The following is a 54525-nucleotide window of genomic DNA, read 5'->3' as shown; positions in this document are numbered from 1 at the left end:
TGGCCATGGTTTGCGCACTTTTATGGTTGCCTATGTGAAATGTCAACAGACCCTAGCCCTCAGGAGTTTTCCTTGGCATTAAAGAATGAAACTGCTCGATGAGCTTACGTCAGGTGTTGTCGGAGTAGTTGTTCTTGAGCGGTTACGTCCAAAGAAACCAGGCATCACTAATGGTGCTAAGCCACCAGTACCGGTTAAGTTTAAGTGCGTTGGCGCATCAATTGACATTACTGGTTTGGGTTGCAAATCGGGAGAAACACCTCTCTTTATTGCCTCGTTCCGCTCTACTTCAGTCTTAATTTTTTGTAAATCAGGGAGGAGTACAAAAATCAATTTAATTAGTTCAGGGGCAATAATTTTTTGGCGTTGACCTGCGCATGATAAGTGAGTATTAACTTTATCATCATAACTTTCAATTAATGGATGCCCATGCTCTATATAATTTCTTAATGACCTTATGGCTTCATAATCGTGCTTTAAGGGTTGGCAAAAATCAGCTTCCTTATAGCCACGGATAGTCTCAAGATGTTGCAGCAGTTGCCCGGCGTTATATTCCAGAGCATCATTTAACACATGATTTTCTTGCAATAAGGAAACCAAATCTTTTTGGTTGACTCCTTGGTTGTATTTATCCCAAGCATCCATAGTCGTATGAGATAAATCGTGGTTAAGATATCCTGCCTGGATTAAGAATCGTTTGATATTATTGGCTGCTTCAACAGTTGCAGCAATTCTTTTTACTGGATTAAGTTGGTGCTGACGTTCAGGTGTTTGTTTCATCTGAGCTACCAGGGCACGAATTGTCGTTAGTCCAGTTAGGCGGTTTTCTTTATCTATCAGACGTTGCTTTGCTGCTTCAACTAACTTTTTGCGCGCTTCAACTCGTTCTTCTTCAGTCGTTGATGGACGAGTGGTGGCTTGGACCATTATTTTAACTATCTGCTCATAGAGCGACCGGTCTGTTTTCTTAAATATGGCAAATGGCTTGAGTAATTGCCCGCGCTCTTTTGTATCGGGTGCGTTAACAGTGCCAGCTAGTATGCCACAGCATGTTTGTTCGAGTTTTTGAGCCTCATCATCCGAAAGCGCATTTTTAAACGTCTCTATGGTTCTTGCTTGTGCATATGCTTGTTTAAATTCGTGTTCTTTTTCCACCGAGGCGCGTCGTTGTGGTACTTCAGCAATCGGGTCGAGCTCCTCTGGCGGTGTTGCCTGTGCTCGTTCAATCTGTAAGACATGATCCCAATATTTAACCGCATCACCATGATAACCACCATAGCGCGCATCACGAAGATCGATGAAATGGCTAATTTTCTCCATTAGTCCAGGCAAATCTTCATTATAAATTTGTTGTAATTTACTTGGTTCTTGCAATAGCTCATCAATAAAATGCTTATTGTGGCTTTCATCTTGATGACAGATAAAATCTCTTAAGTGAATTACCGCTTGATAATCGATGGTTTGATCAAACTCAGTAAAATCAGTATTTTTTCCCGTAAATATTTCGCCCAAGCGTTGTAATTTTCGTAAAAAGGCATGTTGACCAAGAGGTGTTGCAAGACTGTCATGGCTCAGATGATACTCTTGAGATAATAGCGGTTCATTATATTGCTCGGAATTTATAGTCGCATTTACAGAGTTATATCCTAATAAAAGCAGTAATTCGACGAGGAATTTATTTTCATTAAAGTGGCGGGTAATGATGCGCGTTATTGGCAATTTAACCCGATCAATCTTCGTTGGTATTGCCATAGGATCCGAATCTCTTTGCCGATCTTGCTCTACTTGTTGGAAAAATGTATATAAAGCAGGTAGATCCGCGCTAATACTAGTGGCTGCAGATTCAACCAGCTCTTCCCTATCGGAATGTTCCTCAATGAACTTTGCTGCTGCAGAGAGTTTCATCAATGGTTTTATTTCTGCTGATGCCTCACCTAAATTAATGGTGCCTAAATTAAACTTAAATACAATGCCCGCTTCCTTCTCTTTTATAATTCCACCGAGTTGTTCTAGTGTTATCCAATCCAGCGGTTTTAAAAAGCCAACGTATTTTTTCCTTAATGAGCCAGATAAATTAGCAACAATCGTTGACATGCAGTTAATGTACGTTCTTATTTGGGCGATGCGGAAATTATATAAAATATCTTTTTCAAAAGGACTGAGCGTGCCGTTGATAAATGAGGTATCACTGAGATCGTGGTGATAAGTGATTAGATACTTTATTATCATACTAATACATAAAAGTCGGTCCTTATCCGCAGTGGCATTTTCTGTATCGCTTTTTTGGGCAGATTTATGTGGCAATTTCTGAAAATGTTTTTGAATCTCTTCGGCATCTATTTTGAAGTTTGCATCTACCATCGCAGTTATTTGCTCTAGAGCATTAGATATCAATAGGCTCCAGACTTGTTGGTATGTTTCACTAATCTGCGCCTTGGCTTTTTTCAGCGCAAAATGCAAATTATAATTCTTATTTATTATTGCATAATAAATAGGCGTTTTTTTATCATTATCCATTCTATTCACATTAATCGGGAGTGTTTTCGCATGCCATATTAACGTGCAGAGCAACTCGGTAAGTTTGCTATCGTCTGGATCACTGTATTTACACCCCATAAGCAGTGCTTCGTCGTATTTTTGTTGTTTTAATGCATCTAGAAATGTTTGATACCGTTGTGGTCTTATTGCTGTTTTTATTATTTGTTCGCTTTCTTCTATTAAGTCTTTATGCATATGAATCACCACAATGAATATAAATAAGCGTGAATGTTTACGCTGATTAACGAGGTAAGTTGAGTTAAAATTATGCAAGGTAATTATTAAGGAAATATTAACTATAAGGGGGATGAGAGTAAAATAAATTCACAAACAAAATTACTGGTCTATATGTATTCAATATGGAAATTATTTGATACATTCCTGCTGTTTAAATTACATAGAGAAAAAGCCGTGAATAAGGCAACACAAAATAAACTAAATAGTAAATATCCTCATTCCTAACTTGCTTGCTGTGTATTTTTGTGTCAGTATGGCGCTATTGTGATTTTTGTGGGCAAATTTTATGTTAAAAAAACTCTTGGGATTTACTTTAGCTCTTCTTTCTTGTGATGCGCTTGCTGTCGAAACAGTTGATTTATATCAGGCACCACTTAGCAGTTTAAAGCATTTTCCTTTGTTGCAAAAAGCCAAAAAATCAGCGCATGCCAAGGCGAGTTCTACTACAGACAATAATATTTTGCAAGAAGTCAATTTAACCAAAGAAGATTCTAAAGTGATTACCCGTTATCAACAAATGTATCAGGGTATACCCGTTGTTGGTGCGCAAATTATGATTAGCAAAGAGGCGAGTACTAATAACAATGCACAAGTTAATGGTCATTTATTAGATGATATTCAATTAAATACGCGTCCTGCCTTGACCCAACAACAGGCTCTTGAGAGTGCGCAAAAAGCATGGCTTAGTTTTAACCCGCAAGCACCGATGAATACGGAGCAGATGGAATTGCAGATTAGGGCTGGCCAGGGTAATGAATTAACACTTGTGTATCAAGTTTCATTTAAAAGTACGGACAGCAATGGCAAGCCCGCCAGACCGTTCTTTGTTGTTGATGCACAAAGTGGTGCGTTGCTCAAGCAATGGAATAACATTAAAAATTTTGCGGATCATGGCCCTGGCGGTAATGAAAAAGTTAAAGAATACTGGTATGGCCAAGATGGTTTACCGGCTTTAGAAGTGGCGCAAAATGGGACGGTTTGTACGATGGAGTCGTCTAAGGTTAAATTAGTTAACTTAAAATTTGCCTGGGATTGGTATAATCTCTTAGCCACGCCTTTTCAATATTCTTGCAACAATAACAGTGAAGATCGCATTAATGGTGCTTTTTCACCAGCAAATGATGCTTATTATTTTGGGCATACCATTGTGGATATGTATCAGGAATGGTATGGCGTCAACGCCTTACAACATCCAAATGGGACGCCAGCACAGTTGGTGATGCGGGTGCATTTTGGTCAGAATTATGATAACGCCTTTTGGGATGGACAATACATGTCCTTTGGTGATGGTGCTGATTTTTATCCCTTGGTATCGTTGGATATTGCCGGTCATGAAGTGACACATGGTTTTACTGAGCAACATGCAAATCTAGAATACCATGATGAGTCTGGTGCACTTAATGAATCCTTATCGGATATGGCCGGACAGGCAGCGCGCGCGTATCTGTTGGAAAAATTTCCACAGCTTTACAATAGAATGTACTTAGAGCCTAATGTGGTTACTTGGGGGATTGGTGAAACAATCGTGCGTGACTCTTTGGGCAAAGCGTTACGTTTTATGGACTTGCCCTCTTCGGATGGCAGCTCGGCAGATTGTTTGGATAAAGCGTTAGCACAAAGTAAAGGCGCTTATTGCGCCATCAGTTATGCTGATGTCGTTGCTTTTGCTAATGCGAATATCCCCAGCCCGCAAGACCGCCAAAGTTTTATTGTGCATACAGCCAGTGGCATATTTAATAAGGCATTTTATTTATTAGCCCAAAATATCGGCATTAAAAAAGCGTACCATATCATGGTTATTGCCAACAGTAAGTATTGGACACCAACCACCGATTTTACCCAAGGTGCTTGCGGCGTACTGTATAGTGCCCGTGATTTGGCTGTTGATATCAGTGCGCTGAAAACGATCTTTGCCCAAGTAGGCATTGATACTGAGAGTTGTTCTATTTAATTAAAGTTTTGAGCAGGCAATGTATTTACATAATTCACAAAGTTTGTTTTTTGGTCTAAATGTTGTTTGCTGATCAAGATAATTAGTATATAATTGGCATGCAATTTTTATGTGGTTGCTCTTGTTGTCAATTATTCATTTAGGTTGGGAGCCGAATGGTCATCTATTCAATTATTCTAGGCATACTGCTATTAAGCTTGCTTTGTGTTGCCGTGATGGTTATTAAGCTTGCTCGTCAGCCTTTTGAAGCCTTATCTGTATCACAATACATTAAGTTAAGTGTAAGTGGGGTTATTGCCTTCATTGCGGATACCTTAGGCGTAGGTAGCTTTGCGGTTAATGTTGCTTTAGCCAAGTTAATGGGGACGTTTAATGATGATGAGATGCCCGCGGTAAACAATGGCGCACAGGTGATTCCTGGCACTATAGAATCCTTATTTTTCATCAAGTTAATTGATGTTGACCTAACCACCTTATTAACTTTGGTTATCGGTACTTGTGTTGGCGGTTTGTTGGGTGGTTTTGTCGTTAGTCGTCTTAGTAAGCAAGCCATACGCTTGGCGATGATCTGTGCTTTTGCGCTGCTTATTACGCTGTTAATTTCGCATCAATTTAGACTCCTGCCAATTGGTGGAGAATTAACGGCCCTGCATTCGTGGAAATTAGTCGTCGGCTTTTTCGCCTTGGTTGTGTGTGGTGCGCTTACTTCGGTGGGCGTTGGCTTGTTTGTGATGGTGCAAGGTGTGTTATTTTTAATGAATATTTCGCCGGCAGTTGCTTTTCCAATCATGACTACTGCAGGAGCCATGCAACAACCGTTAACAACCTTGGTTTTTTTACAGCAGAATAAAATTCCCTTAAAGAAAACTTTAATTTTAAGTCTTTCCGGATGCGCTGGGGTTTTTATCACCATGCCGTTATTTATGCAATTAACGACTACGTGGTTGCATTCCTTGTTAGTGTTTATTCTGATTTATAATTTCTTTGCCGTAGGGCGCACGTATTTGCGTAATCGTTCTGGCAAGAATTATATACAATCACCTCCTTCTGGTTCATTGGTAGCGGCTGAATAGTCACCTGTAGTATAATCAGTTCCATTTTTATTAGGTAACAGTCATACTATGGATGAGCCAGTCAGTAAGTCACAGAAAAAAAGAGATGCCGATTTTTTGCAAAAAATCGGAGTGAAATTCATCGACCTTAGCTTGGCTAAGTTGGATTTATTGCCTCTTCCCGATAATTTATATAAAGCCATTATTGATGCTAAAGCCATTAAGAGCCATGGGGCGAAAAGAAGGCAGGCGCAGTTAATTGGTAAGCTGATGCGCGCTGCAGAATTTGAAGACATTATTGCTGCTTATGAACGAATTATTGCCGAGGAAAGTGCGGTTACGGCTTCGTTTCATGAAGTTGAAGTATGGCGTGATCGTTTGCTTAATGAGGGTAAGGATGCGCTGACGGAATTTATTGCTGCGTATCATCCTGAAGAAGTACAGCAATTAAGACAATTAATTAAAAAAGCGGTTGATGACCAACAAAAAGAAAAAAATACCGGTGCTGCTAAAGCTCTTTTTCGTTATTTAAGGTCTTGCATAATATGACTTATTCCTTGTTCGTAAGCTGTCCGCGAGGGCTTGAATACCTATTAGAAGCAGAGGTCAAGGCTTTAGGTTTATTGGTTACACGTGTTAGCCCACAAGGCGTGTATGGCGAAGCCAGCTTGGCCACCGCTTATCAATTATGTCTGTGGTCAAGAATTGCGAACCGTGTCCAGCTAATTCTTTTTAGCGGCTATGCCGGCAATGAGCAGGCACTGCATCAGCTGTGTACGGAATTTCATTGGCAAACAGTTTTTAGCCACGATAAAACGCTGGCTATTGAATTTCATGGCGCCTCGGATCATATACGCAATACGATGTATGGCGCCCAGGTAGTTAAAGATGGCATCGTTGATCATTTTCGTCGTTTAAATGGTTCACGACCATCTATTGATAAAGAAAGGCCACAAATTTTAATTCATGCCTATTTAAAAAATGATGAGCTTACAGTGAGCTTTGATCTGGCTGGATACAGCCTGCATCAGCGTGGTTATCGTACTCAAGCAGGAATGGCTCCGCTGAAAGAAAATGTCGCGGCGGCCTTATTGCTGCGTGCTAAATGGCCTGAGTTGGCGGCGCAAGGCTATGCGCTGCACGATCCTTTTTGTGGCGCCGGTACTTTGGTAATTGAAGCGGCAATGATGGCAACTCATGTTGCTCCAGGTTTATTACGTCAGGATCAGTCCGTGCAATATTGGGCACAGCATCAAGAGTCCCTGTGGGAGAAATTGCGTGCTGATGCTTTGCAACAGGTTAAATCTTTGCCGGTGAGCTTGTTGGGTACGGATGCTGATCCTAAAGCCATAGCGATCGCGCGCGCAAATGCTCAACGTGCCGGTATTGCGCCTTTAGTCGAATTTAAGACCTTAGCGATGCAAGAAATACAGGCAACTGCCACCAAAGGGCTATTGGTCTGCAATCCTCCTTATGGTGAACGTTTAGGCGATACCTCTCAGCTGGTACCTGTATATCAACAGTTGGGTAAAGCCTTGCATGAGCACTATCAAGGCTGGAAGGCGGCGGTGATTACATCAAATCCCATATTAGCTAAAGCTATGGGTTTACGTTCTAATAAACAATATACCCTGTATAACGGTGCATTAGAGTGTAAGTTATATTGCTTTGAACTTAGTGCTGGTAATGCATTAAAAGGTGCTATGGATGCTCCTTTATCCGAAAATGCGCATATGTTATTAAATCGCTTAGAAAAAAATTACCGTCATTTGCACAAGTGGGCGCAAAAAAATCATATATCCTGTTATCGTGTTTATGATGCTGATTTGCCCGAATATGCTTATGCTATTGATATTTATAATGATTATGCGGTTTTACAAGAATATGCTCCTCCGGCAAGTATTCCTGCTCATAAGGCTGAAAAACGCAGTTTGGAAGTCATGCAAGTTGTACCTCGCGCTTTGGGTTTTGCTGTAGATAAATTAGTGGTGAAAAAACGCAAACAACAAAAGGGCAGTGAGCAATACCAAAAAATGGGGCAAACCCGGCACACCATGATTGTGACTGAGGGGCAAGCTAAATTGAAGGTAAATCTTTATGATTATCTGGATACGGGGTTATTTCTCGATCACCGTCCTTTGCGCCTAAGTTTTGCCAAATTAAAGCCTGGAACTCGTTTTCTTAATTGTTTTTGCTATACCGGTAGTGCCAGCGTTCATGCGGCTTTAGCGGGTGCCATAACTACGAATGTGGATCTATCCAATACTTATCTTTGCTGGGCAGAGGATAATTTCAAATTAAACCAGCTTGATTTAGCGCGCCATCAATTTATCCAGTATGATTGTCGTGAATGGTTGCGCATGACCCGTGATCGTTTTGATGTGATTTTTTTAGACCCACCGAGTTTTTCTAATTCCAAACGCATGACGGATACTTTAGATATTCAACGTGATCATGGGATGTTAGTGACGGCAGCCATGCGCTTGTTGAATCCGGGTGGAGTTTTATATTTTTCAACTAATTTTCGGCAATTTAAATTAGATCCAGAGCTTAGTGAAAAGTATGCAGTGCAAGATATTAGCGCCGAAACCATCGATCAAGATTTTAAACGCAATAGCAAGATTCATTATTGTTATAAAATCATGATGCAGCAATTCGCCTAATTTAGTGCTCACGTTGGTTGGGGCATTTGTCCCAACCAACAAATTTGTGGCCAAATTACACGTTGTCTAAATTGCTAGCTGCGCCGCCATGAATTTGGGCTTGCAATGATTTCATATAACCCGCCATGAAAAAAAGCTCGGCAACCAAAAATAGCGGGGCAATGAGCGCCTGGCATAAATTATCCATAAACGCCGGTTTTTTTCCTTCCAAATAATGGCCATAAAATTGTAATGCCCAACCCACGACAAAAGTAATGATGAACATCCATACCCCTAAAGTTGTCGGACCTTCTGCACTAAACCAGTGCGCTATCCATAAGAGAAACAGCATAATTGGTGTCAGCGCCAAAGCCAATTTCCAATTTAAGAGGAAATAATAAATTAATAGAGCGATGGTTGCGAACCAAGCCAGATTGCTGGCAAAAACACCAGGGATAATAATTTGGACAAAACCTAACAGGATCATGAGTGAAAGAATAATGAGTGGTACACCGGCCATATGGGTGTAACGGGTCATGATGTTTTGGTGGTAGGTGGCGTAAAATTGTGCCTGTTCGATAAATGGTTTCATGTTAAAAGTCCCTTAAGTTGATTCTTAAAAACATAGCACATTATTGTAAAAAGACGTAATTTTGCTGTGCTTAATTTATTTAAGTATCAAAGGTATAGGTTCCTACCATATACAAAACATTGCCATTGCTTGAGCTCCCGGGAATGTAGGCGGCTTTTACTGATATTTTTTTAAAGAAGATGCCCGCCCAGGGGACTGCACCTGGAAAAGGAATGTTATGCATGATGTCAGGACGGGCGGTTATTAAAATGGAATAACCAAGACCTGCTTTGAAATTTTTAGTAAATGAGGTTACAAATAAACGGGCATAGCCAATGGCCGGTTCGACGTTTTTATGTGAATCAAGAAAGGCGAAGGCATATAGGCCATGCCAGTTGCCTTTTTCATCAAAAAAACCCTTACCTACGCCGCCGCCCCAGGCTAATTCATTGTATTTTTTCCTCTGTAAGCGTTTGCGGCTATAGGTGTAACGGTTATGCCAGGCATATCCGGATAGATAAAGTTCGGTCTTGCCCTCGTCCCAAATTTGGTGCAAGCGCTGGCAAAAAGGTTTAAATAAAGGAAGCCAGTAGGAGCAGTTTTGCTGTTCTTCGGCGGCAAATGTTTCCAAAGAGAGCAGCAGTAACAAGCCAATAATTATCTTTCTCATTCAGTTTTTAACCTATGACTTTGCTTAATATAAACTAAAAGCATAGCTATTGATTCAATTTTTGCTATTTTATGTTGGCAAAATTTTTGCTTAAATAATAATGAAGGTTACAAAATCGAGAGCATACTAACATGGACTTGTTTCGCAAAAAAGAGATAAACGTATCAATAAAGGTAGAATCGCGTTTAACTAAATGCCTCACCGCTCTTGATCTGACTTTCTTTGGTGTCGGCGCAATTATTGGTGCTGGGATTTTTATCCTGACCGGAGTTGTTGCGGCAACTCAAGCTGGTCCAGCAATCGTTTTTTCTTATATCTTAGCCGGTGTTGCCTGTGTCTTTGCCGCTTTATCTTATGCTGAACTGGCATCATCTATTGGTGGTTGTGGTAGTGCTTATGGTTATGCCTATGCTAGCTTTGGTGAATTGATTGCCTGGATTGTTGGCTGGGATTTATTGCTGGAATATGCCATTTCTGTTTCTGCTGTTTCGGTGGGCTGGAGTAGTTATTTTGCTGATTTTCTTGCGGCAGTCAAAATGCCGATTCCTTCGCTCTTGCTCCATGGTCCTATCGCGGGTGGTATTTTAAATGCGCCAGCAGTGTTTATCATTGCTACCTTAACCGCCTTATTGATTATGGGCGTGAAATCAAGCTTGCGCATTAATAATCTTATCGTAAGTATCAAACTTTTAGTTATTTTGCTCTTCATCGTGATAGCTTCTACAGAAATCCACGTTGCCAATTGGTTTCCTTTTATGCCTTTTGGTTGGCATGGCGTGATCAATGGTGCCTCATTAATCTTTTTTGCTTATATTGGTTTTGATGCGGTATCCACAGCGGCAGAGGAGGCAATTAACCCTCAGCGCGATTTACCAAGAGGGATTATCGGCTCGTTAATCATTAGTACAGTTTTATATATTATCGTGGCAGGCTTATTAACGGGGATGGCGCATTATAGCACGTTAAATGTAGCCTCACCGATCAGTAATGTCTTATTAACCTTAGGATATAAGGTCGCCGCAAGTTTTATTAGTGTTGGTGCTATTGCTGGGCTTACTACGGTGATGCTGGTATTATTTTATGGTTTAACACGCATTCTTTTGGCCATGTCACGAGATGGTTTATTGCCCAAATTTATTGCTAAAACCAGCAAGAATCACCATAGTCCAGCACGGATCATTCTCTTGTGTGGTCTACTCATGGCCTTACTTTCAGCATTTACTCCCATCGATATTTTGGCTGAATTAGTGAATGTTGGTACTTTATTTGCCTTTATTATTGTATGTATTGGTGTTGTGTATTTGCGCTATAGCCAACCACATGTAGAACGGCCTTTTAAGGTACCTGGAATGCCTTACATTCCTCTTTTAGGGGCGCTAACCTGCTTTTATTTAATGATTCATTTGCCTTGGGTAACCTTAATTCGTTTTGTGGTATGGATGGTTTTGGGATTGCTTATTTATTTCACCTACAGTCGAACATCTAGTGTTTTGGCAACAAATAAAGAATAAGACCTTAATTATTAGATATCATGGAGTATCAATGCTGCAGCAACCATTGCCGCAGCGGGAACCGTGAGCAACCATGAAAAGAATATTCTTCCTAGAATACGCCAATGCGTGCTATTGGTGCCATTAGTTAAGCCTACGCCAGCAATGGCGCCGGTTACCGTATGTGTTGTTGAGACGGGTACGCCATAGTGAGTTGCTGTAAATAGCGCGATGGCCGCACCTGCTTCAGCTGCACAGCCCTTCATCGGATTGAGTTTGGTTATTTGGGTACCCATGGTATGTACAATGCGCCAGCCACCGGCTAAGGTGCCAAGACTGATTACCGTTTGGCAGGAAATAACCACCCAGAATGGGACGTAAAAAGGGCCTTCAATCCAGGCTGATGAGAATAATAACAGGGCAATAATTCCCATTGTTTTTTGGGCATCATTGCTGCCATGCGTTAGACTGAGCATGGCTGATGTACCTAGTTGTGCTCCGCGAAATAGTTTTTTTAGTTTGAATTTGTTTTTCTTGCGGTGAGTGAGTTTATTTAAATAATAGGTTAGTAGTAGAGCCACCAGTAAACCAACGATGGGTGAGATAATAATACCTATCAGTACTTTGGTAAAACCTGAAATTTTCAGTGCCGAAAATCCTCCTTTAGCAATGGCGGCACCGGTTAATCCGCCAATGAGAGCATGGGAAGAACTGGAGGGCAATCCATAATACCAGGTCACTAGATTCCAGAATATTGCACCGAGCAAGGCCGCTAAAAGAAAATGCGCATCAATCAGCTGTGCGTCGATCAAGCCCTCACCAATAGTTTTTGCTACGGTTACATTAAATACTAAAAAAGCAATAAAGTTAAAAAATGCTGCCCAGATTACCGCTTGCCTCGGTGTGAGTACTTTTGTCGTGACAATGGTTGCGATGGAGTTTGCCGCATCATGAAAGCCATTAATAAAATCAAAAATAAGGGCAACCAAGATAACAAATAGCGTAAATAAAGTCGCGTGATCCATGCTTAGAGTACTCCGTGGAAGTCCATCAGGGCTGCTGATGAATCAGGATATCTATAGGTAATAGCTACTGGTAGTCATCAATTTAGAAACCATATTCATCAATAGTTTTATTGGATAAGGCAATTCTATGCCCCCTGCATTTACAGCCGCCGTTGCATGTTGTTCTTCATCTTCGCGCATTTGTTGCAAGATAGCTTGTGATTTTTTATCATGAACCGGTAATTTTTGTAAATGCTGTTGTAAATGAGCAGAGACTTGGCGCTCTGTTTCAGCAACAAAGCCTAAACTGATTTTATCGCCGGCAAAGCCCGCCAGTGCGCCCAGTAAAATAGAACCGCTATACCAAAGAGGATTGAGAATACTGGGTTTAGAGCCTAATTCATGGAGACGTTCTTCGCACCAGGCTAGATGATCGGTTTCTTCTGCCGCCGCATCACTCATTTGTTGTTTCACATGTTCTAAGCGTGCGGTTAATGCCTGGCCTTGATACAGTGCCTGTGCGCATACCTCGCCAGCGAGATTGACGCGCATTAATCCCGCCACATGTTTTTTTTCACGAGCGGAAAGAGTGCTGTCATTAAGCGCAATTGCTGGAGAATTACGGGTGCTGGCACGTTTTTTGGGGGGCAAAATCGTACGCAGCGCGTTATCAACTTCGGAGAGTAATGTATCAAGCAAGGTCTTAGTGCGCATAGTAATCATATTTTTAAGGATGTTGCCTTATATTATCTGGAACTGGCTTAGGATTGAAGTCATTCTCTGCTCTTTTCATTGGGTGGCATAAAGTATGCATATTATTATAATGGTAGATTCGATGTTGCTTTAAAAAAAGCGAAAAGTGTTAATTTTCGGCACATAGAGTATAATACATCTGTACGGCGGGCTTAATAAAAACAAAGTAGGAGTTCTTTTTGAAAAAAGAATTATTTAATTGTTATCTAATCGGGGACGATCAACTAGTATTGGAATGTGCGGAAATCATTTTGTCTTATAATCACCTGATATTAGGTATTATCTCGTCTTTTCCTGCCGCAGAACAGTTCGCAGCACACAAAAAAATCCCTCATTTTAAAAAATTTTCTGATGCGCATCCGGTATTGTCCATAACTGCTTTTGATTATTTGTTCAGCATTGTGAATGGCGTTATTCTGCCGGCCTCTTTGCTCCAACAGGCTAACTGTTTGGCAATTAACTACCATAATAGTCCTTTGCCTAAATACGCCGGTTTGCATGCACCATCCTGGGCCATTTTAAATAATGAAAGCAGCCATGGCGTTACTTGGCATACCATGGTTGAAGAAATTGATGCTGGTGATATTTTAAAACAAGCCTTTATTGAAATAGAACCTGACGAGACTGGATTAAGCCTTAGCGTGAAATGTTATCAGGAAGCGCTCAATACCTTTAAAGAATTAATTTATGATCTTACTTGGCAACAGCTTGCTGCCATACCACAAAATTTAAAACAGCGTAGTTATTTTGATTATTATAAAAAACCTCGTCATGGTGGGTGGATCAGCTGGCATGAGTCGGCAGAAACCATTGAGCGCATGTGTCGCGCGCTTAATTTAGGCCATCATTATCACAATCGGTTGGGATTGCCTAAATTTAATCTGGGCACGGATTTTTTTCTCGTTACGCAGGCTCGCATGATTGCTGTACATAGCAATGCCGCACCAGGTACTTTGTTAAAGTTAACTGCAGATTATTGGCAGGTTGCTACCAAAAATCAAATAATTCAATTAGAACAGCTCATACCCATCCACACGAACGCACTAAGTACTTTAAGCGAAATTGCGCATCACTATGATTTAACGGTAGGCTCATCACTTTCTTCAGAAGCGGAACTGAGTTTATTGGAGTATGAATATATTGCTGAAATGTATGCAATTCATGAGCTATTTTGGGTGCGGCAGGTGAAACATTTTAACCCGGCAATGCTTCCTTTTCAGGCATTGGCTGTTCCTAAGGATAATTCTTTGGAGTGTTTGGTTAGCTTTGATGTGGCGGAACTGTTCTTATCTTCTGACAGTGAGTATGTGGATAAACAGGATTATTTAATTCTGGCGGCTTTATTCATTTATTTGTGCCGTCTAGGAAATAATGGACGTTTTGGTCTTGGTTTTTCACACCCTAAATTGCACCAATTGCCAGAGAAAATTGCGCCGTTATTTTCTAAAATAGTGCCTTTTTCGCTGCCTATTGATGAGCAATTAACCGTAGAAGAATTAGTGGTTGATTTTTTTAAGCAAGTATCTCTAATTGATAAACATTTAAGTTTTGCCAATGATATTTATTATCGTTATCCGGAATTATCAGCAACCATAGAATCCTTTTACCCCATAGCCGTGATTTTCGGCAATGAAAAAGAGCTTAGAAAACAAATTCATGAACTTAATGCATCTATTATTATTAGCATTTCGCACAACTATAAAATACAATGGTATAGTCGTGATAATTGTTCAGATCTGCGTCGGATAATTGAAAACAGCGTACAACATTTGCCTATTTTGCTGCGAGAGATGCTCGCACGGCCAACCTGCACTATTCTAAAATTGCCACTGCTTTCGCCACAAGAACAAGAGCAGTTAATTGTGACTTGGAATCAAACACAAACCCCATACCCTAGGAATAAAAATGTAGTGACGTTGTTTGGTGAACAAGTACAAAAAAATCCAGCAAAAATAGCTTTGGTTTCTGAGGGAAAGGCACTTTCTTATCGTGAATTGCAAAAGCAAGCGAATCAACTGGCTTACCAATTACAAAAAGAAGGGGTTTTCCCAGGTAGTCATATTGCGATTTGTACGGATCAGAAAATTGATTTAATCATTGGGCTAATTGCTGTTTTAACATTAGGGGCGGCTTATATTCCGATTGACATTAATTATCCTGCAAATCACATCCAATTCATTTTAAGTGACAGTAATGCTACCTTGGTACTAACTTCAGAAGCCATAAAACATAAAATCCAGATTTGTTGTGCTAATCAAGCGGTACCTTTATTAATTTTAGATCAGTTAATCAGCAATCCACTACCTAAAACGCCATTTGATTTCAATGTAAGTATTAGGCCAGATGATCTGGCTTATATTATCTATACCTCCGGAACTACCGGCAAACCCAAAGGGGTTATGGTTGCGCATAAAGGCATTAATCGCTTAGTAAAGAATACAAATTACATAAAAATTACGGCTAAAGATCGTATGGCACATGCGGCAAGCATTGGTTTTGATGCCGCAACCTTTGAAATTTGGGGGGCTTTGTTAAATGGAGCCACATTGATCGCGGTGCCGCATACGGCTTTGCTTAATGTCAGCCAATTTAGCGAATTTCTGCTTGAGCAAAAGATTAGTATTTTATGGTTAACCTCTGCACTGTTTAACGAATATGCTTTCGCAAATCCAGCTATGTTTCGTATGCTGACGTACCTTTTGGTTGGTGGTGATGTATTAAATGCAGAGCGAATCATGAGTGTGCTTTATGCGGAGCAAGGTGCGCCTAAATACATGCTCAATGGTTATGGACCGACAGAAAATACTACCTTTACCACCTGTTATCCTATTAGCCCTAAAAAGGAGGGTTATCTTTCAATTCCGATAGGGAAACCAATTGCAAATACCACGGTTTACATTCTCGATAAAGAATTACAACCGGTACCTGTTGGCGCGCCAGGCGAATTATATACTGGTGGGGATGGGGTGGCACTTGGGTATTTAAATCGCCCGGAGCTTACTGCCGCAAAATTTATCCCTGATTTATATAATGACAATGAAGGATTGCTCTATAAGACCGGTGATATGGTGCGCTGGATGCCCGATGGCACCATTGATTATTTGGGGCGTTATGATAATCAAATTAAAATTCGTGGTTTTCGGGTCGAGCTTGAAGCCATCTATACGGTTTTGCTGCATCATGATGCCATGAATCAATGCGCCGTGCGTATTGTTGAAAATGAACGGCAGCAAAAATTTATTGCCGCATACATTATTCTTAATGATGAAACTGCAATCATTGATATTCAACGTTACATGGCAGAACATTTGCCGCAATATATGATACCCTCGTTTTTTATTAAGATAGACAAAATTCCACTCACCTTGAATGGTAAGGTTGATTTTGCACAGTTGCCCCCGCCTAATTTTTCTTTTCATACATTGCACGCAAATTATATTGCGCCCCATACTCAGACTGAAAAAAGCGTGGAAAAAATATGGTGTGCCTTATTTGCCTTAGACCAAATTGGCATTCACGATTCTTTTTTTGATTTGGGTGGCCATTCACTGATGATGACGCAATTGGTATTAAAAATTAAAGAACATGTTCATTATGATTTACCGTTACAACAATTTCTGGACACCCCAACCATTGCTCATTTAGCGCATTTGATTGATAAAAATCGTATTCCAGAACTGAAAACATCTTCGCTCATGCAGCATTGGCATTTTGATACAGAATTAAACCTCATTTTTTTACCTAAAAAAACGCAACCGTTTAATGCGACACCGCAGGCCGTTTTATTAACGGGTGCCAATGGTTTTTTAGGTTCTAGCCTTTTATATCAACTGTATCATTTAACTTCGGCAACCATTTATTGTCTGATTCGCGGCAAAGACGCCGAGGAGGTAAAGCATAAATGGGAGCATACTTTAAATTATTACGCGCCGCAATTTAAGGACGATCCACGCATTCGTTTATTGGCTGGCGACTTGGAAAAGGCTTATTTAGGCTTGTCTATGGAACAGTTTATGGTTTTAGCAGAAACCATAGACATCATTTATCATAATGGCGCTGCGGTCAATCATTTGTACAGCTATGAATTATTACGTGCGGCAAATGTGTTAAGTGTTAAAGAGTTACTAAAATTAGCCACTATGAAAAAACCAATTCCTATTCATTATGTATCTACCTTATCCGCTGCAGGTAATTATACGGATAATGTGAATACCATTATCGAAGATTTTATTTACACGCACCCTAATCCTCCTCCCGGTGATGGTTATAGCCAAACTAAATGGATAGCAGAACAGTTACTGGCCAAAGCACATCAGCAACAGTTCCCCATTAAAATATATCGGCCAGGTTGGATCTTAGGGCATTCCACTTCGGGTATTATTGCACCAGAAAAAAATCATTTACTGATGTTAATTAAAGGCTGTTTGCAATTAGGTTTTGCCCCTGATTGGGATATTGAGTTGGATATTCTGCCGGTAGAATATGTCAGTCAAATGATCGTTAAAACCTCACTCAATAAAAAAATACCCTATAATGTATTCAATTTAATTAATCCGAATAAACTTGCATGGAATGACTTAATGACTTATCTTAAGCAAAGAGGATATCGCCTCTCATTATGTTCGCCTAAAAAATGGAGAGAGCTTCTGGCAAAGGACGCAACGCCTGAAAATGCTCTTTATTCATTAATTACTTTATATATTAATCAGAATGATAATGATTGGATGGATAATTTAAAGAAAATCGCTGCAGCTAATAATCAAAATACACTCCATGCATTTAAAGAAAATAAAATGAAGTTTCCTTTAATAGATCAGCATATGTTAACTACTTATTTTAATTATTTAGAAAAAACCGGTTTCTTGGATATGGATTAACATTTTTTAGATTAGCTGACCATGAAAAAAGATTCAGTAGACTTGCTGCATCCACAATTGAAAATATTTCTTTTGTTATCTGAAGACTGCGTTATTATTTTGGATGATGATTATTGCATTGCCGGTTTTAATGAGGCAACCAAAGCGCTATTGGGTTGGAACGAACAGGGACTGATCGGGAGACCCTTTGAATCCATTTATTGCGATCCAAGCACGCAAAGGCCGTTTCCTTTTTCCAAATATAACGCTATTCGTCGCGGTGAAAGTTTTAATTTTAATTATGTAATGCATCGTAATAAATTAAAACGGTACATGACCTGGAAATTTACCAATCAAAGCAATTGCGCACCATTTATTATTTTGGGAAAAGATAATACCGATAAAAAACGTTTGGCGTTACAAAATATTACGATATTTGATCAAATTAAAAAAATATCGGCTTGTGTGCCGGGTAACTTTTATTGGAAAAATAAAGAAGCGCAATATTTAGGTTGCAATCAAACCTTGTTGCGAACTCTGGGCTTTAAGTCAGTAAATGAAATTGTGGGCAAAACTGATTCGGATCTTTGGCCAGTGTATGCTGAGGAATTGCGCAAAAATGATGAAAAGGTAATCAAGAATAAAAATCCAATTCTGTTTGAGGAAACCGTCACTCTTAATGGTAAAACGATGTTTTTCACGGTCATCAAAATGCCTCTTCTCGATGATGAAGGGCATATTATTGGTATTTTAGGTAATTCTCTAGATATTACTGAACTAAAAAAAGCACAGGCCGATCTGAACATAGCAAAAGAGGCTGCTGAAGCGGCCAGCCATGCAAAAACGGAGTTTATCGCTAATATGAGCCATGATATTCGCACCCCATTAACCGGTGTTGTTGGCATGGCGAAATTGCTTGAAGATAATGTGCACGATGCTAATCAAAAGCAATATGCGCATTGGCTTGGTGAAAGTGGTAAACAACTATTGCATATGTTGAATGGAATCTTGGATGTGGTTTCGGCAGATAATGCGCATGAAGACGATTTGCACGAAGAATCGTTTAACTTGCACGAGGTGATTAATGACATTGTGCAACTTGAGCGTCCATCAACGTTGATTAAGGGGCTTGATTTAGTTACTTTTGTTGACGCAGCGATTCCGCCATTTTTAGTGAGCGATCAGACCAAAATTCATCGTATTTTATTAAATTTATTGGGTAATGCGATTAAATTTACGCAAGAGGGTCAGGTGGGAATCCACGTCAATCTTTTAGAAAAAAATGAGACGCATGTGCTCGTACAGTTTCGGATTACTGACACCGGTATTGGCATTCCTCAAGAGTTACAAGATAAAGTATTCGATCGTTTTTATCGCATCATTCCTTCCAATAAGGGAACCTATACCGGGCATGGGGTCGGTTTGCATATTGCCCAATCCTATGTTGAATTATTGGGCGGCGAGATTTTATTGAGTAGTGAACTGGGTGTGGGAACGACCTTTTATTTTGATCTGTCATTGGAAATTGGCTGCAGTCTGCAGCCGCTGTCCATACACATAACGGATGGATTAAACACCGAGGTGGCGCAACCCATTGAGACGTCTTTAGCAGAAAGTCATCGTGTAGAGCAACCTAAATTATTACTGGTTGAAGACAATAAAATCGCGCTGTATACGCTGGAAAATCTCATCAGTCAATCGCAGTGTCGTTTTTATCAGTGTCATGGATGGTGAGGCCGCTTTGCAATTAGCGCAAACCCAAGCCTTTGATTTAATTATTACCGATCTTGGTTTGCCAGGATTATCAGGTATTGATTTAACTCGTAAAATCCGTATGTTTGAAAAAGAAAAATGCAAGCCACCGATACCAATCATTGGCTTAACAGCGCATTCAGAAGAAAAAATAAAAAAGAAATTGCTTGCAGTCAGGAATGAATGAGGTCTACACCAAGCCGATGACTACCGATGTCTTAGCCCGCATTAAGAACACTTACTTCGCCGTAAACAATGATTGCACAACCGCCACTCAGCAAATAAATACTCTTGGCCCTGATTTGCCTCAGACTGAAGATGAATTATTTAAATTGGCAGACTTTACGGTGTTTGATGCCCAAAGTGCGTTGACAGGTATGGGCCGTGATATCAATTTACTCAAGAATATCTTAGTGTCGATTATAGAAAAAGAAACACCCTCTGATTTAGCCGCGTTACACCAGGCGCATTCTCGCGGTGATTGGCATATGGTGGAACAGTTGGCCCATCGCATGAAGAGTGGTTTTGTCTATTGTGGTGCAGAAAAATTAGTGCATGCCTGCCAATACTTAGAACGTTATCATAAAGCCGGCCATACTCGAGTGCTCGAACGCTTGTATCAACAATTGCTGGTCGTGATTGATGAGACAAATCAGCAAGTGAATGAATGGTTACGGCGAAAATAAACCAAAGACGTATTGAACGTAATTAATGCGATTGGCAAGAAATCCAAAGTAGCGAATGAGGCGATATCTTTGCTCTGGAGGATGTTGAATGAGGCTGAGCATTTGCTCAGCTTAAAATTCAGGAGCGAATTTTGCCTCTTCTTGGATTTTCTCAACGAGGTATTTTAATCTTTGGAGATGAAAAGAGTCTGGTTTATCAGAGTACTACATATGACCCCAGATTCGTTCAATCATACGAGGGGTGAAATGCTTCCTTTGCCCCGTAAGGTAAGCGTTAACATCAAAGCCGAAACCCAGTCCGTCAGCTTGCAGAGCCGTTCTTCTGTGGGCTGGATTTGATTGTATAGCATCACTATGGTTAGTTCTCGGTTCAATTCTTGGTTTTTTAGACGCGCGTGGTGAAAAAAATGTATATTCGTTTTGTTTCCGTTGTGCAAGCTCTAAGTCATACCGTCCTTCTATGGTGCTTCCCCCACAAGTCCTGTATTGGTTTTTTTTGAACGATTTTTCCATCAGGTTGCCCTTTTTCTCCACGTGGAAATAATATGAGTATTTTGTCAGCGCCTGGGCCTTTCTGTAATTCTTGCAGCGCTCGTTGGCAAATTTGAGTAGCTAAGCTCTTACAATCATTTGAATATTCTTCGGCGTTTCTGGTATCTTCTCGATCCAAATCAGCGGCGGTAGTCGGAAAAGCTCTTTTTTTCTTCGCCTTATGCAGTGCCTTACTTAAACCAGCTACTTTTGTTTCAATCTCTTCTTGCATAGCATTAAAATCTATCACATATTCTCCCTTAGATTGTTTTGGTCCTGTGGAGGCCGTGAATGGAGGTATTGTGTCCATTGGTTGAGCTAAGTAAGCAGGCTGAGGAGCTGAACTAGTTGGCATTATCTTCTCGCCAGTCTGGGAAATTTTTCCTTCTAGCCATTGCTGAACTTGCAAGCTAAATGGTTTGCCTTGGCTAGGATTTTCCCGGTATGATTGAGCTATCTTAACAGAAATCTTTTCACCGCCAATGAGAACATATCTTTTTAAACCCATAGTATGATAGCCGCGCTCCCCATTACTTATTTTTTTCAAGCGCGATTCAATCTCTGTGTCACTCAAGCTTCCAGGAAACTCCATAACTACTTCACTATCAGAAGGAATTGGATGCCCACCATTTGATGTTACTAACGTAGTTTGGCCATTTGCTGTTTCTTTGTGGTAAATATATGTTCTTTTGCCCATTGATTTCTCCATTATTATGAGGGCACATATTATGTATAGTGTGTTTTTTGGGATCAATAATGGGTTTGTTTTTAAGGTAGACAAGCAGTGCAGGAGAACAGACAAACCAATGCGGTCCAATTTTTATTACTTGTTTTGTCGTTCACGAAGGTGGATGACAAAACAAGTATGTAGTTTGAGGTTAATTGTTGGTGAATTGATTAATCGTTAGCGTTAAGCGGTTCACTAATTCATTAATCTCATCTTCGTTAATGATGAGTGGCGGGAGTAAACGCACCACGGTATCCGCAGTGACGTTAAATATGACGCCATTGGCAAGACCTAGAGGGCGCATATCGGTTGCTGGTCGGTCCAGTTCAATGCCAATCATAAATCCTTTGCCACGGATTGCCTTAACATGAGGATGCTCGCCTAGATTCTGGATTAATTTATCCATTAACAGGACACTATTTTTCGTTACCAGTTCGCAAATATTATCGCGTTCTATAACTTCTAATACGGTTAAGGCGGTTGCACAAGCCAGTGGATTGCCACCGAAGGTTGAGCCATGATTGCCTGGTTTAAATAAATCGTTCGCTCTTTTACTCATCATGCACGCGCCGATAGGAACGCCATTGGCAAGGCCTTTAGCCGTGGTTAGCACATCGGGTTGAATGCTGTAATGCATACATGAATAGAGTTTGCCCGTACGACCATTCCCGGTTTGGATTTCATCTAAAATCAGCATCCAATCGTGTTGTTCGCATAGTTTAGCTACGGCACGCAAGTAGCCCTCTTTAGCCGCATAAATACCGCCCTCACCTTGAATAGGCTCTAGCATCACGGCAACTACATCTTCCCGGTTTGCGGCAATAGTACGAATAGCCTCTAAATCGTTAAAGGGTGCACGAATAAAGCCAGGTACTAATGGTTCAAATCCTGCCTGTACTTTACGGCTTCCCGACGCGGTTAGGGTTGCCATAGTGCGGCCATGAAAGGCTTTTTCCATGACGATAACTGATGGTGTTTCTATCCCTTTTTTATGACCAAAAAGACGGGTTAATTTAATGGCTGCTTCATTGGCTTCTGCGCCTGAGTTGGCAAAGAACACTTGATCCATACCGGCCATTGTTGTGAGTTTTTCGGCGAGTAATTCTTGTTGTTTAATGTGAAACGTATTGGATGTATGTAATAGTCTTGCTGCTTGTTCTTGGATGGTTTTCGTCACATCAGGATGGGCATGGCCTAATCCACAAACAGCGATCCCGCTTAAGCCATCAAGGTATTCATTTCCCTGTTCGTCATATAACCAGACTCCTTTACCATGAGTGAAGGTTATGGGCATCGGATTATAACTTGTAATTAACGCCATCGTATTTTCCTTTTACAAAAAGCCCCCCATCCTCTGTGGGGTACTGTCACTAAGTTAAGTGATTTTATGCTGCAAATTTTTTCAGAGCCTGTCGTCCCCCCGTAGGCGGGGATCCATTCCTCACTGGCTANNNNGCTATAATGCCAATTCATGGATGGTTTCCCGCCTGCGCGGGAATGACAGATTTCCTTAACTTAATGGCAGTGCCTCTGTGGGTGAGGGGAGCAACCATGAATTATTCTTGTTATTTTAAATTACTGGCGACAAAATCCCAGTGTACCAAAGACCAAAAGGCGCTGATATAGTCAGGACGTGCATTACGGTAATCAATGTAATAAGCATGTTCCCACACATCGCAAGTTAATAAGGCGGTTAATCCTTCAGTCATTGGGGTGCCGGCATTACTGGTACTGATAATTTTTAAGGCGCCCGTACTATCTTGTACTAACCATGCCCAGCCGGAACCAAAGGTTGTTGCTGCTGCTTGGGTAAATTGTTCTTTAAATTCGTTAAAAGAGCCAAAATGGCTGTTAATCGCATCGGCTAATTTGCCAGTTGGCTCGCCGCCGCCATTTGGACTTAGGCAGTGCCAGTAAAAAGTATGGTTCCAAATTTGGGCTGCATTATTAAATATACCGCCTTTTGCCTGTTTAATGATTTCTTCAAGTGACATGGATGCAAATTCAGTGCCTGGGATTAATTTATTTAAATTATTCACATAGGCCTGATGATGTTTTCCATAGTGATACTCAATGGTTTCCTTAGAGATATGTGGTGCTAAAGCATCCATAGCATAAGGTAATGCGGGTAGTGTAAAGGTCATCGATAATCTCCTTGATTTATTTTGTCGTAAGTGTAGCAGGATGGATATGATATTCAATGCGATGAACTAAACATTTATTCAGCTTATTGACATTTCACTTATACAGAGCAGTTTTGCTGTAATTGGCACAATTTAAAGGAGTGCTAATATTTTCTTAAGCTTTAATGCTTATTATTGAGGCAATTAGGGCATTAATTGTGTATAATCTAATGCTTGGTAGTTGCTAAATTTTAGCACCATAATTTTATTGGCAGGCGCATTTATAAGTTGCGACCTTGGTGGCTTTTCGCCATAATGAGCGTTTTATTTATTATTAAAGGTACAAACGAGTGGATACTTTAGAAAAAATTAGGAAACAAATCGCAGAAAATGCCATTCTGCTGTATATGAAAGGTTCGCCTAAAATGCCCCAATGTGGTTTTTCTGCACGTGCGGTGCAGTGTATCGAATCATGTGGCGTGGATTTTGCTTACGTTGATGTTTTGGCTAATCCTGATATTCGCCAAACATTACCACAAGTTTCTGATTGGCCTACTTTTCCTCAACTTTATGTGAAAGGAGAGCTAATTGGTGGTTCAGATATTATTACGGAATTGTTTCAGCAAGGTGAATTAGAAACGATGTTGCGCGATGCAATTGCCGCGTAATTAGTTGATTGGCTCTATATAACAACAATAATAACACGCGCAGGATTTTGCCTGTGCTCTAATGGAGATCAAGAATGAGTGTATTAGTTGGACGTAAGGCTCCTGATTTTACCGTTGCAGCGGTGATGGGTAATGGTGAAATTGTTGATAAATTTAATTTGCATGAGCATTTGAAGGGTAAATATGGATTAGTATTTTTCTATCCTTTAGATTTTACCTTTGTCTGTCCTTCTGAACTGATAGCCTTAGATCATCGTATTGAAGAATTCAAAAGCCGTAATGTTGAAGTGGTTACCGTGTCTATTGATTCGCATTTTACGCATAATGCGTACCGCAATACGCCGGTAAATAAAGGGGGTATTGGTCCTGTTCGTTATACGATGGCGGCCGATATGACCCACAGTATTTGCCAGGCTTATGGTGTTGAGCATCCAGCTGCTGGTGTTGCCTTCCGTGGTGCCTTCATCATTGATACTAAAGGTATGGTTCGTTCACAGATTGTTAATGATTTGCCAATTGGTCGTAATATTGAAGAAATTTTAAGAACAATTGATGCGGTGCAGTTTTTTGAAGAAAAAGGCGAAGTTTGCCCTGCAAACTGGAATAAAGGTAAAGCCGGTATGAAAGCTTCTCCTGAAGGTGTTGCTGCATATTTATCTGAACATTCTGGCGATTTGTAAGTTGCTGAGGGTCTATTGACCTTTCTACTATCTTGGCCAAAATAGGTCGATTTTCTGTGCTCCGGTATGCACATACTCCATGTATGCGGCATTTCGGTGCGCGAAAATTAACCTGTTTTGGCTCAAGCGAGCGAAAACAGGTCTAATGGTTCACGTTGCGCTGTTTTGCATCATGCGCCATTTATTTGTCATATGACAAAACAAGTCCGCAGTTTTTTCGGCATCATAAATTGCTGAATGCGCCTCACGTACATCAAAGGCAATATCTGCTGATTGCGCTGCTTTTGCCAATACCGTTTGCCCAAAAATAAAGCCGCCCAATGTTGCCGTATCAAAGCAAGTAAAGGCATGAAATGGTGATTTCATTCCCGTTCTTTTTATCGCTTCTTTGACAAATAATAAGTCAAACCAGGCATTATGCCCTACCAAAACAGCACGTTGACAACGAGTTTTTTTGAGTGCGGCAAAAATAGGTTTAAATAGCCGCTCCAGTGCAATTTTCTCGTCTACTGCAAAGCGCAACGGTTGGAATGGATCAATATGATTAAACGCTAATGATTTTTGATCTAGTTCTGCACCAGGAAACGGCAAAATATGTTCAAAATGACTTTCGCTACGTTGTAGATTACCTTGTTCATCCATCGTTAAGATCACGATGCACATTTCTAATAAGGCATTTTTTTTGTGGATCAATACCCGCGGTTTCTACATCAACAACAACAGGTAAAAAACCACGGAATCGTTCTTTCATCTGCATACTTAATACACTATCACGCGGGGACATGAATGCTCCATTGAATGGTTTCACCGGCAGCTATGGGCACCACTTGAGCAGCGCCTAAAGGCAGGTAATTTGCTAGGATTTGCGGCGACTTAATTAATTCAATTTGTTCTTGATTGATGGGTAATTGGTAAAATTCTGCGCCAAAACGGCTCATAAAATGATTGAGTAAGGTTAATTTATTTAATTCATCAAATATTTGTGTATAAAGAGCTAAGGCAAAAGGAGCAGAATAAATTCCCGCACAGCCGCAGGCACTTTCTTTGCTGCGGATGCTGTGTGGTGCGCTGTCCGTGCCGGCGAAAAACTTGGGACTCGCACTGCATATGGCTTGTTGTAGCGCTTTTTGATCCTGCTCATGTTTGAGTATAGGCAAACAATAGTAGTGGGGTCTAAGACCGCCGGCGAGTAATTTATTGCGATTATATAAGAGGTGGTGTGGCGTAATCGTGGCGGCTACAGTTGCAGGAGCTGCGCTGACATATTCTACGGCGGCTTTAGTAGAAATATGTTCAAGAACAATGCGTAATTTAGGAAAATTGCGCACTAATGGTTTTAAATATTCCTCGATAAATAAGGCTTCACGCTCAAAAATATCACCATGAGTGACTTCTCCGTGAATTTGTAACACTAAATTATTATTTTGTAATACTTCCAGTAAAGGATAAAGCTCGCTTAATGATTTGGCGCCTGCTTCCGAATTTGTGGTAGCGCCTGCCGGATAAAGTTTGGCGCCCAAAATATAAGGGATGGCGGCCGCTTGTTCTAATTCGCCCGCACTGACTGAATTGTTGAGATAAAAAGTCATGTATGGATTAAAGGTGCAGTGCGGAGGCAGTGCCCTAATAATCCGTTCTCGATAGGCGGCAATTGAGGCTAAATTAGTCAGTGCTGGCTTGAGGTTGGGCATAACCAAGGCGCGTGCAAAATGCTGCGCACTTGCTGTTGCGGTATGTTGCAGCATGTCATTGTCTCTAAAATGGACATGCCAATCATCAGGTTTATTGATAATTAGTGATTGCATAATTAAAGATTCTTGAATCAGTGTCGATATCCAAGGATAACATGAATTAAGTCATGGGGATTATTAAAAATGGAATTCGGACCTAATCGATACACGTTTTTAAAACGTGTTGCAGCCAGTTACGTAATTTCTGTTAGTGCAACCTTCGCAATGGGGCATGTAAACTTCGCTCTTCCTTTAGGAGATCGTAGCTGGCATGTAAGTGGCAATCCAATTCGTTGTGGATTAGCACTTACCATACCTAATTATGGTGTGGGTTATTTTGAACAATATGCCGCCCAGCCACCGCATTTTATTTTACGTAAATGGGATGAAATACCACGAGCATTACCGGCGAAAATCATCGTAAGACCCCCAGCATGGAAACCAGCAGGCTCGGTTTTTTTCTTGGGAAATTTGATGATCAATCCTGGAGCCTATGGTATCTATTTAAAACGTGACTCCACTTTAAAATTAATGACTTACTTATCTCAGGGTTATGAGACCACCTTTAATTATCGCTCTGAATTAGGTCTGGGTGTTACCGTTGCCTTAACGCCAGTAGGATTCCAAAAGCCGTATTCACGTTATCAGCAATGTGTGGGGAATCTACTGCCATTTGGCTATGATCGCGTTAAAGAAAGCGTGTTTCATTTTGGACCAGACAGCCGTGAGTTAACCGATGAAGATAAGGCTCAACTACGTCGTATTGCTCAGTATGTTGCCGCGGACATGCAAATTAAAGTAATTCGTGTTGTTGGTTATGCCGATGAAAGTGGGCGTAAAGGGTATAACAATGCAATTTCTCAGGATCGAGCGCAAGTCGTGCAAAATTATTTAATTACTCTGGGGGTACCTGAGGAACAATTATCCGTAACTTGGTTTGGTGCCCTAAAACCAGTTGCTCGAAATGATACCGATGCTGGTCGCGCATTGAATAGGCGAGTTGTTATCAGTCTGATTAAAAAATAGCGCCCATGAATAAAAAATATATCTATTTGAAAAATATTACAATTTTTTTCATCTGTTCTCTTGATTTATTTTTATTCGCAGCCATACTCATGGTGTTGCATGCTTCGAACCAAAGCGACGAAAGCATGCTGCTGGTAACTTTTGAGCCGTAAGTTATCAATAAAAAGAATGCGAACCTAATAATAAAAAAAATAGATGGAGACTTAGCATGTTTAGTTTGAAAAAGACAACAGCAGCAGTACTCGCTTTAGGTAGTAGTGCGGTGTTTGCAGGTACAATGGGACCTGTTTGCACTCCTGGAAATGTAACCGTTCCTTGTGAGCGTACTGCATGGGACATTGGTGGACAAGCGATTGATTTACAAATCGTAAATAATAACGATTATAGCTTTACAAATAATTATCGTGATCACAGTCGTTGGAACTGGGGCTTTCAATTAGAAGGTTCTTACCATTTTAACACTGGTAATGATGTTAATATTAACTGGTATCACCTAGATACAGGTTATCACAACTTCGCTGCCACTGGCCTTTATAGCGGTTTAGATTCAACTGTTCTTGGTCGTGTGAGTCACAAGTGGGATGCGGTTAACGGCGAATTAGGTCAATTCGTTGATTTTAGTGCGAACAAAAAAATTCGTTTCCACGGTGGTTTCCAATTCGCACGTATTAAATCTGAGCGCGGTGTGGCTATATTCACATCAGATGTTGAAGATGTGAGTGCTTATCATAGTTCTCAATACAATGGTTTTGGTCCACGTACTGGTATCGACATGAACTATGTATTCACCGGTTATGGTTTTGGTGTTTATGCTAAAGCAGCGACCGCTCTGTTAGTTGGTACTGCCAAGAACAATGGTTCTGTAGATCGTTCTGTTATCAACACTGCGTTCCCATCAGCTCCTCTTGGCGTTGATTACACCTATGGTTCAAGAACTGCGATTGTTCCAGAACTAGAAGCTAAATTAGGTGCTAACTACACTTATGCAATGGCACAAGGTGATATTACTCTTGATGGTGGTTACATGTGGTTTAACTACTTTAATGCTGTTCATACTGCACATTCAGTTGGTGATTCAAGAACTAACGATTTTGGTGCTTCTGGCCCTTACGTTGGTTTGAAGTATGTTGGTAACGTTTAATTAGCAGTAATTTGCTTAATCTCCCACTTATCACCCCATTTCTTTCAAGTAAATGGGGTGATTTTAACCCTACCTTAAGTAGTCTTAAAATGCCGTTAAAACGGACTGCAGCTTGATTTTAGGTGCAGATGATAAAAAATTCAGGTGCTTGAAAAAAAAGCGCCATGCAAAATATTGGATTTTTTTACTTAATTTTCTTGACTTATTTTCCTTCGATCTAGATACTGCACTTCTTTTCATGCTTTGCACTAATTTGATGTAAGCATGTTTTGTTGGTGGCTTATTTGCTATTAACAAAAATAGGAACTTAATAATAACTTATACGGAGACTTCGCATGTTTAGTTTGAAGAAAACAACATTGGCAGTACTCGCTTTAGGCAGCAGTGCAGTATTTGCAGGTACTATGGGCCCAGTTTGCACCCCAGGCAATGTGACCGTTCCTTGTGAACGTACAGCATGGGACATTGGTGGGCAAGCGATTGATTTACAACTTGTAAATAATAGCGATTTTGGCTACAACAGAAATAATAACCATGGCCACAATCGTTGGAACTGGGGCTTTCAATTAGAAGGTTCTTACCATTTCAACACTGGTAACGACATCAACATTAACTGGTACCACCTAGATACAGGTCATCATAACTTCTATGCTACTAACGGCACAGTAGAATTAGCTGGTCGTGTCGATCACAAGTGGGATGCTGTTAACGGCGAATTAGGTCAATTCGTTGATTTCAGTGCGAACAAAAAAATGCGTTTCCACGGTGGTTTCCAATTCGCTCGTATCAAGTCTGAAAGAGGCGTTGCCTTTACTGCTCCTGATACTGCGGTAGTCAGCACTTACCAAAACAACCAATACAACGGCTTCGGTCCACGTACTGGTCTTGATATGAACTATGTATTTGGTAACGGTTTTGGTATTTATGCTAAAGCGGCTACTGCTCTATTAGTTGGTACTGCTAAGTTCAATGGTAACGTAGGTACTTTTGCTACAGGCGATGTTATTCCTTCTGACGTTGCATATACTCATGGTTCAAGAACAGCGATTGTTCCAGAATTAGAAGCTAAATTAGGCGCTGATTACACTTATGCAATGGCACAAGGTGATTTAACTCTTGATGCTGGTTACATGTGGTTTAACTACTTCAATGCTGTTCATACTGCACAAACTGCATTTGACACACGAACAACTGACTTCGGCGCTTCTGGTCCTTATGTTGGTTTGAAGTTTGTTGGTAACGTTTAATTAATTACCAATATTTAGCTTAATCTCCCACTCTTTTCCCCCATTATCATCAATAGGATAATGGGGGATTTTTCTCTCTTATTAGCAGCTCAAAACCTTCTCTACCGCAAGCTATCATGTGAAAATTAGCCATCGTTCAGTAATGGCCAGTAAAAGCGTTTTCTGGGCAAAGAATAACACGCCTGGGCAAAATTGAACTATATCTTTGAAAAATAATAATTTTTCAAATTAATTTTCTTGACTTGTTTCCGATCAATATAGATACTCTGCAACTTTTGTACGGAGTATGATTTCTCCAATAGCTGGCGAATAAGACTTAAATTATTGGCGACTAAGTAGCGTTATCGCATCTAGATGGTTTAATTACTTTAATCAGAAATTTTTTAAAATATATCGATAAAACAAGTAGTTACTAATACCCTCCATTCTTTATATCAGCGTGAAATCAACGTTAATATTAAATCGTTACCAGTCTAAGAATTTTCGGCAACAGTGTTGACTTTGACCAACTTGGACTGGATAATTTAGCGGGGTATGATTCTCAACTTAGGGCGGAGAAGCGTACCGTTACTAATAGGTAATGTTTTTTATATTAGTAACAAATGGAAATTAATAATAAAAAAGTGGAGATAAGCATGTTAAACTTGAAAAAAACAGCGGCCGCTGTCCTTGCATTTGCAAGCAGTACGGTATTCGCTGGTGCCATGGGACCAGTTTGCACCCCTGGTAATGTCACTGTTCCTTGCGAAAAAATGGCATGGGATATTGGCGGACAGGCTCTATACTTGCAAACAACTACTAATAATGGTTTTTCTTACTACCCAAGTCTTAATAACAGCAGTGTTTTTGAGGACCTAAGTGGTCAGTGGAATTGGGGCTTCCAAATTGAAGGCTCTTACCACTTCAACACTGGTAACGATGTTACCATCAGCTGGTATCACCTAGATACAAACAATCACCGACTCGCGATTAATGCTGCGGCATTTGATACTAATGCTACTGCTGTTTTCGTTAAAGAAAAAATGAGATGGGACGCTGTAAACGGCGAATTAGGTCAGTTTGTTGATTTTAGTGCGAATAAAAAAATACGCTTCCACGGCGGTTTCCAATACGCACGCGTTAAGCCAACAACGCAATATGCTATCACTTCACCCGCGCTAGTCTCAGTTGGCTTAGATGCTACAGAAACATTCCCATTAACTACTGAGTATAATGGCTTTGGTCCACGTACAGGGCTTGATCTAAACTATGTATTTGGCAATGGCTTTGGTATCTATGCTAAAGGCGCTGCTGCGGTATTAGTTGGTACGACTAAGTTCAATAATGGTGGAATCAGCGTTTTAAGTACAGGTTCTTTCACACCACTGCATGGTTCTCGAACATCTATTGTTCCTGAAGTAGAAGCTAAATTGGGCGCGGACTACTCTTATGCAATGGCTCAAGGTGACATTATTCTTGATGCTGGTTACATGTGGTTTAACTATTTTAGCCCATTAAACATGATTACTACTACTGGCGGATTTATATCTAGTGACTTTGGTGCTTCAGGCCCTTACTTTGGTCTAAAGTATGTTGGCAATGTGTAATTTCTTGGTTAATTAAGATCTTATGAAGCCCGTCACGCTGCATGATGGGCTTTTTTATTTCTCATGGAGTTTTTATGTTAAAGAAAACAACGATTGCTGTATTGGGATTGGCTCTGAGTAATTTGGCAACAGCCGGTGCGATGGGGCCTGTGTGTACACCAGGTAGTGTTACTGTTCCTTGTGAAGCAAGACTTTGGGATTTAGGTGCGGAAGCTCTGTACTTAAGATCAATTTATGGTGCGGCTAAAGGCTACCAACGAAAATATAATCCGAGCACAGGGCTAGAAGACTCTCGGCTTAAAGATGTAAAAAATGATTGGAACTGGGGCTTCCGTATTATCGGTTCTTACCACTTCAATACTGGCAATGATGTGACGGTTAATTGGATGCATTTTAGCAGTAGTGGCAGCCAGGGTAATATTTTAGCTCCCTTTGTCGTTGCTGGTGTGGGCACGCTTTCCTTGCCTGCTGGCATGGACAGTAACAACAGACTGGACCAAGTCAATATCGTTATGGGACAGCATGTCGATATGAGTGCGCGCGATAAAATGCGTTTGTATGGCGGTATGCAATATGCCAATATTCAATCAATGGCACAAACCTACCTCTATGCTAATCGCATCCTTGCCTCTGTTGCGCCAGTTAGCATTTTTAACAATACCGATTATAAAGGTTTTGGTCCTACGCTTGGTATTGACTATTCTTATGATCTGTTCAATGGCTTAAGTTTGACTGCTAATGGTTCTGGCTCACTGCTCTATGGTACCTCTCGTTACCATGAAGGTTATGTGGTCACTAGATTTAGTGCAATTGTTGCACAGCCTTATGCTCGTAAAAAAGCAATTGTTCCAAGCTTAGAAGCAAAACTTGGCTTAAATTATGCGTATAATTTTGCGCAAGCGACGGTAAATATTGATGCTGGCTACCAAGCGGTGAATTATTTCAATGCCTTGAGTACGCAAGTATTCCAAGTACCAACAAATCCACAAATTAGTTCCGTAAACTACGGACTTTTTGGCCCCTATTTTGGCATGAAGATTGTTGGTAATGCATAATTCAATGTTTTAGTGGCCGTATTGTCGGGGTTGGGCCTTGTGGCCTAACCTACGATGCTTTATTTATTAATCAGCTTGTACAACTTACCCCTAACGAATAATTCCGCTCTTACAAAGACCACCTTGGTTATCATTTTTTCAATTAAGTTTTAATTTAACTCTAGCCAGTACTAAATTGCCGAGATATACTTTCCGCCCCACCCTGTGTGGAAGTAAAAATAATAAACAGGAGTAGCCGCATGAAGTTTAAAAAAATTGTATTGGCCTTAGTCTGTTTGTCATCGCCACTTTATGCGGAAAATGATCGACAGTTGCAACGTGAAATAGAGCAGTTACAAAAGCAAACGCAACAACTGCAATCACAATTAATTGCGTTACAAAAAAAATTGGTCACGCACAAAGCCAAACCAGTTGTTAAAAAAGCAGCGCCTCCTGCTCGAAAACAGGCAGAACATCCAGAAGCGCGTGAGCATAAAAAGTATAACATGGCTAAATATCACTCATCGAATATCTCAGTACATACACCAGATGAACATCCAGAATCCATCGGCTTTTATCCTACGGCCTTGGTTGCCGATAATCGCGTGGTTACTTACATTGCTGGAACACCTGTGGTTACCTCTCCTTACTTGGGGGCTAGGCCGGCATTTGATGGTTCGGACTACATTGTCAATATTTCCAGTATTAACCGTGATATTCGTCTTATGCAACAACGTCGACGCTTGTATGATGCGTATAAAAGTATTGGTTATCCCGTTCCAGAGCGCCCCATTATTGCCATTAGTGGCAAAACAGAACCCATTGGTATGATCAATAGTGCATATCTTGGTAATACGAATGCAGATATAGATTTAGGCTCCAGCGAGCTGGCGGTTGCTGCAGCGCTAAATCAGAATGTGGAGGCTTATGTATCCATTGCCTATGATGACAGCCCGCCAGAAATTGGCCCACGGATTGATAATTCGGCATTTAGTTTGAACTTAGGATTTGTGAATATAGGTAATTTGGATAAAACGCCACTATATTTTACTGCTGGTCAATTGTATGTACCATTTGGGCGTTATTCTAGCTCAATGATCAGTGCGCCCTTGACGATGAATTTGGCGCGTACGAAAACACGTCCCTTTATTTTAGGCTATAAATCACAAGAGTCCACGGGGCCTTTTGCGGCGACCTATATTTATCGCAGTGATACTAATTTAGGTAAATCAGGGGTTGGTGGTCTGAATTTAGGTTATACCTTTGCACATCAAGAGATTACGGGCGAAGTAGGGGCAAGTTATATTAGCTCTATTGCCGATTCTGCCGGTATGCAAAACACCGCTGCAATTCCTGGAACCTTTGCTGGTTTTGGCTCCTTATTGCATGGCAATGAAGCGGTACGAAAAACACAGGCGATCGATGTCTATGGCAATTTAGGCTATGACCGCTTTAATTTTGCGGCAGAGTGGGTTGGGGCAATTGAAGCATTTAGGATACAAGATTTGAGTTTTAATAATCGTGGTGCGCGCCCACAGGCAGTGCAAACAGAAATTGATATGACGTTCAAGACCTTTAATCGGCCGGCATCAGTAGGCGTAGGCTATCAATGGTCTACACAGGCATTAGCATTAAATTTACCAAAGCAACGATTTATTGGTGTCTTTAATATTTCTATTTGGAAAGATACAGTGGAGAGTATTGAATATCGCCATGATATTGATTATCGCACCTATCAATTTGCAAATGGCGCCGCTCCTAGCGGAGTTGTTAATGCCCCGACCTTAGGAACAGGCCATTCTGCCGATACCGTTTCGGCACAAATTGGTGTTTATTTCTAATAAAATGCTGGTTGCACTTCTCTTCACCCTTTATTCCCATAGCGCTAAAGTTCTTTTTAGCGCTATGGGGATATTATTAACTCGAATTTTTTCTTATTCTTCTACTGCCACTTCAAGTAAAAGATAAGTTGTTTTCAGTATGCGTTGAGCTCGAAGCCTCATCTTATTCTTATCCTTTGGCAGATGATGGCCTTACTATTATTCCTATTACACCTTCGTCGCTTTTAATGGCTTGCTAGCGTGATACTTCTAAGTTTTATATTTATTTTGCACGAAAATTCAAAATTTAAAAGGCATGATTAAGATAGGCCAGGAGATATCAGAATACTGCCAGGTTTGCGGCACAACTGCTGAAACAACATAAGCATCATTACTGTGCTATCTTTAAACATATAATAGTTCACCAAAGGGCATGAGCATGGATAACGCGTTCATCATGTCAACAGTTGCAGGAGCATCTAGCCGATTGGGGATATTATTTTTTAAGATAACGAACATATTGTGTGCTGTACTCTTGGTTTTTCTTGCTTATTCATCATCACTTTCTGCGGCAAAAATAGTAGAACTTAGCATTAAAGGTCCCATTGGTCTGGCGATTGCTGATTACGTTACGCGCAGTATTGATAAGTCACAACATGCTGATTTAATTATTATTTTTCTCGATACGCCTGGTGGTCTTGATGAGGCAACACGCGTCATTATGCAAAAAATTTTATCGTCCAATGTACCGATTGTAACTTATGTTAGCTCTTTTGGTGCCCGAGCTGCCAGTGCCGGAACCTACCTATTGTACGCCAGTACTTTGGCGGCTATGGCCCCAGGAACCCAATTAGGAGCGGCCAGCCCTGTACCTATTAGTGCAGGATTTGGCAGTGAAGCACGGTCAGAAAAGTATTCCTCGAGCATGGACAAGAAAATCATGAATGATGCGCTTGCTACCATTCGTTCTTTAGCGCAATTACATGGTCGGGATCCGGTTTTTGCGCAAAAATCGGTGTTGAATGCGGCAACGATAACGGCAACAGAGGCATTAAAAGACAAGGTCATTAATTATGTTGCGCTCGATGTGCAGGATTTATTAGTACAATTGGATGGGGTCGTGGTCAGCCAAAATAATCAAAAAATGACGCTGCATACCAGTAACCCACAAATTAAAATATTGAATCCGGATTGGCGTACTTATTTTTTATCCCTGATTACTGAGCCTACCGTAGCCTACCTATTACTCTTATTGGGGATCTATGGCATTTTCTTTGAATTTTTTAACCCGGGAATGGTCTTACCAGGAGTTGTTGGGGTGATATCCATGCTCCTGGCCTTGTATGCCTTTCAGTTATTACCGGTGAACTACGCCGGCTTTTTATTGATTCTACTGGGGATTGGCTTCATTGTGGCTGAAGCTTTTATACCTAGTTTTGGCTCCCTTGGTGTTGGTGGTACAGCGGCCTTTGTTCTAGGATCCATCATGCTTCTTAATAGCGAATCCCCATTATATCAAATTGTTTGGCCTGTCATTGGGGCAATGGCAGTGGTAAATATTTTAATTTTTATCCTTATCTTGGGGATAGTAATTAAGGTACGTCAGCAAAAAATCCAAAATGGGCTAACGGTTTTATTAGGTGCAGAAGGACGCGCTCTTGGGGCCATTAATCTTGAAGGGCAGGCGGTAATTCGCGGTGAAATCTGGAGTGTGCGTTCACAACATTTTATTGCCAATGAGCGGCCAGTTAAAGTTGTTGGCAACCGTGGGTTAATCTTGGAGGTTGAAGAGAAATTCATAAATTAAGGAGAAGAACATGACATCTTTTTTTGGGGTGCTATTCGCAGTAATTCTATTATTATTAGCATCAGCAATAAAGGTTTTTCGAGAGTATGAGCGTGGCGTTGTTTTTATGCTGGGGCGCTTTTGGCGTGTCAAAGGACCTGGCTTGGTATTAATTATTCCGATTCTGCAGCAAGTTGTACGGGTTGACTTGCGTACTATTGTAATGGATGTTCCGAGTCAGGATGTGATTTCCAAAGACAATGTTTCAGTGCGGGTGAATGCTGTCTTGTATTTTCGAGTGGTGGCACCTGAAAATGCGATTATTCAAGTGGAAAATTATTATGAAGCAACCAGTCAATTGGCACAAACCACTTTGCGCTCTGTATTAGGGCAACATGAGCTGGATGAAATGCTTTCAGAACGTGAGCGCTTAAATAGCGATGTGCAAAAGATTTTGGCCGCACAAACGGATAATTGGGGCATTAAAGTGTCAAATGTTGAAATTAAACGCGTTGATTTGGATGAAAGTATGATTAGGGCAATTGCCAAACAAGCTGAGGCCGAGCGTGAACGCCGCGCGAAAATCATTCATGCCGAAGGGGAGTTGCAGGCTTCGGCCCAATTGTTGCAAGCATCCCAAGTTTTGGCGCAACAGCCACAAGCCATGCAATTACGTTATTTACAGACTTTGGCTGCTATTGCCGGCACCAATAATTCCACCATTGTGTTTCCTATGCCTATGGAGTTAGGCGAGATTTTGGCACATATGGCGGCTCATAAAAAATAAAGTGGTCTGCTTGCATGCGCATCGTTGTCTCTTTTGACGCGTGAATTATCAGGATGCGCTGGTCAATAGTTCGCCGCAAAACATTTCTTTTCTCTGTTTTTTATGATAGAACTCTCTTTTTGTAAAAGCTATGAGGTTTAACTGTGTCGATTAAATCAGATAGATGGATAGAAAAAATGGCGCGTGAGCAGGGAATGATTGAGCCATTCCAATCAGGCCAAGTGCGTGAAAATGACGGTGGGCGCATTATTTCTTATGGTGTATCGAGCTATGGCTATGATGTTCGCTGTTCTAACGAATTTAAAATTTTTACTAATATTAATTCTGCCATTGTTGATCCCAAGGCATTTGATGAGAATAGCTTTGTAGATGTACAGTCGGATGTCTGCATTATTCCTCCGAATTCTTTTGCCTTAGCCAGAACCGTAGAATATTTTCGTATACCGCGTAATGTATTAACTATTTGTCTTGGGAAATCAACTTATGCACGTTGTGGCATTATTGTGAATGTGACTCCTTTAGAGCCCGAATGGGAAGGGCATGTCACCTTGGAATTTTCAAATACAACAACGCTACCGGCCAAAATTTATGCTCATGAAGGCGTTGCACAAATGCTGTTCTTAGAGGCAACTGAAGTTTGTGCCGTTTCTTATCGTGACCGTGGTGGTAAATATCAAGGGCAAACGGGCGTAACTTTACCACGCACTTAATCCCGCACGGCCGTATTGGGCACAGTTTGAACCAAAAAACTCTGGAAAATGCGCACATAGCCACCTATGCGGCGTTTTCCAGAGTTTTTTCGTTCAAGAGCCACTCAAATCCAAGCGTTCGTCAAGATTTTAATATCATATAACACTCGTTTGCGACTATCCTGGTCAAAGCCAGTTATTCTTCTTCAGCGTCAGGAAGCTCATAATGTGTGCGTGAGGCATCAACACGTTCACGCAGCTCTTTGCCGGGTTTAAAGTGAGGGCTATATTTTGCCTTAGTCACCACTTTTTCCCCTGTTTTGGGATTATGTGCATTACGTGGCGGCCGGTAATGTAGTGAAAAACTGCCAAAGCCACGAATTTCAATTCGTTGATTTTTAATGAGTGCATCACTCATTAATTCTAATATTCTATTAATGCCATCAGCTACTTGCTTTTCAGTAAGATGCGTCATTCGAGCAGCGATGTGTTCAATGAGCTCCGATTTAATCATACCCACCTCGTGATTGTCGCGTGTTCCAAAGCCTGTCACCAATACAGATTTAGGTGCGGACAATGCCCCTGTTTTATAAGTATAGATCGGGTAAAAAATTATTCAATGTTTTCAAGACGGTTAGTAATTATTCTTTTTTCGTACATGCACAAAAGCAAAAACAACGCCCCAGCTCATCTCAACTTTGGTCTGCATCACCACGCTAAAAAAGCTTGCTGGGCAAGGCTTTACTAGTGGTAATCACTGTAGTTAGATGGGGCAAATATTCAAGCCGTGCACAGAGCGTTTTCCAGGTTGGATTAAATAAGGCCGTAGAATTAATAAAAATAATTGTGGCTTCATCTAAATTAACCTTAAGAAAATCACCCAGAATGAATTCAATTTTTTTCGTTTGTTCTGCATAATTTTTTATGCTTGCTAATTTTTTGGCCTGTTTGCAGGCAGAAAAATATAATTCAGGGAGAATTTCCACGCCTACACTTTTGCGTATAGGAAAAACCATGGCGCAGGCTAACACGGCTTTGCCTATCCCACAACCTAAATCATAAAATACGGTATTCTCATCCGGTTTAGTTAATGATAATAAGGCGAGAAAAGATAAAAATGTAATTTCTCCATAGACATAATCGATAGCATCTCGTTTTTTGCGTGCTTGTTGCGACAGAATAAAACCGTTTTCATGCTGATACAGCCGCTGAAAAAATTGTGCATGTTCTGCTAAATTTAAGGACTTTTGCCATTGCTTAATCCGCAATTGTTTCCTTTTGCCATGAATATAGAAGAGCAATAACGGCAGCAGTGGTACTACATAAAGAAGCTGAAAGGTTGCGCAAATCAATCAGAGGTCCTTAGCAATTGGCAATTACGGTTCAGTACTATGCGGATATAGGCTATATAGCTCAGTCTCTATGCAAAGTAACCAGTTAAGAGTTACTAATATACCCTAATATTTTCGTTTTTTCCTCTTGGCTTAATTGGGGCCAAGCTTGCAGCAGCACTTTGCCTGCTTGGCGTTCGTTTTTGGCTTGATGGTGCATTTCCCAAGGCATCTCTCCATTAAGATAGAGTACCACAATGAAGGCGGTTAAAAGCGTTGTGAGCACGGCAAAAAAATTAAAGCGTAGATGAAATATCTGGAGTAATTTATTACTTTTATTAACTGCATTATTCGCGGCCCGTTTTACTTGTTCGCAACTTTCTTGGGCAATGCGTTGAAATTGCTGGGGATCGTATTGACCCAATTGTGTCGTGATATTTTGCGTTGCTTGCTCACTGTGTTTATTAATCTGGGCCAATGAGTGTTCGGTTAAGGCCAGCAGTGCTTCTTGCTGTTGCTGCAGGCGTATGGCTTGTTGTTCTATTTCTTGACGCCATTCCCGCATCTTTGTTTCAGCCAATTCGAAGTAGGCGATAAATTCGCTTGTATGCCGCAGTAATTCTTTGATGCGAATCCAATCATTTTCTTGATAATGGTCCATGTTTTTCCTTAATTACCCAAATTGCGTAAACATATCGCAGATAGTCTAGACTTATGATGCTAGTACTTATTTTATAATGAGATCTTTATTTTGAAAACAATGACTAATATAACTGCAGAGCCGTCATTAGTTAATATTTCCTTAATTTAGATTCATTAGAATGATTATATATTTTAAACGTAGGGGGCATGTTATGGGGGCACATATTAGTAGCCGTGGGTTTTTTAAAGCTCCTGCTCAACATGGTAGTCAGCAGGGCGAAAATTATGAAGTAATTAATGTTGGTGGCAAGCAATTTCATGCGATTGCAGTGGCACTAATTGATTATTTACACACTGGCTCACCAGTTAACGATGCGACCATAAAAAAAATATTAGGCTGTTTTGCACAATATTTTCCGCAATCTGTTGCGAATGATGCTTATTTAACTACACCTAAAGAGCGTATGGGACGCTTGTTAAATAACTCACGGATGTCTGAATTAGTTGAATGCATGGCTTAAGTGCTGCAGCAATTAACCGTTGATGAATTATATGCCGAGCATTTAAATTTGAATTACCGCAGCGTTTTTGCGAATTTAAGCGCGCAAAGTGATTTACGTGCTTCGAATGCTAAATTCCCTGAATGTGCGTTAGAAGCACTGGCACATAGTTTAGGTTTACCAATTACCTTATCTTTTAAAGAACCAGGAAAAGAATTAAGAAGGCGAGAACAATATGGCGACCGCGATCATACCGCGTTGGTCCTTCAGGTTCAGGGTGAGGCTTATTATCCGGCGGTTAAACGTAAAGCTGATTTTACCTATGTGGGGCAATTGGCTGTGACCATCAAACCCGTTGAGATTCTTAGTGCCAAAGATGGGAATATGGCCGATATCCTTGCTGCAATTGCCAGCGATAATCAGCGGTGTTTACATGTCTATGAGCAACAGCGTCATCGAATATTAAGCATGATTGATGCTGGTGAGTTAACCTATCAGCAATTACGCGCTCATTACACGGCTTTAGTGCCAACTCAATTGCATAATGCGTCTTTTATTATGAAATTAGCACACAGCGAACATCCAGTGATTGCTAAGGGAGCGGTTGATACGAAGCAACCAATTATTGAATTGGCCAACAATATAGCAAGTTGGATTGCTGCAGGCGCAATCAAGGAAGATCAATTATTTGAAAATACACCTATTTCTTCTTCTTTCCGTTAAGCACATGTTTCTTCGCCTGGGCATGGGCGAAGAAAGCGATATATTATTGAGCTATTATTATAGATAGCCTTGAGTTTTCATCCATTCATCGTTGGCAAATTTAGACATGTAATTACGAATCGAATCAGGCAAAATAACCAGACACTTTTGTCCTTTGTTTAATGACTTCGCTGCTTGTAATGCGCCCCACATTGCTGCGCCTGATGAGCCGCCCACTAATAGCCCTTCTTCACTCATGAGTCGTCTTGCGGTACGAAATGAATCGCTATCATTGGTTTTAACATATTGATCGATTAATTTATTGTCCAAAACTTCCGGGAAGAAATCATAACCGATACCTTCGACATCATAGGATTTGATTTCTGTACCGCCACCAAGGATTGAGCCTTCTGGATCAACCCCTATAATTTTGATGGCAGGGTTGAATTCCTTAAGGCGTTTGGCAATACCGGTAATCGTGCCACCAGTACCAACACCGGCAACGACCATATGTAAGTCTTTACCGAAATCATCAATAATTTCTTGAGCGGTACCACGGTAGTGGGCATTAGGATTATTGGGGTTTGCATATTGATCAAGAATATGGGAGTTAGGTATTTGTGCCTGTAATTTTCTCGCGAGAGAAATATGGCTCTCCGGAGCATTGTACGCAGCCTCTGTTGGAGTCCGATAAATTTTTGCCCCTAGGCGCTCAAGTATCGATTGTTTTTCCTGGCTCATTTTTTCGGGCATGGTAATAATTACTTTATAGCCTAATACTGCGCCTGCCAGTGCAATACCAATTCCGGTATTGCCAGAGGTTGGCTCAATGAGGGTGTAGCCTGGTTTAATCAAGCCATCACGTTCGGCATTAACCACCATTTCATAACCAATCCGGTCTTTTACTGAGCCACCGGGATTAAAAAATTCGCATTTAGCATAGAGCTCGCAGGCTAGTTCCTGGCCTAGGCGATTAATTTTTACTACGGGTGTATTGCCGATGGTGGCAAGTATATTGGGGTAAATCATGATGGTAGTCCTTTATTCAATAGTATGCGATCGATTATAAGGAGGTTAATTGAAAAAACAAGCTTGTGAACGCTAACCGCTTCTGCATTAGTAGGCCGCAGATAAAATCTTCTTATTTTTAGGTGGTCATTTTAAATTTTATAATTTATATTTAATAAGTTAATTAACTGAGCAGGGAGCAAATAATGATAAATTATAAAGCAGCAAAATGGTGTTTGGGGATCGCTGTATCTGTAGGATTAACGGCTTGTAATACGTGGGATATGCAGCGTTCAAAACACGTAGACACACACTATGAACCGATGGCGCAGCAACATAAAGCCGTGGCGCATAAGTCTAAAGCTGTGCAAAAAACCTATGCATCTAAAGATCCCACGCAACAAGCAACACCAGGACCTGTTCGTAAGGCCGCACCGCAACTTCCTGTAATTCAATAGTTTTTATCTTCGCAACCCCTCTCTTTTTCACCAGTGAGGGGGCAAATAGCCTTCTTGGTATTATGCCGCTTGTGTACTAAAATGAGATGAAGACAGTCACAGGGAGATTGCCATGGCCAATGTCGCAGAAGTGCTGGTTGAGACACTAAATAATGCTGGGGTAAAGCGCATTTATGGAATTGTTGGTGATTCGTTAAATGGCATTACGAATGCGCTAAAAAAATATAAAGATATTGAATGGGTGCATGTGCGTCATGAAGAAGCTGCGGCATTTGCTGCCGGTGCTGAGGCCCAATTAACTGGTGAGCTGGCGGTTTGCGCGGGGAGCTGCGGGCCAGGTAATTTACATTTAATTAATGGCCTTTATGACTGCCAGCGTAGCGGCGCCCCCGTATTAGCCATTGCGGCGCATATTCCCAGTCCCGAAGTTGGTGGCGACTATTTTCAAGAAACCCATCCTAATATTTTATTTAAAGAATGCAGCTGCTTTTGCGAAGTTGTGACAACCCCTGAGCAAATGCCGCGCCTGTTAAATATTGCTATGCAAACAGCCAAGGCTAAATCAGGAGTTGCGGTTTTAGTTATTTCCGGAGATGTTGCTTTACAGCAAGCACGATATTTGGCGAGTAAAGACAATTTTGCCTATGTGCGCCCGGATGTGGTGCCGCCAGAGCCTGTTTTACAAGATATTGCCGCACGGTTAAATGCTGCGAAAAACGTGACGGTATTTTGTGGGATTGGCGCGGCCAATGCTCAAGATGAGCTGATGCGTTTATGTCATACCTTGCAAGCGCCGGTAATTCATACCTTGCGTGCAAAGCCCTTTATTGAGCCGAATAACCCTTATGATGTGGGGATGACCGGTTTTATTGGTTTTTCTTCGGGCTATCATGCGATGGAGGCTTGCGACACCTTACTGTTGTTAGGTACTAACTTTCCTTACCGGCAGTTTTACCCAACGAAAGCACAAATTATTCAAATTGATTTGCATGGCGAGCAGTTAAAAAAACGCGTTGATCTAGCGGTGGGTGCGGTGGGGGATATCGCTTGTACATTAAAGGCTTTATTGCCACTGCTGAGCAGCAAACAAGACAGCCGTCATTTGGAAAAGGCGCGCGCGCATTACCAAAAAGCACGGCAAGGTCTTGATGCTTTAGCCACGCAAACAGCCGATAAAAAACCATTGCATCCCCAATTTCTGGCACAAGCGATTAGTCAGGTTGCAGATGATGACACGGTATTTACTGTTGATGTAGGTACGCCCACGGTTTGGGCTGCACGTTATTTAAGGATGAATGGGAAACGGCGCTTACTGGGGTCATTTAACCACGGCTCTATGGCTAATGCGCTCTCGCAAGCCATTGGTGCTCAAGCCAGTTATCCAGAGCGGCAAGTGGTCGCGCTTTGCGGCGATGGCGGTTTTGCGATGCTAATGGGCGACATTCTCACTTTGGTACAACATCAATTACCGATTAAAATTGTTATTTTTAACAATAGTGCCTTGGGTTTTGTGGAAATGGAAATGCATGTTGGCGGCATGTTGGACTATGCTACTTCCCTGGTGAATCCTAATTTTGCTGCTTTAGCCCAATCCGTAGGCATTAAGGGAATCAGGGTCGATAGTGCCTCGGCTTTAGATGCGGATTTACACACTGCTTTTGCCCATGATGGCCCGGTGATCATTGATGTGGCGATACATCGTAATGAATTGATTATTCCACCAACGATCGAGGCAGCGCAAGTAAAAGGTTTTAGTTTGTATATGATGAAAGCGATTATTAATGGTCAGGGGAATGCGATACTCGACTTGATGAAGACTAATTTATGGCGTGGCGAATAATCACTTTGCCTGCATTATTATGCCCTAAAAGCGTATGGGGTAATTAATTCGTAAAAAATGTGGGGCCCACAGGCCCGACACTTTATTTGGGCGCAATCATCTCTTCTGGTCTTACTAATTCGGCAAAGCGCTCGGCGGTTAAATAGCCCAGCTTTACTGCCGCTTCTTGTAAAGACGAATTATCATGATGTGCTGTTTTGGCAATTTTGGCTGCTTTATCATAGCCAATATGCTGATTCAATGCCGTGACTAACATCAGCGAGTGATGCAAGTAATAATCGATGACGGTATGGTTAGGTTCTATGCCTTCAGCGCAAAATTCTTGGAATGAGCGGCAGGTGTCGGTTAATAAATTCACCGAGTGCAACACGTTAAAGATAATTACCGGCTTAAATACATTAAGTTCAAAATTACCTTGGCTATCGGCAATACCTACGGTGGTGTCATTGCCCAATATTTGCGCGCACACCATTGTCATCGCTTCGCATTGCGTGGGATTTACCTTGCCTGGCATAATGGATGAGCCAGGCTCATTTTCAGGGATAATTAATTCACCAATACCACAACGAGGGCCTGAAGCTAACCAGCGGATGTCGTTGGCTATTTTCATTAACGCACAAGCCAAAGTTTTCATGGCGCTATGGGCGAAGACTAAAGGTTCATGAGATGCGAGAGCGGCAAATTTATTCTCTGCACTCACAAACGGTAATTTGGTAATTTGCGCAATATGTTCGGCAACTTTGGTCGCAAATTGAGGGTGGGTATTCAAGCCCGTACCAACTGCAGTACCGCCGGCAGCTAATTCATACAATTCAGGTAATACTTCGTGCAAGCGCTGTATACAGGCATCAAGCTGGGCGACATAGCCTGAAAATTCTTGCCCTAAAGTAATCGGTACGGCATCTTGTAAATGCGTCCTCCCTATTTTGACTATGTCTTTGAAGGCTACCATTTTCATGGCTAGAGCGTCACGCAAGTTTTTAACCGCAGGGATAAGTTTTTCATTGAAGGCAAGTGCGGCGGCAATATGCATAGCCGTTGGAAAGGTGTCATTGGATGACTGTGACATATTCACATGATCGTTAGGATGAATTGGCGCCTTGCTGCCCATCTCACCACCGGCCAATTCAATAGCCCGATTCGAGATTACTTCATTGGCATTCATGTTTGATTGGGTACCACTGCCAGTTTGCCAAACATGCAAGGGGAAATGAGCATCCAACTGGCCTTTACTGACTTCAGCTGCGGCTTTAACAATCAAATCTGTTTTGTCTTTGGGAAGTTTGCCTAAGTCGAAGTTAGTCAAGGCTGCGGCCATTTTTAAAATGCCGAAGGCATGCGTCACTTCACGGGGCATGATGTCTTTGCCAATATTAAAGTGATGAAGGGAGCGTTCAGTTTGGGCACCCCAATATTTATCCGCAGGGACTTCAATTTCGCCCATACTGTCCGATTCAATACGTGTTTTGCTCATGGTATTTAAGTTCCTTGGTAAAAGGAAAAATTTTAGCACAGGGCGTTGTTATTCCGCAGCTATAATTGACCTTATAAGTCAATTGTTCATGTTCCACTATTGTTTCAGGTGTCTTGATAGTGTTCATCTTTTCATGTCCAATGCGTATATGCTTGCTATAGCCATCTGCAATTCCTTAATTTAAACTTAACAAAGTTAATTTATCATAAAGTCATTTTAGGAATGAGACACCGTGAGAACAGTACGTATTTATCAGCCAGGTAGTTACCAAAGTAATGAGCTTTTAGCATTATCCCCTGAGGCCAGTCAGCATGTTGCTGTAGTTTTGCGGATGCAAATTGGTGAACAGCTTACTTTATTTTGCGGTGATAATCGTGAATTTACAGCAACCATTGAAGCCGTGAAAAAAAAGCAGGTTATGGTTACTGTTAACGCGGTAACAGCAATAAATAAAGAGTCGCCATTGGCCATCCATTTGGCACAAGCCATTTCCAAGGGCGAGCGGATGGAATTGGTGATGCAAAAGGCCGTAGAATTAGGTGTTACCCGCATTACCCCAATTATTAGCGAGCGTTGTGTGGTTAAGTTAGATCAAGAACGGATGGGCAAAAAATTGCATCAATGGCAGGCTATCGTGATTGCTGCTTGCGAGCAATCAGGACGTAATACGGTGCCGGTGATCCATCCGCCGCTTACTTTGGCGCGTTATCTGCAGGAAGAGTCGGCGCAATTAAAATTAATATTACATCCAGGTGGCAATAAAAATTGGCGTGATTATACTTTTACCCAGAGCAATATTGCGTTATTAATTGGCCCTGAAGGTGGTTTAAGTGATGCGGAAGTGCATAGCGCTAGCGCTCAAGGTTTTCAGCCTTTATCCTTAGGCCCGAGGATTTTACGCACAGAAACTGCAGCAATTACTGCATTGAGTGTGTTGCAAGCCGTCGCCGGTGATCTATAATAGAATATTGGATTCAACGAATTTTAAACAACAGAGGTTTACCCATGAGCGATCATATTAAAACAATAACAGATGCAAGCTTTGACCAAGACGTCATCAATGCCAATAAGCCTGTGTTAGTTGATTTCTGGGCTGAATGGTGTGGTCCTTGTCGTGCACTAACGCCTATATTGGAAGAAGTTGCCGCAACCCACGGAGCAGAGGTTACTTTTGCGAAAATTAACATCGATGAAAACCCACAAGCACCGGCAAAATTTGGGGTAATGAGCATTCCTACCTTGATTTTATTTAAAAATGGTCAAGTGGAGGCGGTCAAAATGGGGTTGTTATCTAAATCTCAATTGAGCGCTTTTGTTGAGAGTCATGCTTAAAATATTTTTTTCTTTGTAAAAATGTTGGATCTTGAAGTAAAGCTGTGATACTGTTTGCAATATGTGGCATCTTTGGAATATAAAATGTCACATAGGCAGCAGAATCCTTAGCTGCTGTTCTTAATATAAATTATCTCGGATAACTCAATTCTTAAACAACAAATCAAGTGAGAAGTATGAATCTTAGCGAACTTAAGCAATTGCCTATTGCCGATCTCTTCAATATTGCACAAGAGATTGGTGTCGAAAACCCTTCCCGTATGCGCAAACAAGAAATTATTTTTGCCATTCTTAAGGCTCATGCCTTAAAAGGCGCAGACATTCATGGTGATGGTGTTTTAGAAGTCTTGACTGATGGTTTTGGTTTCTTACGATCTGCAGATGGCTCTTATTTAGCTGGTCCTGATGACATCTATGTTTCACCCAGTCAAATCAGACGTTTCGGTCTGCGTTCAGGGGATACAATTTCAGGAAAAATTCGTCCTCCCAAAGACAGTGAGCGTTATTTTGCCCTGTTGAAGGTTGATGAAATAAACTATGATTCACCCGATAGTGCCAAACGCAAAATTCTCTTCGAAAACCTTACTCCTTTATTTGCTTCAGAGCGTTTGGTTATGGAGCAAGGCAATGGCAGTACCGAAGATTTAACTGCCCGTGTCGTTGATTTATGTGCTCCTTTTGGTCGTGGACAGCGTGGTTTGATTGTTTCTCCGCCGAAAGCGGGTAAAACCTTAATGTTACAAAACATTGCTCGTTCTATAGAAAAGAATTATCCAGAATGTTACCTCATTGTGTTATTGATTGATGAGCGCCCTGAAGAAGTAACCGAGATGCAACGTTCAGTGAAAGGTGAGGTAGTTGCCAGTACCTTTGATGAACCGGCAAATCGTCACGTGCAAGTCGCCGAAATGGTCATCGAAAAAGCCAAGCGTTTGGTTGAACATAAACGAGATGTGGTGATTTTATTAGATTCGATTACGCGTCTAGCCCGTGCTTATAATACGGTAATTCCTTCATCAGGTAAGGTTCTGACCGGGGGGGTCGATGCCAATGCGTTACAAAGACCTAAGCGTTTGTATGGTGCTGCACGTAATATTGAAGAAGGTGGTAGCTTAACGATTATTGCTACAGCCTTGGTTGATACGGGCTCTAAGATGGACGAAGTAATTTACGAAGAATTCAAGGGAACCGGAAACATGGAAATTCACTTGAGCCGTAATATTGCTGAACGTCGAGTCTTCCCGGCGATTAATATTAATCGTTCCGGAACACGTCGTGAAGATTTGTTATTAAGCCCAGAAGATCTACAACGTACATGGATTTTACGCAAGATTCTCCAATCTATGGATGAATGCGATGCAATTGAGTTTTTAATTGAGCGCATGAAGAATCATAAAACGAATGCTGAATTCTTCGATGCGATGAAACGCCAAGAGTAGAAAAAAATTCCCTAAGGGATACTTTCACTGTCATTAAGTGCTGGATTTTGCTTCAGAGAACCTCCATCCGTTCGGGCTGAGGAAGCGCGCCCGAACGATTCAGGGCGAATGAGATTCATTTAATTAAATGGCAATGATAGGCACCTTTTCCCCGCAAGGGGAAAAGGATCTTATTGCAAACCTACGATCGGCGAGATTGCGAGGAATTTTTAATGAAATACTCTGATCTAAGAGACTTTATCGCGCAACTTGAATCACGTGATTTATTAAAACGTATCGATTACCCAGTATCCCCTTATCTTGAAATGACCGCAGTTAGTGATCGCGTCTTGCGTTCTGGTGGTCCGGCGCTGCTTTTTACAAATACAATCAATCAGATGCCTGTTTTAACCAATTTATTTGGTACCGTTGAGCGTGTGGCTATGGGGATGGGGGAAGAAAGTATCAGTGCCTTAAGGGAAGTGGGTAAATTATTAGCCGCACTAAAAGAGCCGGAGCCTCCTAAAGGATTCAAAGATGCCTTTAATAAATTACCCCTATTAAAGCAAGCCTTAAATATGGCACCCAAATACGTCAGCGGCGCTGAATGCCAAACCCATGTTTGGGAAAAAGAGGCCGTTGATTTAACCAAGCTGCCGATTCAAACCTGTTGGCCTGGAGATGTTGCCCCCTTGATTACCTGGGGCTTAGTAACGACCAAAGGCCCCCATCAGGCTCGGGAAAATATGGGGATTTATCGTCAGCAACTTTTAAATAAAAATCAGTTAATTATGCGTTGGTTGTCACATCGTGGTGGTGCCTTGGATTACCAGGCTTGGCAACAAGCTTATCCTGGGGAACGTTTTCCAGTGGCGGTGACTTTAGGTGCAGATCCGGCAACTATTCTTGCGGCAGTAACACCAGTCCCAGATAGTTTATCGGAGTATGCTTTTGCGGGTTTATTACGGGGGCAACGCACGCGGCTGACGCGTTGTATTGGCAATGATTTGCATGTACCTGCCAGTGCGGAAATTATTTTAGAAGGCTATCTAGAACCTGGTGTAGATGCTGCTGAAGGGCCTTATGGCGATCACACGGGTTATTATAATGAAGTACAATCCTTCCCGGTATTTACTGTAGAGCGTATCACGCATCGCGAGCAACCGATTTACCACAGTACTTATACTGGACGTCCTCCCGATGAGCCGGCTATTTTAGGTGTGGCTTTGAATGAAGTGTTTATTCCTTTATTACAAAAACAATTTCCCGAAATTATTGATTTTTATCTACCACCTGAAGGTTGTTCTTATCGTTTGGCGGTGGTTACCATTAAAAAACAATACCCAGGACATGCCAAGCGTATTATGATGGCTGTCTGGTCCTTTTTACGTCAATTTATGTATACCAAATTTGTGATTGTTTGTGATGATGATATTGATGCACGTAATTGGCAGGATGTGATTTGGGCGATGACTACACGTATGGATCCTTCGCGTGATACCGTCATGATCGATAATACACCTATAGACTACCTTGATTTTGCTTCACCAGTCTCTGGTTTAGGCTCAAAAATGGGAATGGATGCCACCAGCAAATGGCCTGGTGAAACGCAGCGGGAATGGGGGCTGCCTATTGTGATGGATGAAGAGATTTTGAAAAAAGTGAATGGTTATTGGCCATCATTAGGATTGAACATATGAGTGAAAAAATCATTAAGGCTCAGGTAGAGCAAATTACGCCACTAACCGATACGATTATGCAATTGGTTTTGGCACCGGAAGAATACGTGGATTATCATGCAGGACAATATCTGCAAATTCTTTTTGGAGATGAAGCCTTTAGTTATTCAATTGCGAATGCGCCTTTGGGGTCGCATAAATATGAATTACATATTCGCCATAGTTTGGAAAATCCATACAACCAACGCTTATTTGCACATATTAAGGAACAGGGGAGTGTCACGATTCGTTTGCCTTTTGGTGTATGCAGTATCGAGCATCTGGATGCGCAGCGTCCGATCTTATTTATCGCGGGTGGTACGGGATTTGCACCCGTAAAGGCAATGATTGAACAGTTATTATCTACTGCAGCAGATCAACGGCCCTTTGAATTGTTTTGGGGCGCGCGCATGCAAAATGATTTGTATATGGATGAGAAGGTAAATAGCTGGCAGGCGCATGTGGGGCGGTTTAATTATTTTTCTTCGTTGTCTGATGAAAATGAAATGCCGCTGGTTTCTTTTGTTTTGGCTCGTCATCCGCATGATTTGGCCGCTTGGCAAATCGTCATTAGCGGGCCTTTTGATATGGTGTATAGTACACGCGATGCGTTAATTTTACATGGTGTAGCCGCCGAGCATTTATATTCTGATGCATTTAGTTTTGAAGTGAAATAGGGAGAGAGTTCATGCAAATATTCTATGAAATTTTAGGGCTTATTGGTGCGGGAATGATACTTTTTGTTTTATACCGTTCGATTAAAGGAAACCCGGATCAATTTAGTCGTGAAAATTTAAACAAGAGTTTTTTTACTATGGGCGTGCTGGCTCTAGTCTTAATTGGCTTTATTGCCTTGATGGTGCTAACGCTGCGCAGCACTTAGTTCAAGATAGGCACGCCGCTTCTTAATCTATGCGGCACGCGCTGCCGCTTGTTTAATGTTTGGCATTCGGATTATGATACTGCCCGCCGCGCTCTTGCAAATACATGCTTACATGGGGGTTATTAATCGGGAGCTCACTGGTATCGGCAATTAACATGCACTCTTCAACATAAGTCATTTGGCTACTGTCATCAACCAGTAAACGGTACCAAGGATTGCGGGTTGCAAATTCTCGCTGTGGCGCTTGAGGATTATAACGGCCGGAGGCCTGAAATAAGGGATCTATATCGACCACAATCGCACGGTAACGACTCTGTTTATGTATTACTAAATCCCCTATATTAAAGCGAGCAATTTTATCCATCTAAAGATCCTTTTTTTAGCGTCATCGCGGATTAACTACGCGATGACCGTAGGGCAAGAGACGCTCTTATCTGAGCGCTTTGGATCTGTATCGGTAAATTTGCGTTTACCTTGAGTTTAACCGCCGCATTGAGGAGCGCTTAGCGTAGACGCTAATTCGTCAACCTGATTTATCATCTTTTGTTTTGCTGTTTCAGCAGCAAAGAAACGTACGCAGCCACTCGTAATTTTTGATTGCACCACTTGAATGCCGATAAGCGTTCCTAAAGAGAATAAGGCGATTAAGAGATTGGTCACAATGGGCTTCCATAGCTGTTCATGCTTACTCATGCTACTATCTTCACTGTGTAATCTGGCCTTAAATTTAGTTTTGAAGTGCTGATACGCTGCTTCATTAGGCTCTTTTTTTACAAAGCAATCGAGGTCTTGGCGTAGTTCACCGGCTAAGCGGGAAACGATATCCTGTTCTTTTTTATCTGCTAAGTTTTTCGCAAAAGCTAGCATTTTATCTAAACCATTATACAATGCATCTAATTTCTGCTGGTCTTTGTGCATTGCTTCAAGCTTGATTACTTCTTCAGAATGATGCACTGGCTCTGCATCCATTAATTTAATGGTTATCTTATTTAATGTGGACTGGAGATTAATCCCGGGGAATTTCACGTGATGCTCAGCAATTGTGGCGAGTAGTTTGTGACTAGTACCGCTGGTCTCGTAGGCATCAAACAACGTATTCATGGTGGTGATAAATGTTTCCCGTGCTTTTTTATCGGCGCTCGTGAATGCATCTTTTACATGGTATTTTTCTGCACGCGCTTCTTTATAGTTATTTAATAGTCTTTTTAGTTCCACGACTAAGCTAGATCGTGCTTCTTGTTGCGCTTTAAGCTCGGCTTCTTGCTGCGCCTTAAGCTCGGCTTCTTGCTGCGCTTTAAGCTCGGCTTCTTGCTGCGCCTTAAGCTCGGCTTCTTGCTGCGCCTTAAGCTCGGCTTCTTGCTGCGCCTTAAGCTCGGCTTCTTGCTGCGCCTTAAGCTCGGCTTCTTGCTGCGCTTTAAGCTCGGCTTCTTGCTGCACCTTAAGCTCGGCTTCTTGCTGCGCCTTAAGCTCTGCTTCTTGTTGCGCCTTAAGCTCGGCTTCTTGCTGCGCCTTAAGCTCGGCTTCTTGCTGCGCCTTAAGCTCTGCTTCTTGCTGCGCCTTAAGCTCGGCTTCTTGTTGCGCTTTAAGCTTGGCTTCTTGCTGCGCCTTAAGCTCTGCTTCTTGTTGCGCCTTAAGCTCGGCTTCTTGCTGCGCCTTAAGCTCGGCTTCTTGCTGCGCCTTAAGCTCGGCTTCTTGCTGCGCCTTAAGCTCGGCTTCTTGCTGCGCCTTAAGCTCGGCTTCTTGCTGCGCCTTAAGCTCTGCTTCTTGTTGCGCCTTAAGCTCTGCTTCTTGCTGCGCCTTAAGCTCGGCTTCTTGCTGCGCCTTAAGCTCTGCTTCTTGCTGCGCTTTAAGCTCGGCTTCTTGTTGTGCTTTAAGCTCTGCTTCTTGCTGCGCCTTAAGCTCTGCTTCTTGCTGCGCCTTAAGCTCTGCTTCTTGTTGCCTTTACGGGCTATTGCTAGTTCATGTTCAATGTTTTTTATGTCTGTATTTAGCACGTTAATTTCAGAGTTGATGCTCATAATATTAGGCAGTTTGCTTTGCTTTTCATGGAGACTGGTTATATTTTCATAGTTTTCAATTAGCGTTTTTTGATATCCGGCTAATGCCTTCAAGTCTGTAAGTATTTTAATTTTCTGGATAATGATATCGAGGAATGCTTGTTTTTCTTTGGCTTTCTTCTTAGTAAAAAAGTCGAAAAGGCCATAGGCTATTGCCACTTGATTTGAGTCTTTAGTCGCGAATTGATAAGCCTGCTCTTTTGTGCCTAATTGTTTCATTAACCAGCTGAACGGCGGCGTAGAGTCATTTAATTTAGAGGTATTGATGAGTTTTTCTATCTCTTGTTGCGGTATTTCTTTATGTGAGCCCACACATTTTTTGATGGCTTCTAAAAGTACTATTAATTGGTCTTGCTCGGGATGATTATGAACAACCAGCGCAAGTAATTTTTCTTTTTGTCTAGTAATAAAAGAGTCGTCTGTTAGCTGATCTTTTCTTTTATAGGGATGGGAGTGAATGGTGATCCTATGACTGAGTATCAATTTTTGTACCGTGTTAAGAATATCTTGAATGGCATTGGCCTTTATTCGTAGGTCTTCGCTGAACTTTTTATCGCTTTGTTCTACTTGCGATTTTTTTTCGCTTTGTTCTGTAAGCGCTATTTTTTTTTCTTGGAGCTCTTTTTCTAATTCTAATAAGTCAATTTTTTCTGCTGTCATGTTGATCCCGGTTCATTATGGGTTATTTGTGGGCATAGTATATTTTATAAATCTTGTTTGGTCATTAAGAATGCATGTTGTTGGCGGGGAATTCGTAAAAATATGGCAGCCGCTCACCGCGGCACTCCAGAAACACATAGGTTTTTTATCTATTTAGTTTGAATAGGGGGGTAAAGGTTTTATTTGATCCAGAGTCTTTTGCACCTCTTTTGTTTGCGCACGCTGTGCGGCTACCTGTCTGTTTTTTTCTTGCGCATGTGCTAATTGCTCTGCTGCTTTCTTGGTTTTTTCTTGCGCGCGCGCTAATTGTTCTATTTCGGTTGGTATTTTTTCCTGTTCACGTACTAATTGTTCTGCTGCTTCTTGATTTTTTTGCTCTAAAACTGTTTTTTCTCTCGCCAGCTCAAGCGCAAGCTCTTCATATTTAGTTTTTGCTTCTAAGAGTTTATCGCCGGTTATCGCGTATTCATCGTGCAAAGGTTTAAGTTTTGCTTCTTCTTCTGCGTTATATTGTCGTTCGGCTAATTGTTTTTCTAGCGCAAGGCGTTTTTTTTGCCCTAGCGATTCTTGGGGGAGCTCTTTTAATTTACGGCTGAGCTTGCCTATATTGTCTAATATTAGACGCAAATATTGTGTTTGCGCTTCAATACTCCTTTTTTTGTCGGCATGTTTCTGAGTTAGGTTGTCGCGATTTCTTTTGACATCACCAATCTGCTGTTCTAAGC

48 protein-coding genes and 1 pseudogene (1 of these 49 cut by a window edge) are annotated in these 54525 nt (G+C 41.3%); 30 read left to right on the top strand and 19 right to left on the bottom strand.

The features are described from left to right. Nucleotides 1-78 precede the first annotated feature (78 nt). The gene (locus tag LDG_RS02090; protein ID WP_006869458.1) at nt 79-2733 is read right to left on the bottom strand and encodes a hypothetical protein; all 2655 of its coding nucleotides are present in this window, start codon (nt 2731-2733) and stop codon (nt 79-81) included. A gap of 328 nt (nt 2734-3061) precedes the next feature. Between LDG_RS02090 and LDG_RS02085 the strand changes: the two genes are divergently transcribed. From LDG_RS02085 to rlmKL, 4 genes are all read left to right on the top strand, one after another. Next, the gene (locus LDG_RS02085) at nt 3062-4726 is read left to right on the top strand and encodes a M4 family metallopeptidase (RefSeq protein WP_006869456.1); all 1665 of its coding nucleotides are present in this window, start codon (nt 3062-3064) and stop codon (nt 4724-4726) included. Nucleotides 4727-4881: 155 nt separating this feature from the next. Then, a complete protein-coding gene (locus LDG_RS02080; RefSeq protein WP_006869455.1) occupies nt 4882-5799 on the top strand; it encodes a sulfite exporter TauE/SafE family protein in 918 nt (305 codons plus the stop codon). A gap of 48 nt (nt 5800-5847) precedes the next feature. Continuing rightward, the gene (gene yjgA / locus LDG_RS02075) at nt 5848-6327 is read left to right on the top strand and encodes a ribosome biogenesis factor YjgA (RefSeq protein WP_006869454.1); all 480 of its coding nucleotides are present in this window, start codon (nt 5848-5850) and stop codon (nt 6325-6327) included. After that, nucleotides 6324-8441 carry a bifunctional 23S rRNA (guanine(2069)-N(7))-methyltransferase RlmK/23S rRNA (guanine(2445)-N(2))-methyltransferase RlmL gene (gene rlmKL / locus LDG_RS02070; RefSeq protein ID WP_040534160.1) on the top strand — a complete coding sequence of 706 codons (2118 nt, stop codon included), beginning with the start codon at nt 6324-6326 and terminating at the stop codon, nt 8439-8441. Before yjgA ends, rlmKL begins: the two co-directional genes overlap by 4 nt. Nucleotides 8442-8496: 55 nt before the next feature. Here rlmKL and LDG_RS02065 read toward each other — a convergent pair whose 3' ends face one another. Then, nucleotides 8497-9012: an Mpo1 family 2-hydroxy fatty acid dioxygenase gene (locus LDG_RS02065; RefSeq protein ID WP_006869452.1), complete on the bottom strand. Its 516-nt coding sequence runs from the start codon at nt 9010-9012 to the stop codon at nt 8497-8499. A 79-nt stretch (nt 9013-9091) separates the two neighbouring features. Beyond that, nucleotides 9092-9661, bottom strand: coding sequence for a lipid IV(A) palmitoyltransferase PagP (gene pagP, locus LDG_RS02060; protein ID WP_006869451.1), 570 nt, complete (start codon nt 9659-9661; stop codon nt 9092-9094). Between the two features lie 131 nt (nt 9662-9792). Here pagP and LDG_RS02055 point away from each other — a divergent pair, with 131 nt between their 5' ends. Then, nucleotides 9793-11172, top strand: coding sequence for an amino acid permease (locus LDG_RS02055; protein ID WP_006869450.1), 1380 nt, complete (start codon nt 9793-9795; stop codon nt 11170-11172). A gap of 11 nt (nt 11173-11183) precedes the next feature. On the opposite strand, the gene LDG_RS02050 is transcribed toward LDG_RS02055, so the two are convergent. Together LDG_RS02050 and coq7 are read right to left on the bottom strand one after the other, a co-directional pair. Then, the gene (locus tag LDG_RS02050) at nt 11184-12176 is read right to left on the bottom strand and encodes an inorganic phosphate transporter (RefSeq protein ID WP_006869449.1); all 993 of its coding nucleotides are present in this window, start codon (nt 12174-12176) and stop codon (nt 11184-11186) included. Between the two features lie 51 nt (nt 12177-12227). Then, on the bottom strand, nt 12228-12869 hold the full coding sequence (gene coq7, locus LDG_RS02045; protein WP_006869448.1) for a 2-polyprenyl-3-methyl-6-methoxy-1,4-benzoquinone monooxygenase: 642 nt from the start codon (nt 12867-12869) through the stop codon (nt 12228-12230). Between the two features lie 218 nt (nt 12870-13087). Between coq7 and LDG_RS02040 the strand changes: the two genes are divergently transcribed. The 4 genes from LDG_RS02040 to LDG_RS18305 are packed head-to-tail and all read left to right on the top strand — an operon-like array spanning nt 13088 to nt 20202. Next, nucleotides 13088-17785 carry an amino acid adenylation domain-containing protein gene (locus tag LDG_RS02040; protein ID WP_006869447.1) on the top strand — a complete coding sequence of 1566 codons (4698 nt, stop codon included), beginning with the start codon at nt 13088-13090 and terminating at the stop codon, nt 17783-17785. A gap of 21 nt (nt 17786-17806) precedes the next feature. Then, nucleotides 17807-19498 carry a PAS domain-containing sensor histidine kinase gene (locus LDG_RS02035; RefSeq protein ID WP_050805503.1) on the top strand — a complete coding sequence of 564 codons (1692 nt, stop codon included), beginning with the start codon at nt 17807-17809 and terminating at the stop codon, nt 19496-19498. Then, nucleotides 19488-19703 carry a response regulator gene (locus LDG_RS18310; RefSeq protein ID WP_006869445.1) on the top strand — a complete coding sequence of 72 codons (216 nt, stop codon included), beginning with the start codon at nt 19488-19490 and terminating at the stop codon, nt 19701-19703. The genes LDG_RS02035 and LDG_RS18310 overlap by 11 nt, the downstream gene beginning before the upstream one ends. Beyond that, entirely contained in the window at nt 19696-20202 is a 507-nt protein-coding gene (locus LDG_RS18305; RefSeq protein WP_083821358.1) for an Hpt domain-containing protein, read from the top strand. The genes LDG_RS18310 and LDG_RS18305 overlap by 8 nt, the downstream gene beginning before the upstream one ends. Before the next feature lie 445 nt (nt 20203-20647). Here LDG_RS18305 and LDG_RS02030 read toward each other — a convergent pair whose 3' ends face one another. From LDG_RS02030 to sodB, 3 genes are all read right to left on the bottom strand, one after another. Beyond that, complete coding sequence (locus tag LDG_RS02030) at nt 20648-21442, bottom strand: hypothetical protein (RefSeq protein ID WP_148263482.1); 795 nt, start codon at nt 21440-21442, stop codon at nt 20648-20650. Between the two features lie 169 nt (nt 21443-21611). Then, nucleotides 21612-22781 (bottom strand): aspartate aminotransferase family protein, encoded by a 1170-nt coding sequence (locus LDG_RS02025; RefSeq protein ID WP_006869441.1) that lies wholly within the window; start codon nt 22779-22781, stop codon nt 21612-21614. Between the two features lie 244 nt (nt 22782-23025). Next, nucleotides 23026-23604, bottom strand: coding sequence for a superoxide dismutase [Fe] (gene sodB / locus LDG_RS02020; protein WP_006869440.1), 579 nt, complete (start codon nt 23602-23604; stop codon nt 23026-23028). Between the two features lie 329 nt (nt 23605-23933). Here sodB and grxD point away from each other — a divergent pair, with 329 nt between their 5' ends. Further along, nucleotides 23934-24251 carry a Grx4 family monothiol glutaredoxin gene (grxD, locus tag LDG_RS02015; protein ID WP_006869439.1) on the top strand — a complete coding sequence of 106 codons (318 nt, stop codon included), beginning with the start codon at nt 23934-23936 and terminating at the stop codon, nt 24249-24251. A gap of 74 nt (nt 24252-24325) precedes the next feature. Then, complete coding sequence (locus tag LDG_RS02010) at nt 24326-24931, top strand: peroxiredoxin (protein WP_006869438.1); 606 nt, start codon at nt 24326-24328, stop codon at nt 24929-24931. Between the two features lie 150 nt (nt 24932-25081). Here LDG_RS02010 and rnt read toward each other — a convergent pair. Both rnt and pyrC read right to left on the bottom strand, forming a co-directional pair. Then, nucleotides 25082-25715, bottom strand: a pseudogene (gene rnt, locus LDG_RS02005) (ribonuclease T). After that, nucleotides 25702-26736 (bottom strand): dihydroorotase, encoded by a 1035-nt coding sequence (gene pyrC, locus LDG_RS02000; RefSeq protein ID WP_006869435.1) that lies wholly within the window; start codon nt 26734-26736, stop codon nt 25702-25704. Before pyrC ends, rnt begins: the two are co-directional and overlap by 14 nt. Before the next feature lie 69 nt (nt 26737-26805). On the opposite strand from pyrC, the gene LDG_RS01995 reads away from it, so the two are divergent. The 9 genes from LDG_RS01995 to dcd all read left to right on the top strand — a co-directional run bounded on the left by LDG_RS01995 (nt 26806) and on the right by dcd (nt 37798). Further along, nucleotides 26806-27687: a flagellar protein MotY gene (locus LDG_RS01995; protein ID WP_040534157.1), complete on the top strand. Its 882-nt coding sequence runs from the start codon at nt 26806-26808 to the stop codon at nt 27685-27687. A 208-nt stretch (nt 27688-27895) separates the two neighbouring features. Further along, the gene (locus LDG_RS01990) at nt 27896-28828 is read left to right on the top strand and encodes an Lpg1974 family pore-forming outer membrane protein (protein ID WP_006869432.1); all 933 of its coding nucleotides are present in this window, start codon (nt 27896-27898) and stop codon (nt 28826-28828) included. Nucleotides 28829-29163: 335 nt separating this feature from the next. Beyond that, nucleotides 29164-30075: an Lpg1974 family pore-forming outer membrane protein gene (locus LDG_RS01985; protein WP_006869430.1), complete on the top strand. Its 912-nt coding sequence runs from the start codon at nt 29164-29166 to the stop codon at nt 30073-30075. 635 nt (nt 30076-30710) lie between these two features. After that, nucleotides 30711-31661 carry an Lpg1974 family pore-forming outer membrane protein gene (locus LDG_RS01980; RefSeq protein WP_006869429.1) on the top strand — a complete coding sequence of 317 codons (951 nt, stop codon included), beginning with the start codon at nt 30711-30713 and terminating at the stop codon, nt 31659-31661. Nucleotides 31662-31735: 74 nt separating this feature from the next. Further along, a complete protein-coding gene (locus LDG_RS01975; protein ID WP_006869428.1) occupies nt 31736-32716 on the top strand; it encodes an Lpg1974 family pore-forming outer membrane protein in 981 nt (326 codons plus the stop codon). A gap of 239 nt (nt 32717-32955) precedes the next feature. Beyond that, a complete protein-coding gene (locus LDG_RS01970; protein ID WP_006869427.1) occupies nt 32956-34536 on the top strand; it encodes an LbtU family siderophore porin in 1581 nt (526 codons plus the stop codon). Between the two features lie 418 nt (nt 34537-34954). Beyond that, entirely contained in the window at nt 34955-36322 is a 1368-nt protein-coding gene (locus tag LDG_RS01965) for an NfeD family protein (protein WP_199484638.1), read from the top strand. Between the two features lie 10 nt (nt 36323-36332). Beyond that, nucleotides 36333-37088 carry a slipin family protein gene (locus LDG_RS01960; protein ID WP_006869424.1) on the top strand — a complete coding sequence of 252 codons (756 nt, stop codon included), beginning with the start codon at nt 36333-36335 and terminating at the stop codon, nt 37086-37088. 143 nt (nt 37089-37231) lie between these two features. Beyond that, nucleotides 37232-37798: a dCTP deaminase gene (dcd, locus tag LDG_RS01955; RefSeq protein ID WP_040534156.1), complete on the top strand. Its 567-nt coding sequence runs from the start codon at nt 37232-37234 to the stop codon at nt 37796-37798. A 175-nt stretch (nt 37799-37973) separates the two neighbouring features. Here dcd and LDG_RS01950 read toward each other — a convergent pair whose 3' ends face one another. The 3 genes from LDG_RS01950 to LDG_RS01940 form a co-directional block, all read right to left on the bottom strand. Next, nucleotides 37974-38291 (bottom strand): integration host factor subunit beta, encoded by a 318-nt coding sequence (locus LDG_RS01950; protein ID WP_006869422.1) that lies wholly within the window; start codon nt 38289-38291, stop codon nt 37974-37976. Between the two features lie 202 nt (nt 38292-38493). Further along, nucleotides 38494-39129, bottom strand: coding sequence for a class I SAM-dependent methyltransferase (locus LDG_RS01945; protein ID WP_006869421.1), 636 nt, complete (start codon nt 39127-39129; stop codon nt 38494-38496). An 85-nt stretch (nt 39130-39214) separates the two neighbouring features. After that, complete coding sequence (locus LDG_RS01940; RefSeq protein ID WP_006869420.1) at nt 39215-39769, bottom strand: hypothetical protein; 555 nt, start codon at nt 39767-39769, stop codon at nt 39215-39217. Nucleotides 39770-39962: 193 nt separating this feature from the next. On the opposite strand from LDG_RS01940, the gene LDG_RS19800 reads away from it, so the two are divergent. Together LDG_RS19800 and LDG_RS19795 are read left to right on the top strand one after the other, a co-directional pair. Beyond that, a complete protein-coding gene (locus LDG_RS19800) occupies nt 39963-40271 on the top strand; it encodes a hypothetical protein (RefSeq protein WP_006869419.1) in 309 nt (102 codons plus the stop codon). Next, on the top strand, nt 40272-40973 hold the full coding sequence (locus tag LDG_RS19795) for a hypothetical protein (protein ID WP_006869418.1): 702 nt from the start codon (nt 40272-40274) through the stop codon (nt 40971-40973). A 57-nt stretch (nt 40974-41030) separates the two neighbouring features. On the opposite strand, the gene LDG_RS01930 is transcribed toward LDG_RS19795, so the two are convergent. Then, the gene (locus LDG_RS01930; RefSeq protein ID WP_006869417.1) at nt 41031-41981 is read right to left on the bottom strand and encodes a pyridoxal-phosphate dependent enzyme; all 951 of its coding nucleotides are present in this window, start codon (nt 41979-41981) and stop codon (nt 41031-41033) included. 185 nt (nt 41982-42166) lie between these two features. On the opposite strand from LDG_RS01930, the gene LDG_RS01925 reads away from it, so the two are divergent. Together LDG_RS01925 and poxB are read left to right on the top strand one after the other, a co-directional pair. Beyond that, nucleotides 42167-42418, top strand: a complete 252-nt coding sequence (locus LDG_RS01925; protein WP_006869416.1) for a hypothetical protein — start codon at nt 42167-42169, stop codon at nt 42416-42418. 112 nt (nt 42419-42530) lie between these two features. Continuing rightward, entirely contained in the window at nt 42531-44258 is a 1728-nt protein-coding gene (poxB, locus tag LDG_RS01920; protein WP_006869415.1) for a ubiquinone-dependent pyruvate dehydrogenase, read from the top strand. A gap of 82 nt (nt 44259-44340) precedes the next feature. Here poxB and fumC read toward each other — a convergent pair whose 3' ends face one another. Continuing rightward, complete coding sequence (gene fumC / locus LDG_RS01915; RefSeq protein WP_006869414.1) at nt 44341-45732, bottom strand: class II fumarate hydratase; 1392 nt, start codon at nt 45730-45732, stop codon at nt 44341-44343. A 232-nt stretch (nt 45733-45964) separates the two neighbouring features. Between fumC and LDG_RS01910 the strand changes: the two genes are divergently transcribed. From LDG_RS01910 to LDG_RS01885, 6 genes are all read left to right on the top strand, one after another. Further along, complete coding sequence (locus tag LDG_RS01910) at nt 45965-46693, top strand: 16S rRNA (uracil(1498)-N(3))-methyltransferase (protein WP_006869412.1); 729 nt, start codon at nt 45965-45967, stop codon at nt 46691-46693. Between the two features lie 44 nt (nt 46694-46737). Beyond that, nucleotides 46738-47064, top strand: a complete 327-nt coding sequence (trxA, locus tag LDG_RS01905; protein ID WP_006869411.1) for a thioredoxin — start codon at nt 46738-46740, stop codon at nt 47062-47064. A gap of 176 nt (nt 47065-47240) precedes the next feature. Next, nucleotides 47241-48503: a transcription termination factor Rho gene (gene rho, locus LDG_RS01900; protein ID WP_006869409.1), complete on the top strand. Its 1263-nt coding sequence runs from the start codon at nt 47241-47243 to the stop codon at nt 48501-48503. Between the two features lie 212 nt (nt 48504-48715). Continuing rightward, nucleotides 48716-50182 carry a 4-hydroxy-3-polyprenylbenzoate decarboxylase gene (gene ubiD / locus LDG_RS01895; RefSeq protein WP_040534154.1) on the top strand — a complete coding sequence of 489 codons (1467 nt, stop codon included), beginning with the start codon at nt 48716-48718 and terminating at the stop codon, nt 50180-50182. After that, nucleotides 50179-50877, top strand: coding sequence for an NAD(P)H-flavin reductase (locus LDG_RS01890; protein ID WP_006869407.1), 699 nt, complete (start codon nt 50179-50181; stop codon nt 50875-50877). The genes ubiD and LDG_RS01890 overlap by 4 nt, the downstream gene beginning before the upstream one ends. An 11-nt stretch (nt 50878-50888) precedes the next feature. Beyond that, a complete protein-coding gene (locus LDG_RS01885; protein ID WP_006869406.1) occupies nt 50889-51083 on the top strand; it encodes a hypothetical protein in 195 nt (64 codons plus the stop codon). 52 nt (nt 51084-51135) lie between these two features. On the opposite strand, the gene hspQ is transcribed toward LDG_RS01885, so the two are convergent. The 4 genes from hspQ to LDG_RS01855 form a co-directional block, all read right to left on the bottom strand. Next, a complete protein-coding gene (gene hspQ / locus LDG_RS01880) occupies nt 51136-51447 on the bottom strand; it encodes a heat shock protein HspQ (protein WP_006869405.1) in 312 nt (103 codons plus the stop codon). A 116-nt stretch (nt 51448-51563) separates the two neighbouring features. Beyond that, nucleotides 51564-52298 (bottom strand): hypothetical protein, encoded by a 735-nt coding sequence (locus LDG_RS19995; protein WP_233491396.1) that lies wholly within the window; start codon nt 52296-52298, stop codon nt 51564-51566. Nucleotides 52299-52300: 2 nt separating this feature from the next. After that, nucleotides 52301-53800: a hypothetical protein gene (locus LDG_RS19990; protein WP_233491394.1), complete on the bottom strand. Its 1500-nt coding sequence runs from the start codon at nt 53798-53800 to the stop codon at nt 52301-52303. 153 nt (nt 53801-53953) lie between these two features. Further along, nucleotides 53954-54525, bottom strand: partial view of a hypothetical protein gene (locus tag LDG_RS01855; RefSeq protein ID WP_006869402.1) — the 3' portion only. Its footprint extends 55 nt past the window's final position; 572 of the gene's 627 nt are visible here — the last part of the coding sequence; its start codon lies beyond the right edge, outside the window — the gene reads right to left on this strand; its stop codon occupies nt 53954-53956.

It is taken from the genome of Legionella drancourtii LLAP12, assembly GCF_000162755.2.
Taxonomy (GTDB): Bacteria; Pseudomonadota; Gammaproteobacteria; order Legionellales; family Legionellaceae; genus Legionella; species Legionella drancourtii.
This window is presented reverse-complemented; position numbering and strand designations above follow the sequence as displayed.

Coding starts and splice junctions, on each gene's coding strand:
- LDG_RS19990 (WP_233491394.1), bottom strand. CDS start 53,800: ATGACAGCAGAAAAAATTGACTTATTAGAATTAGAAAAAGAGCTCCAA.
- LDG_RS18305 (WP_083821358.1), top strand. CDS start 19,696: ATGAATGAGGTCTACACCAAGCCGATGACTACCGATGTCTTAGCCCGC.
- LDG_RS01930 (WP_006869417.1), bottom strand. CDS start 41,981: ATGATTTACCCCAATATACTTGCCACCATCGGCAATACACCCGTAGTA.
- LDG_RS01940 (WP_006869420.1), bottom strand. CDS start 39,769: ATGGACCATTATCAAGAAAATGATTGGATTCGCATCAAAGAATTACTG.
- LDG_RS18310 (WP_006869445.1), top strand. CDS start 19,488: ATGGATGGTGAGGCCGCTTTGCAATTAGCGCAAACCCAAGCCTTTGAT.
- rho (WP_006869409.1), top strand. CDS start 47,241: ATGAATCTTAGCGAACTTAAGCAATTGCCTATTGCCGATCTCTTCAAT.
- LDG_RS02085 (WP_006869456.1), top strand. CDS start 3,062: ATGTTAAAAAAACTCTTGGGATTTACTTTAGCTCTTCTTTCTTGTGAT.
- LDG_RS02035 (WP_050805503.1), top strand. CDS start 17,807: ATGAAAAAAGATTCAGTAGACTTGCTGCATCCACAATTGAAAATATTT.
- LDG_RS02025 (WP_006869441.1), bottom strand. CDS start 22,781: ATGGCGTTAATTACAAGTTATAATCCGATGCCCATAACCTTCACTCAT.
- coq7 (WP_006869448.1), bottom strand. CDS start 12,869: ATGCGCACTAAGACCTTGCTTGATACATTACTCTCCGAAGTTGATAAC.
- sodB (WP_006869440.1), bottom strand. CDS start 23,604: ATGACCTTTACACTACCCGCATTACCTTATGCTATGGATGCTTTAGCA.
- rlmKL (WP_040534160.1), top strand. CDS start 6,324: ATGACTTATTCCTTGTTCGTAAGCTGTCCGCGAGGGCTTGAATACCTA.
- pagP (WP_006869451.1), bottom strand. CDS start 9,661: ATGAGAAAGATAATTATTGGCTTGTTACTGCTGCTCTCTTTGGAAACA.
- LDG_RS02010 (WP_006869438.1), top strand. CDS start 24,326: ATGAGTGTATTAGTTGGACGTAAGGCTCCTGATTTTACCGTTGCAGCG.
- LDG_RS02090 (WP_006869458.1), bottom strand. CDS start 2,733: ATGCATAAAGACTTAATAGAAGAAAGCGAACAAATAATAAAAACAGCA.
- LDG_RS01950 (WP_006869422.1), bottom strand. CDS start 38,291: ATGATTAAATCGGAGCTCATTGAACACATCGCTGCTCGAATGACGCAT.
- fumC (WP_006869414.1), bottom strand. CDS start 45,732: ATGAGCAAAACACGTATTGAATCGGACAGTATGGGCGAAATTGAAGTC.
- LDG_RS01970 (WP_006869427.1), top strand. CDS start 32,956: ATGAAGTTTAAAAAAATTGTATTGGCCTTAGTCTGTTTGTCATCGCCA.
- LDG_RS01965 (WP_199484638.1), top strand. CDS start 34,955: ATGGATAACGCGTTCATCATGTCAACAGTTGCAGGAGCATCTAGCCGA.
- LDG_RS01885 (WP_006869406.1), top strand. CDS start 50,889: ATGCAAATATTCTATGAAATTTTAGGGCTTATTGGTGCGGGAATGATA.
- LDG_RS01995 (WP_040534157.1), top strand. CDS start 26,806: ATGGAATTCGGACCTAATCGATACACGTTTTTAAAACGTGTTGCAGCC.
- trxA (WP_006869411.1), top strand. CDS start 46,738: ATGAGCGATCATATTAAAACAATAACAGATGCAAGCTTTGACCAAGAC.
- LDG_RS02050 (WP_006869449.1), bottom strand. CDS start 12,176: ATGGATCACGCGACTTTATTTACGCTATTTGTTATCTTGGTTGCCCTT.
- LDG_RS01980 (WP_006869429.1), top strand. CDS start 30,711: ATGTTAAACTTGAAAAAAACAGCGGCCGCTGTCCTTGCATTTGCAAGC.
- LDG_RS02080 (WP_006869455.1), top strand. CDS start 4,882: ATGGTCATCTATTCAATTATTCTAGGCATACTGCTATTAAGCTTGCTT.
- LDG_RS02065 (WP_006869452.1), bottom strand. CDS start 9,012: ATGAAACCATTTATCGAACAGGCACAATTTTACGCCACCTACCACCAA.
- LDG_RS02055 (WP_006869450.1), top strand. CDS start 9,793: ATGGACTTGTTTCGCAAAAAAGAGATAAACGTATCAATAAAGGTAGAA.
- LDG_RS01975 (WP_006869428.1), top strand. CDS start 31,736: ATGTTAAAGAAAACAACGATTGCTGTATTGGGATTGGCTCTGAGTAAT.
- LDG_RS01925 (WP_006869416.1), top strand. CDS start 42,167: ATGATAAATTATAAAGCAGCAAAATGGTGTTTGGGGATCGCTGTATCT.
- hspQ (WP_006869405.1), bottom strand. CDS start 51,447: ATGGATAAAATTGCTCGCTTTAATATAGGGGATTTAGTAATACATAAA.
- ubiD (WP_040534154.1), top strand. CDS start 48,716: ATGAAATACTCTGATCTAAGAGACTTTATCGCGCAACTTGAATCACGT.
- yjgA (WP_006869454.1), top strand. CDS start 5,848: ATGGATGAGCCAGTCAGTAAGTCACAGAAAAAAAGAGATGCCGATTTT.
- LDG_RS01985 (WP_006869430.1), top strand. CDS start 29,164: ATGTTTAGTTTGAAGAAAACAACATTGGCAGTACTCGCTTTAGGCAGC.
- LDG_RS19800 (WP_006869419.1), top strand. CDS start 39,963: ATGGGGGCACATATTAGTAGCCGTGGGTTTTTTAAAGCTCCTGCTCAA.
- LDG_RS02030 (WP_148263482.1), bottom strand. CDS start 21,442: ATGGAGAAATCAATGGGCAAAAGAACATATATTTACCACAAAGAAACA.
- LDG_RS01960 (WP_006869424.1), top strand. CDS start 36,333: ATGACATCTTTTTTTGGGGTGCTATTCGCAGTAATTCTATTATTATTA.
- poxB (WP_006869415.1), top strand. CDS start 42,531: ATGGCCAATGTCGCAGAAGTGCTGGTTGAGACACTAAATAATGCTGGG.
- LDG_RS01890 (WP_006869407.1), top strand. CDS start 50,179: ATGAGTGAAAAAATCATTAAGGCTCAGGTAGAGCAAATTACGCCACTA.
- pyrC (WP_006869435.1), bottom strand. CDS start 26,736: ATGCAATCACTAATTATCAATAAACCTGATGATTGGCATGTCCATTTT.
- LDG_RS01990 (WP_006869432.1), top strand. CDS start 27,896: ATGTTTAGTTTGAAAAAGACAACAGCAGCAGTACTCGCTTTAGGTAGT.